Annotated in this window: 72 protein-coding genes, 1 pseudogene and 2 other annotated features (1 of these 75 cut by a window edge); of the genes and pseudogenes, 3 read left to right on the forward strand and 70 right to left on the reverse strand. The window is 42.5% G+C overall.

Annotation, left to right across the window (positions count from 1 at the left end; genetic code table 11):
- Nucleotides 1-432: 432 nt before the first annotated feature.
- Nucleotides 433-1197, forward strand: coding sequence for a polysaccharide deacetylase family sporulation protein PdaB (pdaB, locus tag Q3W56_RS16505; RefSeq protein ID WP_302896226.1), 765 nt, complete (start codon nucleotides 433-435; stop codon nucleotides 1195-1197).
- On the opposite strand, the gene kbaA is transcribed toward pdaB, so the two are convergent.
- On the reverse strand, nucleotides 1198-1794 hold the full coding sequence (gene kbaA / locus Q3W56_RS16510; RefSeq protein WP_302896241.1) for a KinB-signaling pathway activation protein: 597 nt from the start codon (nucleotides 1792-1794) through the stop codon (nucleotides 1198-1200).
- Nucleotides 1795-1902: 108 nt separating this feature from the next.
- On the opposite strand from kbaA, the gene gerD reads away from it, so the two are divergent.
- A complete protein-coding gene (gene gerD / locus Q3W56_RS16515) occupies nucleotides 1903-2460 on the forward strand; it encodes a spore germination lipoprotein GerD (protein WP_302896227.1) in 558 nt (185 codons plus the stop codon).
- Nucleotides 2461-2498: 38 nt separating this feature from the next.
- Here the strand turns inward: gerD and salA are convergent, their stop codons facing one another.
- From salA to Q3W56_RS16540, 5 genes are all read right to left on the reverse strand, one after another.
- Nucleotides 2499-3557: an iron-sulfur carrier protein/transcriptional regulator SalA gene (salA, locus tag Q3W56_RS16520; protein WP_302896228.1), complete on the reverse strand. Its 1059-nt coding sequence runs from the start codon at nucleotides 3555-3557 to the stop codon at nucleotides 2499-2501.
- A gap of 94 nt (nucleotides 3558-3651) precedes the next feature.
- Entirely contained in the window at nucleotides 3652-4365 is a 714-nt protein-coding gene (gene cwlD / locus Q3W56_RS16525) for an N-acetylmuramoyl-L-alanine amidase CwlD (RefSeq protein ID WP_019713068.1), read from the reverse strand.
- 59 nt (nucleotides 4366-4424) lie between these two features.
- The gene (locus Q3W56_RS16530) at nucleotides 4425-4868 is read right to left on the reverse strand and encodes a YbaK family protein (protein ID WP_302896229.1); all 444 of its coding nucleotides are present in this window, start codon (nucleotides 4866-4868) and stop codon (nucleotides 4425-4427) included.
- 194 nt (nucleotides 4869-5062) lie between these two features.
- Nucleotides 5063-5830 carry a class I SAM-dependent methyltransferase gene (locus Q3W56_RS16535; protein WP_019713066.1) on the reverse strand — a complete coding sequence of 256 codons (768 nt, stop codon included), beginning with the start codon at nucleotides 5828-5830 and terminating at the stop codon, nucleotides 5063-5065.
- 146 nt (nucleotides 5831-5976) lie between these two features.
- Complete coding sequence (locus Q3W56_RS16540) at nucleotides 5977-6951, reverse strand: ABC transporter ATP-binding protein (RefSeq protein ID WP_302896242.1); 975 nt, start codon at nucleotides 6949-6951, stop codon at nucleotides 5977-5979.
- On the opposite strand from Q3W56_RS16540, the pseudogene Q3W56_RS16545 reads away from it, so the two are divergent.
- Nucleotides 6951-7139, forward strand: a pseudogene (locus Q3W56_RS16545) (hypothetical protein); the annotation flags it as partial. The gene Q3W56_RS16540 and the pseudogene Q3W56_RS16545 overlap by 1 nt on opposite strands.
- Here Q3W56_RS16545 and rpsI read toward each other — a convergent pair.
- The 64 genes from rpsI to radA all read right to left on the reverse strand — a co-directional run.
- The gene (gene rpsI / locus Q3W56_RS16550) at nucleotides 7136-7528 is read right to left on the reverse strand and encodes a 30S ribosomal protein S9 (RefSeq protein WP_003225846.1); all 393 of its coding nucleotides are present in this window, start codon (nucleotides 7526-7528) and stop codon (nucleotides 7136-7138) included. The pseudogene Q3W56_RS16545 and the gene rpsI overlap by 4 nt on opposite strands.
- Nucleotides 7529-7548: 20 nt before the next feature.
- Entirely contained in the window at nucleotides 7549-7986 is a 438-nt protein-coding gene (rplM, locus tag Q3W56_RS16555) for a 50S ribosomal protein L13 (RefSeq protein WP_003241966.1), read from the reverse strand.
- A 161-nt stretch (nucleotides 7987-8147) separates the two neighbouring features.
- Nucleotides 8148-8891, reverse strand: a complete 744-nt coding sequence (gene truA, locus Q3W56_RS16560; protein ID WP_019713063.1) for a tRNA pseudouridine(38-40) synthase TruA — start codon at nucleotides 8889-8891, stop codon at nucleotides 8148-8150.
- Nucleotides 8892-8900: 9 nt separating this feature from the next.
- Nucleotides 8901-9698 (reverse strand): energy-coupling factor transporter transmembrane component T family protein, encoded by a 798-nt coding sequence (locus Q3W56_RS16565; protein WP_302896230.1) that lies wholly within the window; start codon nucleotides 9696-9698, stop codon nucleotides 8901-8903.
- A complete protein-coding gene (locus tag Q3W56_RS16570) occupies nucleotides 9695-10564 on the reverse strand; it encodes an energy-coupling factor ABC transporter ATP-binding protein (protein WP_302896231.1) in 870 nt (289 codons plus the stop codon). The genes Q3W56_RS16565 and Q3W56_RS16570 overlap by 4 nt, the downstream gene beginning before the upstream one ends.
- A complete protein-coding gene (locus Q3W56_RS16575; RefSeq protein WP_302896232.1) occupies nucleotides 10540-11385 on the reverse strand; it encodes an energy-coupling factor ABC transporter ATP-binding protein in 846 nt (281 codons plus the stop codon). The genes Q3W56_RS16570 and Q3W56_RS16575 overlap by 25 nt, the downstream gene beginning before the upstream one ends.
- Before the next feature lie 130 nt (nucleotides 11386-11515).
- Nucleotides 11516-11878, reverse strand: coding sequence for a 50S ribosomal protein L17 (gene rplQ / locus Q3W56_RS16580; RefSeq protein WP_003225836.1), 363 nt, complete (start codon nucleotides 11876-11878; stop codon nucleotides 11516-11518).
- Between the two features lie 77 nt (nucleotides 11879-11955).
- Nucleotides 11956-12900 carry a DNA-directed RNA polymerase subunit alpha gene (locus Q3W56_RS16585; protein ID WP_003225835.1) on the reverse strand — a complete coding sequence of 315 codons (945 nt, stop codon included), beginning with the start codon at nucleotides 12898-12900 and terminating at the stop codon, nucleotides 11956-11958.
- Nucleotides 12901-13076: 176 nt separating this feature from the next.
- The gene (rpsK, locus tag Q3W56_RS16590) at nucleotides 13077-13472 is read right to left on the reverse strand and encodes a 30S ribosomal protein S11 (RefSeq protein WP_010332782.1); all 396 of its coding nucleotides are present in this window, start codon (nucleotides 13470-13472) and stop codon (nucleotides 13077-13079) included.
- Between the two features lie 20 nt (nucleotides 13473-13492).
- Nucleotides 13493-13858 carry a 30S ribosomal protein S13 gene (rpsM, locus tag Q3W56_RS16595; protein ID WP_003235095.1) on the reverse strand — a complete coding sequence of 122 codons (366 nt, stop codon included), beginning with the start codon at nucleotides 13856-13858 and terminating at the stop codon, nucleotides 13493-13495.
- Nucleotides 13859-13880: 22 nt separating this feature from the next.
- A complete protein-coding gene (rpmJ, locus tag Q3W56_RS16600; protein WP_003156543.1) occupies nucleotides 13881-13994 on the reverse strand; it encodes a 50S ribosomal protein L36 in 114 nt (37 codons plus the stop codon).
- Nucleotides 13995-14027: 33 nt separating this feature from the next.
- Complete coding sequence (gene infA, locus Q3W56_RS16605; RefSeq protein WP_003156508.1) at nucleotides 14028-14246, reverse strand: translation initiation factor IF-1; 219 nt, start codon at nucleotides 14244-14246, stop codon at nucleotides 14028-14030.
- A 312-nt stretch (nucleotides 14247-14558) separates the two neighbouring features.
- Nucleotides 14559-15305, reverse strand: a complete 747-nt coding sequence (map, locus tag Q3W56_RS16610; RefSeq protein ID WP_302896233.1) for a type I methionyl aminopeptidase — start codon at nucleotides 15303-15305, stop codon at nucleotides 14559-14561.
- Nucleotides 15302-15955, reverse strand: coding sequence for an adenylate kinase (locus Q3W56_RS16615; protein WP_019713058.1), 654 nt, complete (start codon nucleotides 15953-15955; stop codon nucleotides 15302-15304). The genes map and Q3W56_RS16615 overlap by 4 nt, the downstream gene beginning before the upstream one ends.
- A gap of 54 nt (nucleotides 15956-16009) precedes the next feature.
- Nucleotides 16010-17305, reverse strand: coding sequence for a preprotein translocase subunit SecY (secY, locus tag Q3W56_RS16620; protein WP_019713057.1), 1296 nt, complete (start codon nucleotides 17303-17305; stop codon nucleotides 16010-16012).
- Nucleotide 17306: 1 nt separating this feature from the next.
- Entirely contained in the window at nucleotides 17307-17747 is a 441-nt protein-coding gene (rplO, locus tag Q3W56_RS16625) for a 50S ribosomal protein L15 (RefSeq protein ID WP_019713056.1), read from the reverse strand.
- Nucleotides 17748-17777: 30 nt separating this feature from the next.
- Nucleotides 17778-17957 (reverse strand): 50S ribosomal protein L30, encoded by a 180-nt coding sequence (rpmD, locus tag Q3W56_RS16630; protein WP_003156497.1) that lies wholly within the window; start codon nucleotides 17955-17957, stop codon nucleotides 17778-17780.
- Nucleotides 17958-17970: 13 nt separating this feature from the next.
- Complete coding sequence (gene rpsE, locus Q3W56_RS16635; RefSeq protein ID WP_003156493.1) at nucleotides 17971-18471, reverse strand: 30S ribosomal protein S5; 501 nt, start codon at nucleotides 18469-18471, stop codon at nucleotides 17971-17973.
- 24 nt (nucleotides 18472-18495) lie between these two features.
- The gene (rplR, locus tag Q3W56_RS16640; RefSeq protein WP_003225816.1) at nucleotides 18496-18858 is read right to left on the reverse strand and encodes a 50S ribosomal protein L18; all 363 of its coding nucleotides are present in this window, start codon (nucleotides 18856-18858) and stop codon (nucleotides 18496-18498) included.
- Nucleotides 18859-18890: 32 nt separating this feature from the next.
- Complete coding sequence (gene rplF / locus Q3W56_RS16645) at nucleotides 18891-19430, reverse strand: 50S ribosomal protein L6 (protein WP_003225814.1); 540 nt, start codon at nucleotides 19428-19430, stop codon at nucleotides 18891-18893.
- A gap of 29 nt (nucleotides 19431-19459) precedes the next feature.
- Complete coding sequence (rpsH, locus tag Q3W56_RS16650; RefSeq protein ID WP_003225812.1) at nucleotides 19460-19858, reverse strand: 30S ribosomal protein S8; 399 nt, start codon at nucleotides 19856-19858, stop codon at nucleotides 19460-19462.
- Between the two features lie 31 nt (nucleotides 19859-19889).
- On the reverse strand, nucleotides 19890-20075 hold the full coding sequence (rpsN, locus tag Q3W56_RS16655; RefSeq protein ID WP_003156488.1) for a 30S ribosomal protein S14: 186 nt from the start codon (nucleotides 20073-20075) through the stop codon (nucleotides 19890-19892).
- A 22-nt stretch (nucleotides 20076-20097) separates the two neighbouring features.
- Nucleotides 20098-20637, reverse strand: a complete 540-nt coding sequence (gene rplE / locus Q3W56_RS16660; RefSeq protein WP_003225809.1) for a 50S ribosomal protein L5 — start codon at nucleotides 20635-20637, stop codon at nucleotides 20098-20100.
- A 26-nt stretch (nucleotides 20638-20663) separates the two neighbouring features.
- Nucleotides 20664-20975, reverse strand: a complete 312-nt coding sequence (gene rplX, locus Q3W56_RS16665) for a 50S ribosomal protein L24 (protein ID WP_302896234.1) — start codon at nucleotides 20973-20975, stop codon at nucleotides 20664-20666.
- Nucleotides 20976-21011: 36 nt separating this feature from the next.
- A complete protein-coding gene (gene rplN / locus Q3W56_RS16670) occupies nucleotides 21012-21380 on the reverse strand; it encodes a 50S ribosomal protein L14 (RefSeq protein ID WP_003225805.1) in 369 nt (122 codons plus the stop codon).
- 40 nt (nucleotides 21381-21420) lie between these two features.
- On the reverse strand, nucleotides 21421-21684 hold the full coding sequence (gene rpsQ, locus Q3W56_RS16675) for a 30S ribosomal protein S17 (RefSeq protein WP_003225804.1): 264 nt from the start codon (nucleotides 21682-21684) through the stop codon (nucleotides 21421-21423).
- 22 nt (nucleotides 21685-21706) lie between these two features.
- The gene (gene rpmC / locus Q3W56_RS16680; protein WP_003156482.1) at nucleotides 21707-21907 is read right to left on the reverse strand and encodes a 50S ribosomal protein L29; all 201 of its coding nucleotides are present in this window, start codon (nucleotides 21905-21907) and stop codon (nucleotides 21707-21709) included.
- Nucleotides 21897-22331 (reverse strand): 50S ribosomal protein L16, encoded by a 435-nt coding sequence (gene rplP, locus Q3W56_RS16685; protein WP_003225801.1) that lies wholly within the window; start codon nucleotides 22329-22331, stop codon nucleotides 21897-21899. Before rplP ends, rpmC begins: the two co-directional genes overlap by 11 nt.
- A gap of 1 nt (nucleotide 22332) precedes the next feature.
- Entirely contained in the window at nucleotides 22333-22989 is a 657-nt protein-coding gene (gene rpsC / locus Q3W56_RS16690) for a 30S ribosomal protein S3 (RefSeq protein ID WP_003225799.1), read from the reverse strand.
- A 3-nt stretch (nucleotides 22990-22992) separates the two neighbouring features.
- Complete coding sequence (gene rplV / locus Q3W56_RS16695; RefSeq protein ID WP_003156475.1) at nucleotides 22993-23334, reverse strand: 50S ribosomal protein L22; 342 nt, start codon at nucleotides 23332-23334, stop codon at nucleotides 22993-22995.
- A gap of 16 nt (nucleotides 23335-23350) precedes the next feature.
- Complete coding sequence (rpsS, locus tag Q3W56_RS16700) at nucleotides 23351-23629, reverse strand: 30S ribosomal protein S19 (protein ID WP_003156472.1); 279 nt, start codon at nucleotides 23627-23629, stop codon at nucleotides 23351-23353.
- Nucleotides 23630-23686: 57 nt separating this feature from the next.
- A complete protein-coding gene (rplB, locus tag Q3W56_RS16705) occupies nucleotides 23687-24520 on the reverse strand; it encodes a 50S ribosomal protein L2 (RefSeq protein ID WP_003225795.1) in 834 nt (277 codons plus the stop codon).
- Nucleotides 24521-24551: 31 nt separating this feature from the next.
- Nucleotides 24552-24839, reverse strand: coding sequence for a 50S ribosomal protein L23 (gene rplW / locus Q3W56_RS16710; protein WP_003225793.1), 288 nt, complete (start codon nucleotides 24837-24839; stop codon nucleotides 24552-24554).
- Nucleotides 24839-25462 (reverse strand): 50S ribosomal protein L4, encoded by a 624-nt coding sequence (gene rplD / locus Q3W56_RS16715; protein WP_003242004.1) that lies wholly within the window; start codon nucleotides 25460-25462, stop codon nucleotides 24839-24841. The genes rplW and rplD overlap by 1 nt, the downstream gene beginning before the upstream one ends.
- Nucleotides 25463-25489: 27 nt before the next feature.
- Nucleotides 25490-26119, reverse strand: a complete 630-nt coding sequence (gene rplC / locus Q3W56_RS16720) for a 50S ribosomal protein L3 (RefSeq protein WP_003225791.1) — start codon at nucleotides 26117-26119, stop codon at nucleotides 25490-25492.
- Between the two features lie 39 nt (nucleotides 26120-26158).
- Entirely contained in the window at nucleotides 26159-26467 is a 309-nt protein-coding gene (rpsJ, locus tag Q3W56_RS16725; protein ID WP_003156464.1) for a 30S ribosomal protein S10, read from the reverse strand.
- Between the two features lie 237 nt (nucleotides 26468-26704).
- The gene (locus Q3W56_RS16730; protein ID WP_302896235.1) at nucleotides 26705-27661 is read right to left on the reverse strand and encodes an alpha/beta fold hydrolase; all 957 of its coding nucleotides are present in this window, start codon (nucleotides 27659-27661) and stop codon (nucleotides 26705-26707) included.
- 98 nt (nucleotides 27662-27759) lie between these two features.
- A complete protein-coding gene (gene tuf / locus Q3W56_RS16735) occupies nucleotides 27760-28950 on the reverse strand; it encodes an elongation factor Tu (RefSeq protein WP_003225787.1) in 1191 nt (396 codons plus the stop codon).
- A gap of 119 nt (nucleotides 28951-29069) precedes the next feature.
- Nucleotides 29070-31136: an elongation factor G gene (gene fusA, locus Q3W56_RS16740; protein ID WP_302896236.1), complete on the reverse strand. Its 2067-nt coding sequence runs from the start codon at nucleotides 31134-31136 to the stop codon at nucleotides 29070-29072.
- 52 nt (nucleotides 31137-31188) lie between these two features.
- The gene (gene rpsG, locus Q3W56_RS16745; RefSeq protein ID WP_003225784.1) at nucleotides 31189-31659 is read right to left on the reverse strand and encodes a 30S ribosomal protein S7; all 471 of its coding nucleotides are present in this window, start codon (nucleotides 31657-31659) and stop codon (nucleotides 31189-31191) included.
- Nucleotides 31660-31700: 41 nt separating this feature from the next.
- On the reverse strand, nucleotides 31701-32117 hold the full coding sequence (gene rpsL / locus Q3W56_RS16750; protein ID WP_003225781.1) for a 30S ribosomal protein S12: 417 nt from the start codon (nucleotides 32115-32117) through the stop codon (nucleotides 31701-31703).
- A gap of 113 nt (nucleotides 32118-32230) precedes the next feature.
- Nucleotides 32231-32479: a 50S ribosomal protein L7ae-like protein gene (locus Q3W56_RS16755; protein ID WP_019713053.1), complete on the reverse strand. Its 249-nt coding sequence runs from the start codon at nucleotides 32477-32479 to the stop codon at nucleotides 32231-32233.
- Nucleotides 32480-32654: 175 nt separating this feature from the next.
- Entirely contained in the window at nucleotides 32655-36254 is a 3600-nt protein-coding gene (gene rpoC / locus Q3W56_RS16760; RefSeq protein ID WP_019713052.1) for a DNA-directed RNA polymerase subunit beta', read from the reverse strand.
- 61 nt (nucleotides 36255-36315) lie between these two features.
- Entirely contained in the window at nucleotides 36316-39897 is a 3582-nt protein-coding gene (gene rpoB / locus Q3W56_RS16765) for a DNA-directed RNA polymerase subunit beta (RefSeq protein WP_003225770.1), read from the reverse strand.
- Between the two features lie 247 nt (nucleotides 39898-40144).
- Nucleotides 40145-40750 carry a class I SAM-dependent methyltransferase gene (locus tag Q3W56_RS16770; RefSeq protein ID WP_019713051.1) on the reverse strand — a complete coding sequence of 202 codons (606 nt, stop codon included), beginning with the start codon at nucleotides 40748-40750 and terminating at the stop codon, nucleotides 40145-40147.
- 89 nt (nucleotides 40751-40839) lie between these two features.
- Nucleotides 40840-41211: a 50S ribosomal protein L7/L12 gene (gene rplL / locus Q3W56_RS16775; RefSeq protein WP_003156436.1), complete on the reverse strand. Its 372-nt coding sequence runs from the start codon at nucleotides 41209-41211 to the stop codon at nucleotides 40840-40842.
- A 45-nt stretch (nucleotides 41212-41256) separates the two neighbouring features.
- Entirely contained in the window at nucleotides 41257-41757 is a 501-nt protein-coding gene (rplJ, locus tag Q3W56_RS16780) for a 50S ribosomal protein L10 (RefSeq protein WP_019713050.1), read from the reverse strand.
- Nucleotides 41758-41822: 65 nt separating this feature from the next.
- Nucleotides 41823-41963: a sequence feature (ribosomal protein L10 leader region), on the reverse strand.
- Between the two features lie 47 nt (nucleotides 41964-42010).
- On the reverse strand, nucleotides 42011-42709 hold the full coding sequence (gene rplA, locus Q3W56_RS16785) for a 50S ribosomal protein L1 (protein ID WP_019713049.1): 699 nt from the start codon (nucleotides 42707-42709) through the stop codon (nucleotides 42011-42013).
- 94 nt (nucleotides 42710-42803) lie between these two features.
- Nucleotides 42804-43229, reverse strand: coding sequence for a 50S ribosomal protein L11 (gene rplK, locus Q3W56_RS16790; protein ID WP_003156430.1), 426 nt, complete (start codon nucleotides 43227-43229; stop codon nucleotides 42804-42806).
- 167 nt (nucleotides 43230-43396) lie between these two features.
- A complete protein-coding gene (gene nusG, locus Q3W56_RS16795) occupies nucleotides 43397-43930 on the reverse strand; it encodes a transcription termination/antitermination protein NusG (protein WP_003225764.1) in 534 nt (177 codons plus the stop codon).
- Between the two features lie 179 nt (nucleotides 43931-44109).
- The gene (secE, locus tag Q3W56_RS16800) at nucleotides 44110-44289 is read right to left on the reverse strand and encodes a preprotein translocase subunit SecE (protein WP_003225761.1); all 180 of its coding nucleotides are present in this window, start codon (nucleotides 44287-44289) and stop codon (nucleotides 44110-44112) included.
- 33 nt (nucleotides 44290-44322) lie between these two features.
- Complete coding sequence (rpmG, locus tag Q3W56_RS16805; protein WP_003156421.1) at nucleotides 44323-44472, reverse strand: 50S ribosomal protein L33; 150 nt, start codon at nucleotides 44470-44472, stop codon at nucleotides 44323-44325.
- Nucleotides 44473-44564: 92 nt separating this feature from the next.
- On the reverse strand, nucleotides 44565-45221 hold the full coding sequence (gene sigH / locus Q3W56_RS16810; protein WP_003225758.1) for an RNA polymerase sporulation sigma factor SigH: 657 nt from the start codon (nucleotides 45219-45221) through the stop codon (nucleotides 44565-44567).
- Between the two features lie 62 nt (nucleotides 45222-45283).
- Nucleotides 45284-45796 (reverse strand): ribosome-dependent mRNA decay endonuclease Rae1/YacP, encoded by a 513-nt coding sequence (gene rae1 / locus Q3W56_RS16815; protein ID WP_003225756.1) that lies wholly within the window; start codon nucleotides 45794-45796, stop codon nucleotides 45284-45286.
- Between the two features lie 6 nt (nucleotides 45797-45802).
- Nucleotides 45803-46552 (reverse strand): 23S rRNA (guanosine(2251)-2'-O)-methyltransferase RlmB, encoded by a 750-nt coding sequence (rlmB, locus tag Q3W56_RS16820; protein ID WP_019713048.1) that lies wholly within the window; start codon nucleotides 46550-46552, stop codon nucleotides 45803-45805.
- Complete coding sequence (locus Q3W56_RS16825) at nucleotides 46536-46967, reverse strand: mini-ribonuclease 3 (protein WP_019713047.1); 432 nt, start codon at nucleotides 46965-46967, stop codon at nucleotides 46536-46538. Before Q3W56_RS16825 ends, rlmB begins: the two co-directional genes overlap by 17 nt.
- 3 nt (nucleotides 46968-46970) lie before the next feature.
- Entirely contained in the window at nucleotides 46971-48371 is a 1401-nt protein-coding gene (cysS, locus tag Q3W56_RS16830; protein ID WP_302896237.1) for a cysteine--tRNA ligase, read from the reverse strand.
- Nucleotides 48368-49021 (reverse strand): serine O-acetyltransferase, encoded by a 654-nt coding sequence (cysE, locus tag Q3W56_RS16835; RefSeq protein ID WP_019713045.1) that lies wholly within the window; start codon nucleotides 49019-49021, stop codon nucleotides 48368-48370. The genes cysS and cysE overlap by 4 nt, the downstream gene beginning before the upstream one ends.
- A 70-nt stretch (nucleotides 49022-49091) precedes the next feature.
- Nucleotides 49092-49322: a binding site (T-box leader), on the reverse strand.
- Nucleotides 49323-49324: 2 nt separating this feature from the next.
- Complete coding sequence (gltX, locus tag Q3W56_RS16840; RefSeq protein ID WP_019713044.1) at nucleotides 49325-50776, reverse strand: glutamate--tRNA ligase; 1452 nt, start codon at nucleotides 50774-50776, stop codon at nucleotides 49325-49327.
- 90 nt (nucleotides 50777-50866) lie between these two features.
- Complete coding sequence (gene ispF, locus Q3W56_RS16845) at nucleotides 50867-51343, reverse strand: 2-C-methyl-D-erythritol 2,4-cyclodiphosphate synthase (RefSeq protein ID WP_003225745.1); 477 nt, start codon at nucleotides 51341-51343, stop codon at nucleotides 50867-50869.
- Complete coding sequence (gene ispD, locus Q3W56_RS16850) at nucleotides 51336-52034, reverse strand: 2-C-methyl-D-erythritol 4-phosphate cytidylyltransferase (RefSeq protein ID WP_302896238.1); 699 nt, start codon at nucleotides 52032-52034, stop codon at nucleotides 51336-51338. Before ispD ends, ispF begins: the two co-directional genes overlap by 8 nt.
- A 14-nt stretch (nucleotides 52035-52048) precedes the next feature.
- Nucleotides 52049-53149, reverse strand: a complete 1101-nt coding sequence (locus Q3W56_RS16855; RefSeq protein WP_019713042.1) for a PIN/TRAM domain-containing protein — start codon at nucleotides 53147-53149, stop codon at nucleotides 52049-52051.
- A gap of 111 nt (nucleotides 53150-53260) precedes the next feature.
- The gene (gene disA, locus Q3W56_RS16860) at nucleotides 53261-54343 is read right to left on the reverse strand and encodes a DNA integrity scanning diadenylate cyclase DisA (RefSeq protein ID WP_003225736.1); all 1083 of its coding nucleotides are present in this window, start codon (nucleotides 54341-54343) and stop codon (nucleotides 53261-53263) included.
- 3 nt (nucleotides 54344-54346) lie between these two features.
- Nucleotides 54347-55246: the 3' portion of a DNA repair protein RadA gene (gene radA / locus Q3W56_RS16865; RefSeq protein ID WP_019713041.1), read on the reverse strand. The gene runs 477 nt beyond the window's last position; the window shows 900 of its 1377 coding nt (coding positions 478-1377); its start codon lies beyond the right edge, outside the window — the gene reads right to left on this strand; its stop codon occupies nucleotides 54347-54349.

Raw genomic sequence — 55246 nt, forward strand, 5'->3', positions numbered from 1 at the left:
CCAGGATCAAACTCTCCGATAAAATGGATCACAGGTTAAGTTCACCGCATCCTGCGGTGACACCTGTGTGACCTGCGTCGTGCAGGCCTTAGTTTGACTGACTACGCACATCGCTGTGCGATTTTATAATTAACAGGTACGTTTTGTCTTGTTTAGTTTTCAAAGATCATTTCGTTGCTTCTCAATGAAGCAGCTTTATTACTATAACATTTAGCTTCTGTTAAGTCAACAACTTTTTTCAAAGTGTTTAATGAATCTTTTAGTTATGCCGGCTGTTTATCAGCGACGAATAATAATATATCACGGATATTATCAAAAGGTCAACAACAAATTTAAACTGTATGTAAAGAGACATTTTATCGGTTATATTCAATCGGCCATGCTCATAAGATGTAACACAGGAATGATGGACAAGATAAGGAGGCATCATCAGTGAATCACTTCTATGTGTGGCACATTAAACGAGTGAAGCAATTTATTATTATACTTATTGCTGCATTCGCAGCAGCCAGTTTTTTTTACATTCAAAGTGCTGTCCCGCTTCCCGTGTTTTCAACTGACACTGGACCTAAAGCCATCTATAAAGGAGAAACGGATTCGAAGGACATCGCACTTACGTTTGATATCAGCTGGGGGGATAAGAAAGCAGAACCCATTCTTGACACCTTGAAAGCGAATGGGATTAAAAATGCGACATTTTTCCTTTCCGCTTCTTGGGCCGAACGCCACCCTGACACAGTGGCACGTATAGTGAAGGATGGTCATCAAATCGGGAGCATGGGGTACGCCTATAAAAACTATGCTAATTTAGAAAGCAGCGAAATCAAAAAGGACATTAACCGTGCACAAACCGCCTTTGGAAAGTTAGGAATCAAAGACATACAGCTATTAAGACCCCCTACCGGACAATTCAATCAGAATGTTCTAACGGTCGCAAAGCAATACAATTATACAGTTGTGCATTACAGTGTGAACTCTCATGATTGGACAAATCCCGGGGTTGATAAAATCATCAACAATGTGACCAAGCAAGTTTCCGGAGGAGACATCATTCTTTTACACGCCTCCGACTCGGCAAAACAAACAGAAGAAGCGTTACCCGATATCATCCACCAGCTGAAAGAAAAAGGATTAAAAAACGTAACCGTAGGTGATCTCATTGCAAATGCAGATGCCAAATCCGCAGAGGTAAAGTAATCACTTCGCTGCAAATTTTGGCAGCATCAGCAGTTGAAAAGCATTACACGCCATTAACGGGAAAAGCATTAAATAAAGCCAGTCCTCATCATTTACTCTTAGCGCAGGGAACCATTCTAATGCGGTAATCACAACCATTAGAAACAACGATGACACAAACGTTTTCTTAGAGGACTGCTTTTGCTTTATATAAGCTGTAATTACTCCAAAAATCAATAAAAACAAAGGTAACCACGCATAGCCAGCCAGCGAATCCCCGCTCTCTCCAAAAAATAAAAAACGCACATACATTAAATCAAAAGCAACAAACAGGATAAAAAACAGCTGAAGCAAGTTCCACATAGATGAGGACCTTAATATCTCAAGCGCAAACCGGTGAACTGTTAAAAACACAAAAAACCCCATTTGGCTGATTACACTGAATATCATGCCTACACCGATAAACCAAAATAAAACAGAGAAAATCTGTCCCGCTTCAATAGCAAGAAACAGTCCCCTATATTCTCCCCATTTTAGAGCAAAACCCACAATACTCGTGATAACCGCTCCAACAGCTAAAATAGAAAAGAAAAAACGAACTAAACCACGGCTTTTCATTTCTTTATTCATCCCCTCAAAAATCGCAAAGGCGATATTTTGTTATGTATAAATCCAAACAGATGAATCATATTAAAAGTAAGACAAGTATGTGAAAGGAGCTTATGCATGTCAAAAGCCAAAATGCTATTGATGAGCTGTTTTTGGTTATTATCTGTAACAGCTTGCGCTCCAAAAGACCAAGCAGCGGATATGGACTATGATCAGACCAAAAAAATGGTTGTTGATATATTAAAAACTGATGATGGAAAGAAAGCGATTAAGGAATTATTAAACGATGATGCGATGAATGAAGCGCTGGTGATTGATCAAGATGCAATAAAAGGAACAATAGAAAAAACACTCACCTCTAAAAAAGGTGAAGAATTCTGGAAAAACATCTTTGAAGACACTGATTTTGCTCAAGGCTTTGCCAAAACTCTTCAGACAGAGCATGAGAAAGTGATTAAAAAACTGATGAAGGATCCGGATTACCAGAAGATGCTGATGGGCGTTATGCAGGATCCGGGCATGAACAAAAAGTATAGCGAACTGGCAAAAAGCCAAGAATTCCGCAGTTATTTAGAAGAGGTTATTAATGAGACACTTTCTAGTCCGCTTTACAAAAAACAGTTCGAAGATGAGCTAAAAAAAGCAGCAAAAGACACTGCCAAAGAAAGTGAATAATGGGAGAGCCGGGATCTAGAATCCCGGTTCACCTTTTTTTATACTTGCACTGACATTTTTGCAACTATATTTTTTGCAATGTCCTGATATATCTCTCCAATTGGATGATTTTCATCGTAAACAGACGGCGCAAATTGGTCCTGATTCCATTCAGGCTGTTTCAACGGGATTCTGCCGAGCAAAGGCACGTTGAGTTCCTCAGCTAGTTTATCTCCCCCGCCTTTTCCAAAGACATATTCTCTTTCCCCTGTCTTTGCACTTTCATAATAAGCCATGTTTTCTATGACACCAACGACCTCATGATCGGTTTTAATCGCCATAGAACCCGCTCTCGCTGCGACAAAAGCAGCTGTTGGATGCGGAGTCGATACAATGATTTCTTTGCAGCTCGGAAGCATAGTATGTACATCGAGAGCAACATCCCCCGTCCCAGGCGGAAGATCAAGAACGATATAATCTACTTCTCCCCACTCTACTTCGTGGAAAAAGTTGTTTAGCATTTTGCCAAGCATCGGCCCTCTCCACACGACCGGAGCATTTTCTTCTACGAAGAAGCCCATTGACATCACCTTTACCCCAAAGCGTTCAACAGGAAGCAGTTTCTCTCCTTCAATAGTAGGGCGCACAGTGATACCCATCATGTCCGGCACACTGAAGCCATAAATATCAGCATCAATTAAACCGACCTTTTTCCCAAGACGAGCCAGAGAAATAGCAAGGTTTACTGACACAGTTGATTTGCCTACGCCGCCTTTTCCGCTTGCTACAGCAAGAAAGACTGGTGGGTTATCCATATTTAACAATGTTTTCTTCTCACTTGACGGCGCCCGGAATTTTGCAACCGTTTCTTCAGGCAGCTCTTCAAAACGAAGGCCGACCGTCTCAGCGCCTGCCCCTTTTAAGATGTTTACGATCTCTTGCTGAATCTGCATTTGTTCTGCAGTTCCGGTTTTTGCAAGAGCGACTTTTACACTAACATGCCGTTTTTCAGGCTTTATTTTAATTTCCTTAACGGCATCCAATTCTCCCAGAGGTCTTTGAAGAAAAGGTTCGCGCATTTCACCGACTAGTTTTCTTACTTCATCTTCTCTTATCATCGAACCTCACCCTTTTGTGTATTCGTTTACAAGCATTATTATATCATACATAAATGGCGGGTGTCTTATGCTTAGAACCTAAGAAAACCCTCCTTTACTCCGGAGGGTCTCCTTTTTCTGTGAAATATCGCAAAATGCCTTTATATATGGAAGATGCCACCTTGTCCTGATATTTCGACTTCCCGAGAAGCCTTGCTTCATTTGGATTGGATAAAAATCCGATTTCTACAAGCGCCCCCGGTTTGGTGACGTTTTGCATTAAGTAGATACCATGAATCCGCTTTGCTTTCCGGGTCGTGTTTTCCAAGTTTCTTCTCAACTCATCCTGAATGTATTTCGCGACTTTCTCATTTTCCGCAAATTTTCCATAATAGAAACTTTGGGCTCCGCTCCATTTTTGTGACGGAATCGCATTGAGGTGAATGCTGATATAGAGTTCAGCCTCTGAATGGTTTATTAAATGAACTCGCTGCCTTAAGTCCTCCGCTTTTCGTCTGCTGTAGCCCTTCGTTCCTTCTGGAGCGAGATCAGTATCACTTTCTCTGGTCATGATGACAAGCGCGCCTTGTTCTTGAAGATAATCCCTGACTCTAAAGGCCACTTCCAGGGTTACATCCTTCTCTAACAGCTTTCCGCCGACTGCTCCGCCGTCGGGCCCGCCATGACCTGGATCCAAATAAATAATTTTCCCGCTCAAGGGCAGACTCCACGGCTTCCAAGAATCGTTATCGCTGAACTGATACTTGAATAGAAATAGTAATACGATGAAGCCTAGCAAAAAACCAAGCCATTTAAGCTTTTTCCTCATCCCTTCCCCTCCCGCTTGTCCGTTACTACATAACTATGGGACAGGGCAGGGAAATATGATTAACGCATGCGAAGCTTACACTGTTTTTCTCGTTGGACAAACCCCTCTGTCCACCAGTCTTTAATGAACTTGCGTGCTGCTTCGTATACCGTATTTTTATCAAGTGCTGCGTATTGCTCGTGTGTCCAATTATAGAGATAATCAAAAAACTCCATACGAAGCTCTTCTTCTTCTCTTGCAGAGCGGGCACTGATGCTTTGCATGGATTCTCCGTAATAGCCGAATATCCCAAATCGCCCGCCTAACAAATAGGCTTCTATCGCAAAATCAATACAGCCTTCGGTAATAATATCTCTTTCATCATGTAGGAATGGAAATAATGGTTCCAAACAGTCCTTAACAGACTGGATAATTTGTCTCAGAGAGAGTTCTTTGAGCAAGTTCTTTTCTAATTCAAAATCCTTTTGGCGTTTCACATCCATAAAAGACAGTACTTCTGCCATACAATTCACTCTCCTTTTACCGGTTATTTTGAGGTTTGGGTGGTGAATCAATGCCCGAATTCGATTGGAAATTCGCCCAAATGAAGGTGCCGAATCGATAATAAGGAGAGGAATAGCAGCTTTCCGCAGATCCAGAACGAACGTTCCTGTTAGTGGTTATTAAAAAAGCAGCCCTTTAACAGGTCGCTGCTTTTTCATAATTTCACGCTTCTTGTTGCAGAATATGTATGAATATACTGGTCCAATACAAACCCGCCTTTATCTTCATAAAAACCTGTGACGATAAAACCGGCATCAATTTGGCCTTTGATTTGGTCTTCTAGAGAATGGCCGAATTCCAGAGCCTCCTGATTTTCAATCAATTTTTTCACTTTATGTTTTGGAAGATCTTCTGAGTCGGCATATGGAATGGAGTGTTTGACTTTTAAAATCCCTTGCTGTTCCAATTCAACATCAAACAGGAACACGACTGGATTTACAAACCCTGAAATGAGAGCGCCGTTTCTTTTCAGCACACGGTGCGCTTCCTTCCATACCGGGAGAACATTCTCAACAAAAACATTGGCAACAGGATGTACAATAACATCAAAAGATTCATCCTTAAACTGACTGAGATCGTCCATGCTTCCTTTGACAGTATGTATTGTGAGACCGTCGCGCTTAGCAACCATTCTATCCTGATCCAGCTGTTTCTCCGAATTATCCAATACAGTGACATCCGCTCCTGCAGCTGCTAAAATCGGGCCTTGCTGGCCGCCACCTGATGCTAAACAGAGTACTTTCAGTCCGTTGACAGGGGGAAACCAATCCCTCGGTACATCTTTCATTGGTGTTACCCTTATATCCCAATTGCCTGTTTTCGCTTGTTCGATGACATGCTGATCAACAGCAACAGTCCATTCATTGCCTGTTTCTACTTTTTGATCCCAGGCTTTGCTATTATGGTTTATTAACGCATTCATGAATCGTTCTCCTTACTTTAATGTATAGAGTATAACAAATATTTCTAGGTTGTTATTGCTTTCCCTTTGTATATCTAGAAAAAAGTTCATAAAAACGCAAAAAAATCACAAAGGAAATGTGATTTTTTTGGCCAGTGAATATCATATCATTTTTTTGAATCATATAAGTGGCAAAACACTTGGTGCTGCTTGGACATATTGCTTAGCATCGGCATCTTTGTTTTGCATTGCTCCATGACAGCAGGGCATCTGGTATGAAATGGACAGCCGGCAGGCGGATTTGAAGGGCTAGGCAAATCACCTTTAAGCAAGATGCGTTCCTTTCTGCGATGCGGGTCTGGGATCGGGACAGCTGACAGCAACGCTTTTGTATACGGGTGCTTCGGATTCTGTATAATTGAATCGCGATCGCCAACTTCAACCAGTTTGCCAAGATACATCACACCTATACGGTCACTTATAAAATCAACGACGCTTAAATCATGTGCTATAAACAAATAGGTTAAACCAAATTCCTTATGCAGGTCCTTCATCAGGTTAAGTATCTGCGACTGAATCGATACATCGAGTGCGGAAACAGCCTCATCGGCAATAATTAGTTTCGGATTAACAGCAAGAGCCCGGGCGATTCCGATTCTTTGCCTTTGCCCGCCGCTGAATTCATGCGGAAAACGACTGCCGTGCTGGCGGGACAGCCCCACTGTATCCAAAAGCTGATGCACCTTTCTTTCACGTTCAGAAGAAGTCATGAGTCCATGAACAATCAACGGTTCTTCTATGATTTCTTTCACTCTCATTCTGGGATTCAATGAGGCATAAGGATCTTGAAACACCATTTGAAAATCTTTACGCAAATTACGCACGTCTTTCTCATTCATTTTCGTAATATCCTGTCCGTTAAACAGAATACTGCCTTCTGTCGGCTCCAGTAGCTTCATTAACATCCGTCCGGTTGTCGACTTTCCGCATCCGCTCTCTCCGACAAGGCCGAAAGTTTCTCCGCGATTAATAGTAAATGATATATCATCCACCGCTCTCACGGGCTTTGATTTTCTAAAAAGGCCGGATGAATCTGCAAAGATTTTTTTCAAGTGTTTCACTTCAACTAAAGGCTCATCGATTAGGAGCAGATCCCTCTACTCCTGAATGGGGCGCTATGCTGAGTGATGGGCACAACTACTTAAACACAGCTCCGCATGTGACGATTTTTCCGGGCCTTGCAATCTTTCTCACTGTTTTAGCTTTTAATCTGCTTGGTATAAAAAAGCTCCCAACACAAGGTCGAGAGCTTTTGAAAACGCAAAATTAACGTTTTGAGAACTGAGGTGCACGACGAGCGCCTTTAAGACCGTATTTTTTACGTTCTTTCATACGAGCGTCACGAGTCAGAAGACCTGCACGTTTAAGTGTTGCACGGTATTCTGGATCTGCTTCAAGCAAAGCACGAGCGATACCATGACGGATTGCTCCAGCTTGACCAGATAAGCCGCCTCCATGTACGTTTACTAAAACATCATAAGTGCCAGCTGTTTCAGTCAAAGTTAATGGTTGTTTGATATCTTCGATTAGAGCTGGAGATGGGATGTGCTCGCTGATTTCACGATTATTAACGACGATACGACCTTCTCCTGGAACTAAGCGCACACGCGCTACAGAACTTTTACGACGGCCAGTACCGTAATATTGAACCTGTGCCAAATTGGTAACCTCCTTTTTAATTAACCGCGAAGTTCGTAAACTTCAGGTTTTTGTGCTTCATGTGGATGCTCAGAACCACGGTATACGTTCAATTTTTTGAACATTTGACGACCTAGAGAACCTTTTGGAAGCATGCCTTTGATAGCAAGCTCAAGCATTTTCTCAGGGTAGTTTGTACGCATTTCAAGAGCAGTTCTTGATTTTAATCCGCCTGGATGTTGAGTGTGACGGTAGTAGATTTTGTCAGTTAACTTTTTACCAGTTAACTCGATTTTTTCAGCGTTGATGATGATCACATGATCTCCTGTATCAACGTGTGGTGTGTAAGTTGGTTTGTGTTTTCCGCGAAGGATAGCTGCAACTTCTGAAGAAAGACGGCCTAAAGTCTTGCCAGCAGCATCAACAACTAACCACTTGCGTTCAATAGTACTTGCGTTAGCCATAGGTGTTGTACGCATTGAATTTCCCTCCTAAATGATCTGTCATTTTCAATAAACTTCGATTACGTTCTATTTCACAACACAATAAGTTCCGGGGCTTATCGTGGGGTTGAAATACATACCATATGATATCTTATAACTTTATGCAGACTCTGTCAAGAAAATATTATACACCTGGTTTAGTTGTCATAGTAAACGTTCCATAAATATAGCCCATGCCCCGGTGCTGTACGCCCTGCCGCTTCGCGATCCTTCGCTGCCAGCATGGATTTCACATCATCGGGAGAAATTTTTCCAATACCTGCATCAAGCAAAGTACCCGCAATAATTCTGACCATATTATATAAGAAACCGCTGCCTGTGATCCGCATTTGCAGGCCGTCATCCGTCTCAGTCCAATCAAGTTCGTAAATCGTTCTTACCTTGTCCTGCACTTCTGTTTTAGCCGCGCAAAAGCTCGTGAAATCATGTGTGCCTATAAGATGCTTTGCCGCTTCTCTCATGCTCTGCACATTTAGTTGATATGAAAAATGGTAAGCGTAATGCCGTTTAAATACGTCCGGGTGTTTCTCCGTGTATACAAAGTAGCGATATTCTTTTTTAACTGCGCTAAATCGTGCATGGAACCCATCATCCGCAATTTCTGCCTGTTTGACTGCGATATCGTCCGGAAGCAGTGCATTTAAAGCATATGGCCATCTCTCCGCCGGAATAGACAGCGGAGTATCAAAATGAATCACCTGTCCTGCTGCATGAACCCCGCTATCTGTTCTTCCTGATGAAACGACCGAAATTCTGTCTTTCGACTTATGAAGGACAGCCAAAGCCTTCTCCAGTTCATCCTGAACCGTTCTTTTGCCCGGCTGCACCTGATACCCATTAAACAAATGTCCGTCATAAGAAATTGTGCATTTCAATCTCATACAGCACCTCTACGTCCTTAAGAAAAATAACAAAGCAGCCAAAACCATCAAGCTCACAATGACAGAAGTGTCTTTTCCTGTCCATACAAGCTTTCTGTATTTCGTACGTCCCTCTCCGCCTTGATAGCCCCTGGCTTCCATTGCCACAGCAAGCTCTTCGGCGCGTTTGAATGCACTGACGAAGAGAGGGACAAGAAGCGGGACAATAGCCTTCACTCTGTCTTTGACAGGTCCGCTTGTAAAATCAACGCCCCGCGCCATCTGAGCCTTCATGATCTTATCTGTCTCCTCCATCAAGGTCGGGATAAACCGCAAAGAAATTGACATCATAAGAGCAAGCTCGTGAACAGGAAGCTTTATTTTTTTCAATGGATTCAGCAGCTGCTCCATTCCATCGGTAATCTCAATCGGTGTTGTCGTCAGCGTTAATAAGGTTGTCATAAAAATCAAATAGACGAATCTAAGAGAAATGAATATCCCTTGAGCCAAACCGCCCTCATAGACTTTGAAAACACCTAATTGAAAAATAACCGGTCCTTCATGTGTCATTAAAATGTGAAGAATGAACGTAAAGAGGACAATCCAGATGATTGGCTTTAGGCCTTTCATTAAAAAAGAGAAAGGAACTCTAGTTAAAGAAACGACGCCTACAGTAAATAATCCAAGCAGCGCATATGTCTGTACATTATTGGCTAGGAATACGATGCAGACAAATAAAAAGATCGTAATGAGTTTTGTTCTGGGATCAAGCCGGTGTACAAGTGAAGAACCCGGTACATACTTGCCGATAATCATGCTGTCCATCATAAGGGCTTTTCCCCCTGGAAAAGAGCACGGATTTCAGCAGCGGCATCTTCCATTGTGAGCATAGGCTCTTTAAATCTGACGCCAAGTGCAGCTTCCAGCTGCCTTTGGAATTTTATCGTTTCCGGAAGATCCAGCCCCCAGCCAGCCATCTCTTCACCTTTTAAAAACAAATCATGCGGACTGCCTGATGCCTGTATCGTTCCTTTATGCATGACGATCATTTCATCAGCGTATGCAGCCGCATCCTCCATACTGTGTGTGACAAGAACCGTCGTCTGGTTTCCTCGTTGATGAAGCTCATAAAACATGTCCATAATCTCTTTTCGCCCTCTTGGGTCCAATCCTGCAGTCGGTTCATCCAAAACAAGCACTTCAGGATCCATTGCAAGTACGCCGGCAATTGCAACTCTGCGCATTTGCCCCCCGCTTAATTCGAAAGGCGATCTGTCCAAAAGTTCATCTGATAAACCTACAAGCTTCAGAATCTCTCTGGCTTTTTGTTCAGCATCCTCTTTTTTTACACCAAAATTCATCGGTCCGAACGATATATCTTTGAGAACTGTTTCTTCGAATAATTGATGCTCTGGAAATTGGAAAACGATTCCGACTTTTTTACGAAGGGTTTTCAGCTCTTTATTCTTTCTCCCTGCCTGAATGACAGTGCTGCCTAGTGATATCTGTCCCTTCGTCGGCTTCAGAAGACCATTCATGTGCTGAAGAAGAGTGGACTTGCCAGAGCCTGTATGCCCAATAACGGCTACGTAGCTGCCTTCTTTAATCGATGCATTGATATCATACAATGCAAGGCGCTCAAACGGCGTCTTCATCTGATAACGATGTTCTACATCTTTGATCGTAATGTCCATAGCTCTTTCACCAGCCCTTCCTGAGTCAAATGATTTTCTTCCAATGCCAGTCCATTTTCTCTTAAAAGCTGGCTAAGCTGGAATGAGAAGGGTAAATCAAGCCCAATTCGAACAAGTTCTTTATTCAATTTAAAAATTTCTTCAGGCAGCCCTTCGGCATATTTCTTACCGTCATTCATCACAATGATCCTGTCTGCTTTTGCTGCCTCATTCAGATCATGTGTGATGGATATGACAGTCGCCATGCCCTCGCCCTTTAAATGTCTTACCGTCTCTAGCACTTCTTCTCGCCCAATCGGGTCAAGCATGGATGTTGCTTCATCTAAGATAATAATATCAGGACGTGCGGCAATAACCCCCGCAATCGCAACTCTCTGCTTTTGGCCTCCGGAGAGATGGTGCGGCTCTTGATCGAGAAAATCTTGCATGTTCACCTGTTTTACTGCCCAGTCTACTCTCTCAATCATTTCTTCGCGCGGTACACCATTGTTTTCTAAACCAAAAGCCACATCATCGCGAACAGTCGTTCCGACAAATTGGTTATCCGGATTTTGAAAGACCATACCTATCTTCTTTCGCACTTCCCAAACCGATTCCTCTGTCAATTGAATCCCGGCAACCTCGATATTGCCTGATTCAGGAAGGATCAAACCATTCAATGCCCGGGCCAGTGTTGATTTCCCTGAACCGTTATGACCTACAATTGCAAGCCATTCACCCTCATACACCTGCAGGGAGACGCCGTCAAGTGCCCGTCTTTCTGCGTCTTTCCGATATCGAAAAACGATATCCTCTACCGATATCAACTGATTTTGATTCATGGAAAACCGGCCTCCTCTCAGCTCATGCTCTGCTTATCTCTCTATATAAAAAAATTGCAGTATCTAAAAAAAGGGCATAGATCCAGTTAGAAACTGTCCCGCCCTTCTTTAGACACACAAAAATATGTGATTAAACCAATTCGATAATTGCCATTGGTGCTCCGTCACCACGGCGAGGACCAAGCTTCATAATACGTGTGTATCCACCTTGGCGCTCCTCGTAACGAGTTGCAATGTCAGAGAATAATTTTTGAAGTGCATCTTGGTTATTTTCTTCGTTAGCAACCTCGTTGCGGATGTATGCAGCAGCTTGACGGCGAGCGTGAAGATCACCGCGTTTGCCAAGCGTGATCATTTTTTCAACTACAGAGCGAAGTTCTTTCGCACGTGTTTCAGTTGTTTCGATTCTTTCGTTGATGATCAAATCAGTTGTAAGATCACGAAGCATAGCTTTACGCTGTGCACTCGTACGTCCTAGTTTTCTGTATGACATGTGATGTCCCCTCCTTTATTGAAATGCTGTTTCTGAATAATAAACACACGAAAATCCTAGTTCACAAGGGAAACTAGTCAATCGTCTTTGCGAAGTCCGAGTCCAAGTTCTTCTAGTTTCGCTTTCACTTCTTCAAGTGATTTCCGTCCTAGATTCCGAACTTTCATCATATCTTCTTCCGTCTTGTTCGCAAGCTCTTGAACCGTGTTAATACCCGCACGCTTTAAGCAGTTGTAAGAGCGAACAGAAAGATCCAATTCTTCAATTGTCATTTCAAGAACTTTCTCTTTTTGATCTTCTTCTTTTTCAACCATGATTTCAGCATGCTGAGCTTCGTCAGTTAAACCAACGAATATATTAAGGTGTTCAGTTAAAATCTTTGAACCAAGCGCAATAGCTTCTTTCGGTCCAGTGCTTCCATCAGTCCAAACATCAAGTGTAAGTTTATCATAGTTTGCAACTTGGCCTACACGAGTGTTCTCTACCTGATAAGATACACGAGAAACTGGCGTATAGATAGAATCGATCGGAATCACGCCGATTGGCTGATCGTCTCTCTTGTTTGCGTCAGCAGGCGTATACCCACGTCCTCTTTGAGCAGTAAGGCGAACTCGGAAACTCGCATTCTCACCAAGAGTCGCGATATGAAGATCAGGATTTAAGATCTCTACATCACTATCGTGTGTAATATCAGCTGCCGTTACAGTTCCTTCACCCTGTACATCAATTTCTAGCGTCTTCTCTTCATCAGAGTAAATTTTCAATGCAAGCTTTTTAATGTGTAAGATAATCGTTGTAACATCTTCCACAACGCCTTCAATTGTCGAGAATTCGTGCAGTACACCATCTATCTGGATTGATGTTACAGCGGCACCAGGGAGTGAGGATAAGAGGATACGACGTAAGGAGTTACCCAGAGTTGTACCATATCCACGCTCAAGTGGCTCTACGACAAACTTACCAAATTTGGCATCGTCGCTGATTTCAACCGTTTCGATTTTTGGTTTTTCAATCTCGATCATTACTTAAAACCCTCCTTCAAAACGTCGAAACCTCGAATAGAATCATATGAGATTCCATCCGAAATTCCCCATTGTTTAGTCCCGTATGTGCTCAGGCAACGAGTCGGTGCATTCGTTTCATAAATAACTGTATCATAACCCATTATTGACAGGGACACAAAATCTATACAAACAAATTACACGCGGCGACGTTTTGGTGGACGGCATCCGTTATGAGGAACAGGAGTTACGTCTCTGATAGCAGTGACTTCTAGTCCAGCAGCTTGAAGTGCACGGATTGCAGCTTCACGGCCTGAACCAGGGCCTTTAACAGTAACCTCAAGTGTTTTAAGACCATGTTCGATTGAACCTTTAGCAGCTGTTTCTGCAGCCATTTGCGCAGCAAAAGGAGTAGATTTACGAGAACCTCTGAATCCTAAAGCTCCGGCACTTGACCAAGAAAGAGCATTGCCATGAGTGTCAGTGATCGTAACGATCGTGTTATTGAAAGTTGAACGAATATGAGCAATTCCAGACTCAATATTCTTTTTCACGCGACGTTTACGCGTGTTAGATTTACGAGCAGCAGCCATTGTTTAAGAACCTCCCTTACTTATTTTTTCTTGTTAGCTACAGTACGACGCGGACCTTTACGAGTACGCGCATTGTTTTTAGAGTTTTGTCCGCGAACAGGTAATCCTCTGCGATGACGGATTCCGCGGTAGCTTCCGATTTCGATCAGACGTTTGATATTAAGAGAAACTTCACGGCGAAGGTCACCTTCTACTTTCAGTTTGTCAATAATATCACGGATTTTACCAAGTTCTTCTTCAGTAAGATCGCGCACACGAGTATCTTCTGAAACTCCAGCTTCTTTTAAAACTTGCTGAGCCGTTGTGCGGCCAATTCCGAAGATGTAAGTTAAAGAAATAACAACACGTTTGTCACGTGGGATATCTACACCAGCAATACGAGCCATTCTCTGGGCACCTCCTTATAAATTATCCTTGTTTTTGTTTATGCTTTGGATTTTCACAGATCACCATTACTTTTCCTTTTCTGCGAATAACTTTACATTTTTCGCAGATTGGTTTAACTGATGGTCTCACTTTCATGTGTTTCCAACCTCCTTCAGTTTCCGGAGTGCTTTATTTGTAACGGTACGTAATCCTGCCACGAGTTAAGTCATATGGAGATAATTCTACCGTAACTTTGTCTCCAGGTAAAATGCGAATGAAGTGCATGCGGATTTTACCAGATACGTGAGCCAAAACAGTGTGGCCATTTTCAAGTTCAACTTTGAACATCGCGTTTGGCAGTGTTTCGACTATCGTACCTTCCACTTCAATTACATCGTCTTTCGCCATTCAAGTGTTCTCCCTTCTTCAAATCAGTAACTTGCTTTCTGACAAATTTCAAAAGAAGTTTGTCACACGCCCTGTTTCGTTTATACTGTTCTGAACTTCCGGAGATACGCAATCATAAAGGGTTAAATGATTGATATTCTTTTTCTTAGGAGAATGTAATATACGCTTTTCTCCGTCTGCTGTTAGTACATTGATGATGGTCAACAATCCCAATGACAACGACAAGATGAATTCGGTCCTGCCAATGTTCATCCAAACTTTCTGCCCTATCAAGCTGGAAAAAAACATCTGCCTTCGGAATTATTTCATCACCTAGACTCTCGTCAGTATATCAAAACCCGTTTCCGTAATCGCAATCGTATGTTCAAAATGAGCACACTTTTTCCCATCTACCGTTACAACCGTCCAGTTATCAGCCAATGTTTTCACGTAGCGGCTGCCAGCGTTCACCATAGGTTCAATAGCGAGAACCATGCCAGGTTTAAGCCGTGGTCCTTTGTTGGGCGGACCGTAATGAGGAATTTGCGGGTCCTCATGCAAGTCTTGACCAACACCATGTCCGACATACTCCCTAACAACTGAAAACTGCTCATTTTCGACATACGTTTGTATTGCGTGGGAAATATTCGACAAACGTTCACCTGGTTTTGCTTCCTGCAAGCCTTTATATAAAGACTCCTCTGTTACTTCCAGAAGTTTTTTGTCATCATCACTGATGTTTCCTACCGGATATGTCCATGCAGAGTCACCATGATAACCATTTAATTTAGCACCGATATCAATACTGATGATGTCTCCATCCTTTAGCACCCTGCTGCCAGGAATGCCGTGAACGAGTTCTTCATTAACTGATACGCAAATGCTCCCGCGAAACCCATTATACCCCTTAAAAGATGGGATTGCACCCTGCTTCTTAATAAAACGTTCGGCAATTTGATCCAATTCTTTTGTCGAGATTCCTGGTTTAATGTGCTTTTTTAACTCATCATGAGTTAAAGCCACGATTCGCCCTGCTTCCCGCATGATATCAAGTTCACGTGGGGTTTTACAGATAATCATTTTTTTAATCCTCCAAGAAGATCCTTCACATCTGCATAAACGTCTTGAATGTCCTGTTGGCCATTCACGTTTGCAAGATAACCTTTCTCAGAATAGAAATCGAGTAAAGGCTGAGTTTGCTTCATGTTTACCTCAAGCCGTTTAGAGACGGTTTCCTCATTATCATCTGCCCGTTGATAGAGTTCGCCTCCGTCTTTATCACAAACACCCGGCGTTTTCGGTGGATTAAAGATTAAATGATAGGTTGTGCCGCAAACACTGCAAATTCTGCGTCCAGTCAGACGTTCCATTAGAGCGTCTTTGTCGACTTCAATGTTAATGACATAATCAATCGGCTTGCCATATTCCTCAAGAATTTCTTCAAGAGCTTCAGCTTGAGCGACTGTTCGCGGAAATCCGTCCAGAAGAAAACCTCTTTCACAATCATCTTTGCCAAGTCTTTCTTTGACAATTCCGATTGTAACTTCGTCAGGTACGAGCTCTCCCTTATCAATATAAGATTTTGCTTCGAGTCCGAGTGGTGTTTCTTCTTTCATAGCAGCACGGAACATATCTCCTGTTGAGATATGAGGAATCCCATAATCCTCAACAATTCGTTCGCCCTGTGTACCTTTACCAGCACCAGGAAGCCCCATTAAGACTAAGTTCATTCGGATTTCCCCCGTCCTCTCTTTATTAAGAGGGAATGGATAAATCCATTTCCTCTAGTTTTTCATAAATCCACGGTAGTTTCGTTTCACCAACTGGCTTTCTAGTTGTTTCATTGTCTCCAAGGCTACCCCGACAACAATTAACAAAGATGTTCCGCCAATTTGTGCACTTTGAGGCAATCCAGCGAATTGAATGAAAAAGATAGGAAGAATGGAAATCACGGCTAAGAATATAGAACCCACAAACGTAAGTCGATACAAAATGCTCGTAATTCTATCTTGAGTCATTTTCCCTGGACGAACCCCCGGGATATAGCCACCCTGTTTTTTAAGGTTATCAGCCATTTGTTCAGGATTGACCTGTACAAAAGCATAAAAGTACGTAAAGGCAATAATCAACGCAACATATATCGCCATACCCACCGGATGCGTATTATCAAAGTAGTTTTGAATCCACTTTGTCACATCATTTGTTCCAAAGAATGACGCGATCGTCCGCGGCGTTATCAAAAACGCAACCGCAAAGATTACCGGAATAACCCCTGCAGGATTCACTTTCAAAGGAAGGTGTGTAGACTGACCTCCGCCAGCAGGTGAACGACCTGTACCTTTAGCATATTGAATCGCAATTTTCCGTACGGCTTGCTGAATGAAAATAACTCCAACAATAACTGCTAAAATCGCAATCACAAGAAGTGCGATTTTCACAATATGAATAAACAACTGATCGTTGCTGCCGACAAATTGAGTCTCATATATTTGTCCAATTGTTTTTGGAATACTAGCCACAATCCCCGCGAAGATAATGATCGATATTCCGTTGCCTACTCCATGAGTCGTAATTTGTTCTCCAAGCCACATTAAAAAGGCAGTTCCGCCAGTGAGTACTAAAGCAATGATGAGATATGTCGATATACCGGATTTTTCGATCAGCATACCGTTTGCCAGATTGTTGAATCCGTAAGACATACCTAACGCCTGGATGAAACCAAGCACAATCGTAAAGTACCTTGTGAACTGAGCTAATTTACGGCGGCCAACTTCACCTTGCTTAGACCACTCGGTAAACTTCGGCACAACATCCATCTGAAGCAGCTGAATGATGATCGAAGCTGTGATATAAGGAGTAATTCCCATTGCAAAAATGGAAAATTGGTAAAGCGCACCGCCGCCAAATGTATTAAGGAGATCAAAAACACCCATTTGAGACTGTGCCTGTAACACTTCAGCGTTAACATAAGGCACAGGAATAAACGCACCTATGCGAAAGACGATAAGCATGAGTAAAGTGAATATGATTTTATTCCTGATATCACTCACACGCATAAAGTTGGAGATTGTTTTAAACAAGTTAGATCACCTCAGCTGTACCGCCAGCAGCTTCAACAGCTTCTTTTGCAGAAGCAGAGAATTTATTGGCTTTTACAGTTAATTTTTTCTCTAATTTACCGTTGCCAAGAATCTTTACTCCTGCATTAAGTTTGCTAATAACACCAGTCTCAAGAAGAAGTTCAGGAGTGACTTCCGTTCCTTCTGCAAAACCGTTCAATTTGTCTAGGTTGACTACAGCGTAATCCTTGCGGTTAATGTTAGTGAAACCGCGTTTAGGAAGACGTTGGAATAAAGGCATTTGTCCCCCCTCGAATCCAGGGCGTACACCGCCGCCAGAACGAGCGTTTTGACCTTTGTGACCTTTACCAGCTGTTTTACCGTTGCCAGAACCAATACCACGACCTACGCGATTACGCGTTTTGCGTGAACCTTCTGAAGGTTTTAATTCATGAAGTTTCATTAGGACACCTCCTTATCCGATCAATTATTTTTATTGTTCTTTAACAGAAACTAAATGAGATACTTTATTAATCATACCGCGGATCGCAGCGTTGTCTTCATGAACAACAGTTTGGTTTGTTTTCTTTAAACCAAGTGTTCTGACAGTAACGCGTTGATCTTCCGGGCGACCGATTACACTTCGTTTGAGGGTAATTTCTAATTTAGCCATTAATATTCCCTCCTTATCCTAACAGTTCTTCTACAGATTTTCCACGAAGCTTCGCAACCTCTTCAGCACGCTTAAGTTCACTTAAGCCTTGAAGTGTTGCACGAATCATGTTGATCGGTGTGTTAGAACCTAAAGACTTAGAAAGGATATCAGCTACACCAGCAAGCTCAAGTACCGCACGTACAGGGCCTCCAGCGATAACTCCAGTACCTTCAGAAGCAGGTTTTAACAAGATGTTACCTGCACCGAAACGTCCGATGATTTCGTGTGGAATTGTAGTTCCAACCATTGGTACTTCAATCAAATTCTTTTTCGCATCTTCAACAGCTTTGCGGATCGCTTCTGGTACTTCTTGTGCTTTACCAGTACCGAATCCTACGTGTCCGTTTTTGTCACCGACAACGACTAGAGCTGCGAAGCGGAAACGACGACCACCTTTAACAACTTTCGCTACGCGGTTAACCGTAACTAAGCGTTCTTCTAACTCTAATTTGCTTGGGTCAATACGACGCATAATCATGTGTCCCTCCTTCTTTTATTAAAATTTAAGTCCAGCTTCACGAGCGGCATCAGCCAAAGCTTTTACACGTCCATGGTATAAGTATCCGCCACGGTCAAATACTACGTCAGAAATGCCTTTTTCAGCAGCACGTTTTGCAACTAATTCTCCAACTTTAGTAGCAGCAGAAGTATCTCCAGTGCTTTCAACGTTCAAGTCTTTATCGAGAGTAGATGCACTAGCAAGTGTAACACCATTTACATCATCGATGATTTGAGCGTAAATGTGCTTGTTAGAACGGAAAACGTTCAGGCGCGGTCTTTCAGCAGTACCGGAAAGTTTAGCGCGAACACGAGCGTGTCTTTTAAGACGAGCAGCATTTTTGCTAGTTTTCGTAATCATCTATGTCACTCCTTTCTTCACTTTAAGCGATCTTACTTAGCAGATTTACCTTCTTTGCGGCGAACAACTTCACCTTCGTAGCGGATTCCTTTACCTTTGTAAGGCTCTGGAGAACGGACAGCACGAATGTTAGCAGCGATAGCTCCTACACGTTCTTTGTCTGTACCTTTTACAACTACTTTAGTTTGAGAAGGAACTTCGATTTCGATGCCTTCTTCAGGAACGATCTCAACAGGGTGAGAGTATCCAACGTTTAAAACAAGTTTATTGCCAGATTTAGACGCACGGTAACCGACACCGACTAATTCCAAACCTCTTTCAAATCCTTTAGATACACCTTCAACCATGTTGCCAAGCAGACTGCGCGTCGTACCATGCAAAGCACGGTGCTCTTTTTGATCAGAAGGACGAGTGACTGTAAGCACATTGTCCTCTACTTTAATCTCCATATCAGGGTGAAACGTACGAGTTAATTCTCCTTTTGGTCCTTTCACAGCTACAGTATTGTCATCATTTAACGTTACTGTAACATCAGAAGGAATCTCAAGTAGCTTCTTACCTACACGAGACATACCAAACACCTCCATTCATGTTAAACTTCTTACCAAACGTATGCTAGAACTTCTCCACCAGCTTGTTTTGCACGGGCTTCTTTGTCCGTTAAAACACCTTGTGATGTAGAAAGAATCGCGATTCCAAGACCGTTAAGTACGCGAGGTACTTCATTAGATTTAGCATAAACACGCAAACCAGGCTTGCTGATTCTTTTAAGACCAGTGATAACGCGCTCGTTGTTTTGTCCGTATTTCAAGAAAACGCGGATGATACCTTGTTTGCTGTCTTCTACGAACTCAACGTCACGAATGAAACCTTCACGCTTTAAAATTTCAGCAATTTCTCTTTTCAATTTAGAAGCAGGAATTTCAAGCTTCTCATGACGTACCATGTTTGCATTGCGAATACGAGTTAGCATATCTGCAATTGGATCTGTCATAACCATTATATAATTACCTCCTTCCCTTTCTTGGGGATTACCAGCTGGCTTTTTTCACGCCAGGAATTTGTCCTTTATATGCAAGCTCACGGAAACAAATACGGCAAAGTTTAAATTTACGAATGACTGAATGCGGACGTCCGCAGCGTTCACAGCGTGTGTACTCTTGTACTTTAAACTTTGGTGTACGTTGTTGTTTCGCAATCATAGACTTTTTAGCCACGATTTCGCCTCCCTTTCATTGATTATTTCTGGAACGGCATACCTACTTGAGTTAATAGCTCACGAGCTTCTTCGTCAGTATTAGCAGTTGTTACGATAACGATGTCCATTCCGCGAACCTTTGTTACTTTATCGTAGTCAATTTCAGGGAAGATTAACTGTTCTTTGATACCAAGTGTGTAGTTACCGCGACCGTCGAAAGATTTTTTAGAAACCCCGCGGAAGTCACGTACACGCGGTAAAGATACAGAAATAAGTTTATCAAGGAAATCATACATGCGCTCTCCGCGAAGAGTTACTTTCGCACCGATAGGCATTCCCTCACGAAGACGGAATCCAGCAATTGATTTCTTCGCACGAGTAACGACAGGTTTTTGACCTGCGATAAACGTTAATTCTTCAACAGCACTGTCGATTGCTTTCGCGTTTTGAACAGCGTCACCAACACCCATGTTGATTACGATTTTTTCGATTTTAGGCACTTGCATGACAGAATCATAGTTGAACTTTGTCATTAAAGCAGGTGCAATTTCTTTATTGTACTTTTCTTTAAGGCGGTTCATGAGATAGACCTCCCTTCCTTTTAATACTATTTATCTAGAACTTGCCCAGATTTTTTTGCTACACGAACTTTTTTGCCATCTTCCACTTTGTATCCTACGCGAGTCACTTCACCTGTTTTAGGATCGAGCGGCATAACGTTTGATACATGAATTGGCGCCTCTTGATTAGAAATACCGCCTTGAGGGTTAGCTTGAGTTGGTTTAGCGTGTTTCTTCACCATGTTTACACCTTCAACTAAAACGCGGTCCTTTTTAGGGAAAGCAGCAAGGATTGTTCCTTGTTTGCCTTTATCTTTACCAGAGATAACCATTACTTTATCGCCTTTTTTAACATGCATCCTGATCGCACCTCCTTGACTAAGGCATTTATTTCATTAGATAACTTCTGGAGCTAGAGAAACAATTTTCATAAAGTTGTTTTCACGCAATTCACGAGCAACTGGTCCGAAGATACGAGTTCCGCGTGGGCTCTTGTCGTCACGGATGATAACACATGCATTCTCATCGAAGCTGATGTATGAACCGTCACTTCTGCGCGCTCCGCTTTTCGTGCGAACGATAACAGCTTTTACGACTTCACCTTTTTTGACAACGCCTCCTGGTGTTGCTTGTTTAACCGTGCAAACAATTACATCACCAATGTTAGCTGTTTTACGTCCAGAACCACCAAGAACTTTAATAGTAAGTACTTCACGTGCGCCAGAGTTGTCAGCTACTTTTAAACGAGTCTCTTGTTGAATCATTATTTGTTACCTCCCTTCGGAAAAAGAATTCCGAACTTTATTAGATAATAACAGCTTCTTCGACAACTTCAACTAGACGGAAACGCTTAGTTGCAGACAATGGACGAGTTTCCATGATCTTTACGATGTCGCCAATTTTAGCTTGATTATTTTCATCATGTGCTTTGAATTTTTTTGAGTATTTTACGCGTTTACCGTAAAGTGTATGTTTTTTGTATGTTTCAACAACAACAGTGATGGTTTTATCCATTTTGTCAGAAACAACACGGCCTTGGTAAACTTTGCGCTGGTTACGTTCGCTCATGCTCACGACCTCCCCTCAGTGATTATTTATTAGCAGCAATTTCTCTTTCACGAATCACAGTTTTCATGCGCGCGATAGCTTTGCGCACTTCACGAATGCGAGCAGTATTTTCAAGTTGTCCTGTCGCTAATTGAAAGCGAAGATTGAAAAGTTCTTCTTTAAGAGACTTTACTTTTTGTTCAATTTCAGCAGTGGTAAGGTCACGAATTTCATTAGCTTTCATTTGATTCACCACCAATTTCTTCACGTTTTACGAACTTCGTTTTAATTGGCAATTTGTGAGATGCAAGACGAAGCGCTTCACGAGCAACCTCTTCAGATACACCAGAAATTTCAAATAAAACTTTGCCCGGTTTTACAACAGCTACCCAACCTTCTGGAGCCCCTTTACCGGATCCCATACGTACCTCAAGTGGTTTAGCAGTGTAAGGTTTAGAAGGGAAAATTTTGATCCAAACTTTACCGCCACGTTTCATGTAACGAGTCATCGCAATACGTGCAGCTTCGATTTGACGGTTAGTGATCCAAGAAGCTTCAAGAGCTTGGATACCGAATTCACCGAAATGCACTTCAGTACCGCCTTTCGCACGACCACGCATTTTTCCGCGATGCTCTCTGCGATATTTAACGCGTTTTGGTAATAACATATTATTTTCCTCCTTCCTCAGTTTTCTTCTTAGTAGGAAGAACCTCTCCACGATAGATCCAGACTTTCACACCAAGCTTACCGTAAGTAGTGTCAGCTTCAGATGTTGCATAGTCAATATCCGCACGTAATGTGTGCAATGGAACAGTTCCTTCACTGTAGTATTCAGAACGAGCGATATCTGCACCGCCAAGACGACCAGAAACCATTGTTTTCACACCTTGTGCTCCAGCGCGCATAGTACGTTGGATTTGTTGTTTCTGTGCACGGCGGAAAGAAACACGGTTTTCTAATTGACGAGCGATGTTGTCAGCAACTAGCTGTGCATCAAGATCTGCTCTTTTGATTTCAAGAATGTTAATGTGTACACGCTTGCCAGTAAGGCTGTTAAGGGCTTTGCGAAGTGATTCAACTTCAGAACCGCCTTTACCGATAACCATACCAGGCTTAGCTGTGTGGATCGTAATGTTAACGCGATTTGCTGCACGCTCGATTTCCACTTTAGAAACAGAAGCGTCAGAAAGGCGTTTGCTAATGTATTCACGAATTTTTAAATCTTCGTGCAGGAAGTCAGCGTAATCTTTACCAGCGTACCACTTAGATTCCCAATCACGAATGACCCCGATACGAAGACCGACTGGATTTACCTTTTGACCCACTACTTATCCCTCCTTCTTTTCTGATACAACGATTGTAATGTGGCTCGTACGTTTGTTGATTTGGCTCGCACGTCCCATAGCACGTGGGCGGAATCTTTTTAACGTAGGGCCTTCGTCAACGAATGCTTGAGAAATAACCAGGTTGTTAGCGTCCATTTCATAGTTATGCTCAGCATTTGCAATAGCGGATTTTAATACTTTCTCGATAATCGGAGAAGCAGCTCTTGGTGTAAGGTTCAAGATTGATACTGCCTCACCTACTTGCTTGCCTCGAATCAGGTCCATTACTAGACGTGCTTTACGAGGAGCAATACGGACTGTTCTTGCAACAGCTTTAGCTTGCATTTAAAAGCCTCCTCTCTTAGCGTCTTGTTTTTTTGTCATCACTAGCATGACCTTTGTACGTACGAGTTGGAGCGAATTCACCCAACTTGTGCCCTACCATATCTTCAGAGATGAATACAGGCACGTGTTTACGTCCGTCATAGACTGCGATTGTGTGACCAATAAACTGTGGGAAAATAGTAGAACGACGAGACCAAGTTTTTACGACTTGTTTCTTGTCTGTTTCATTTAATTTCTCGATTTTTGTCATCAAGTGTCCATCGACAAATGGTCCTTTTTTCAAGCTGCGAGCCATTTTGGAACCTCCCTTCGTGATTGCACTACGGTCCGAAGTGAACCGTAGACAACCCCGTTATTTATTTTTACGACGACGTACGATAAATTTATCGGATTTGTTCTTTTTCTTACGAGTCTTGAATCCAAGAGTCGGCTTGCCCCATGGAGACATTGGTGATTTACGTCCGATTGGCGCACGTCCTTCACCACCACCGTGTGGGTGATCGTTAGGGTTCATTACAGAACCACGAACTGTAGGACGGATGCCTTTCCAGCGAGAACGTCCAGCTTTACCAATGTTGATAAGTTCGTGTTGTTCGTTACCTACTTGACCGATAGAAGCACGGCAAGCAGAAAGAATCATGCGAACTTCTCCAGAGTTAAGACGTACAAGAACGTATTTACCTTCTTTACCAAGAACCTGTGCAGATGTACCAGCTGAACGTACAAGCTGTCCGCCTTTACCAGGTTTTAATTCAATGTTATGCACAACTGTACCAACAGGGATGTTGATAAGTGGAAGTGCATTACCTACTTTAATGTCAGCTTCAGGACCTGACATAATTTCAGTACCCACTTGAATTCCTTTAGGAGCAAGAATGTAACGTTTTTCTCCGTCTGCATAGTTGATTAGAGCGATGTTAGCTGAACGGTTTGGATCGTATTCAACTGTAGCAACGCGTCCAGGTATACCATCTTTATCGCGTTTGAAGTCGATAACACGGTATTGGCGTTTATGTCCGCCACCTTGGTGACGTACAGTCAGTTTACCTTGGTTGTTACGTCCGCCTTTTTTGTGAAGGGGAGCAAGCAAGGATTTTTCCGGCTTGTCAGTCGTGATTTCAGCAAAATCTGAAGTTGTCATACCACGACGTCCATTAGAGGTCGGTTTATACTTTTTAATCGCCATTTTGAATTTCCCTCCTTCTTTTTACAGATAATTAAGCTTCAAAAATTTCGATTTCTTTGCTGTCTGCAGTAAGTTTTACGATCGCTTTTCTGCGACGGCTAGTCATACCAGTATAGCGTCCAACACGTTTTGATTTACCTTTGTAGTTCATGATGTTGACTTTGTCAACTTTCACTCCAAAGATGCTTTCAACCGCGTCTTTCACTTCTGTTTTGTTAGCTCTTACATCAACTTCAAAAGTATATTTCTTTTCAGCCATTAAATCAGCAGAACGTTCAGTAATGACGGGGCGCTTTAGAACATCACGAGGATCTTTCATTATGCAAGCACCTCCTCTACTTTTTCAACCGCTGCTTTTGTAATCAGAAGCTTCTCGTGGTTGACAACGTCTAAAACGTTGATTCCGTTAGCTTCAACTACAGTAACTCCAGGAATGTTGCGAGCAGATAAAGCTACTGCTTCGTTAGCATCCGCAGTTACGATTAAAGCTTTTTTCTCAACAGATAATCCTTTAAGGATAGCTGCCATTTCTTTTGTTTTAGCCGTATCAAGAGTAAGATCTTCAAGTACGATGATGTTGTTGTCGTTTACTTTAGAAGACAATACTGATTTGATTGCCAAGCGGCGAACTTTTTTAGGTAATTTATAAGAATAGCTGCGTGGTGTTGGGCCGAATACGACACCACCTCCGCGCCATTGCGGTGAACGGATAGAACCTTGACGGGCACGTCCAGTACCTTTTTGACGCCATGGTTTACGACCTCCGCCGCGTACTTCAGAACGATTTTTTACTTTATGAGATCCTTGACGTAAGGAAGCTCTTTGCATAAGAATAGCGTCGAATACAACACTCTCATTTGGCTCGATACCAAATACAGAAGCGTTTAATTCGATGTCACCAGCAGTAGAACCGTTTTGGTTGTATAATGCTACTTTTGGCATGATCAATTTCCTCCTTTCCTAAGAGAGTTATTTAGATTTAACAGCACTTTTAACAGTGATTAAAGATTTCTTCGCACCAGGTACGTTACCTTTGATCAAAAGAAGATTGCGTTCTGCATCAACTTTTACGATTTCAAGGTTTTGAACAGTGATTTGCTCTCCGCCCATACGTCCAGGCAATAGTTTACCTTTGAATACACGGTTAGGATCTACAGGTCCCATTGAACCAGGACGACGGTGGTAGCGTGAACCGTGAGACATAGGTCCGCGAGATTGTCCGTGGCGCTTGATTGCACCTTGGAAACCTTTACCTTTAGATACTCCTGTTACATCTACGATTTCTCCAGCAGAGAAAATTTCAACCTTGACTTCCTGACCAACTTCATACGCATCCATTTCCACTCCGCGTAATTCTTTAACGAAGCGCTTAGGAGCAGTTTCCGCTTTTGCAACGTGCCCTTTTTCAGGTTTGTTAGAAAGCTTTTCACGCTTGTCGTCAAAACCAAGCTGGATTGCTTCGTAACCGTCGTTTTCAGTTGATTTCTTTTGAAGAACAACGTTTGGAGCAGCCTCGATAACAGTTACCGGAATAAGATCACCATTCTCAGCGAATACTTGCGTCATACCAATTTTTCTTCCTAAGATTCCTTTGGTCATTCGTCACACCTCCTATTAAGATCATTCTATATTTTAGAATTAAAGTTTGATTTCGATATCGACACCAGATGGTAAGTCTAATCGCATGAGAGCATCAACAGTTTGTGGTGTTGGGTTCACAATATCGATTAAACGTTTATGTGTACGCATTTCAAATTGCTCACGAGAATCTTTGTATTTGTGCACCGCACGAAGGATTGTGTAAACTGATTTTTCAGTTGGCAACGGGATCGGACCAGATACACTAGCACCAGAACGTTTTGCCGTTTCAACAATCTTCTCTGCAGATTGATCAAGGATTCTATGATCATATGCTTTCAAACGAATACGAATTTTTTGTTTTGCCATTATTTTCCCTCCTTTTCGCCTACATCAAGTTAGACAGTTCTCCGTGAGAAAAACCTGAACACCTTTGCCATGGCAAAGCGGCCGGGTGTGTCAGCAACCTCTCACTTCATCGCAGTCAAAGACCAACATACACCATTATACAGAATATAGACGTATGTTGCAAGACTTATTTAAAATATGCATGGTTTGCACACTTTTTTTATTATACAGGTGTTTTTCTTATTTATCAAGGACCTATCATAAGTGGTACAGTCCGTGGCGACTCAGTGTATTTGCGAATAATGACGGCTCCTCGATATGCGGGGTGTGAGCGGATTTCTCAAATTGAAACCAATGCTTTTCAGGTGCTATAAGCTCACGATAATACTGTTTCGATATTTCAGCAGGAACAATTAAATCATGTCTCCCCGAAATGAAAAAGCACGGTACTTTAATAGAAGGAACTGATTTAAATGCATTAAACCGGTATAACTCATCAGTTAAATGTTTTTTGCTGAAGTGCAATCCATTGAGGAAACTGTGCATGTTTCTTATCCCATACTCTTTGCCAGAAAGCATTTGAAATAATATAGCAAGAGATTGACGACGCTGGTGAGTGAATCCTCCCCTGCTCATCTCGACACACAACCGATAGATAAAGTGCTGGATATCCTTCTTCCAAGGTGGAGCGCCAATGAAACGTATGAGAGAGAATACGATACCTGCTTTCTTTGCAACAGAGATTTCACGTATATATTGATAAGCAGCTGATTCTTCATAGTGAGGATTAACAACCTGACTGATTCCGTAATAAGCATAAAACAAGTCCGGGCGCTGTTGCAGTACAAGAAGTGCCAGCAGCGTGCCCCACGAATGACCGGCAAGATACACTTTTGTTTTTGAAAAATAATCTAAGAGCCATTGAGTGACTTGAATTGTATCATTAATGAAATGACTTATTGTCATCGAGTGATGAGGAATTCGTTTTGAATATGAAAGCCCAGATCCTCTTTGATCCCAATGTACTATCGTGAAATGCTGTTCCAGCTCTTTTTGATAATGCCTAACATATCCGATTTGCGGCGCCCCCGGACCACCGTGTAAAAAAAGCAATATTGGATTTTTTACATCAGCCCCATTAATCATCAGCGTTTGCTTTGTATTTTCAATCCTCAGTTCTTTCATAATAGCGATTGAACTCTTTTCAGGAATCATAAAAATTAGCCTCTCAAATATGATAGATCCTATTATACAAGAAAAAGAAAAGCAAACAAAAAAGAGACCCACAAGGGGCCTCTTTTATAATCATACTATTACTCAGTGATTGTAGAAACAACGCCTGAACCAACAGTACGTCCGCCTTCACGAATAGAGAAACGAGTTCCTTCTTCGATAGCGATTGTAGAGATAAGTTCAACGTTCATTTCAGTGTTATCTCCAGGCATAACCATTTCTACGCCTTCTGGAAGATGGATGATACCAGTTACGTCAGTTGTACGGAAGTAGAACTGAGGACGGTAGTTAGAGAAGAATGGAGTATGACGTCCACCCTCTTCTTTAGAAAGAACGTAAACTTCAGCTTTGAATTTGCTGTGTGGAGTGATTGTACCTGGTTTAGCAAGTACTTGACCACGTTGGATTTCTTCACGAGATACACCGCGAAGAAGGGCACCAATGTTGTCACCAGCTTCAGCGTAATCAAGAAGCTTACGGAACATTTCAACACCTGTAACAGTTGTTTTCTTGTTTTCTTCTTGAAGACCGATGATTTCAACTTCGTCACCGACTTTAACTTGTCCGCGTTCTACACGTCCAGTTGCAACTGTACCACGACCAGTGATTGAGAATACGTCCTCAACTGGCATCATGAATGGTTTTTCAGTGTCACGTTCTGGAGTTGGGATGTACTCATCAACTGCATCCATAAGTTCGAAGATTTTTGCTTCGTAATCAGCGTCACCTTCAAGAGCTTTAAGAGCAGAACCTTTGATTACTGGTACATCATCACCAGGGAAGTCGTATTCGCTAAGAAGATCGCGAACTTCCATTTCAACTAGTTCAAGAAGCTCTTCGTCGTCTACCATGTCGCATTTGTTTAAGAATACAACGATGTATGGTACACCAACGTTTTTAGAAAGAAGGATGTGCTCACGAGTTTGTGGCATTGGGCCATCAGCAGCAGATACTACTAGGATAGCTCCGTCCATTTGCGCAGCACCAGTGATCATGTTTTTAACATAGTCAGCGTGTCCTGGGCAGTCAACGTGTGCATAGTGACGAGTTTCAGTTTCGTACTCAACGTGTGCAGTAGAGATTGTGATACCGCGCTCGCGTTCTTCTGGTGCACCATCAATTTGATCGTACGCCATAGCTGTACCTTTACCAGATTTCTTATGAAGTACTGTTGTGATAGCAGCAGTTAAAGTTGTTTTACCATGGTCAACGTGTCCAATTGTACCAATATTGGCATGTGATTTGGAACGGTCGAATTTTTCTTTAGCCATTCTAAAATCCTCCTTAAGAGCTTTTAATTAGTAATGTATAGAGTGATAGGAAGTGAAAGAAAGCTTTCACTTCCTCATCTTACAATAGTAGTTATACTTGAGTTAAGAGGCAAAATCAATTATTCGCCTTTATTTTTTTTGATAATTTCTTCTGAAACGCTCTTCGGCACTTCTTCGTAGTGATCCATGAACATAGTAAACGTACCGCGACCTTGCGTATTAGAACGAAGTGCAGTAGCGTACCCGAACATTTCAGCAAGAGGAACCATAGCGCGTACAACTTGAGCGTTACCGCGTGCTTCCATACCTTCTACGCGTCCGCGACGTGAAGTAATATCACCCATGTATTCTTCCGGAATAACCACTTCTACTTTCATGATTGGCTCAAGAAGAACTGGGTTACATTTGCTGACTGCATTTTTCAATGCCATAGAAGCAGCAACTTTAAATGCCATTTCGTTTGAGTCAACATCATGGTAAGAACCATCGAAAAGTTTTGCTTTAATGTCGATAAGCGGGAAGCCTGCTAGTACACCATTTTCAAGTGCATCTTCCAGACCTGCTTGAACAGCTGGGATGTATTCACGTGGAACTACCCCACCGACAATCGCATTTTCAAATTCAAAGCCAGCGCCTTCTTCGTTTGGTTCAAATTCGATCCAAACGTGTCCGAACTGACCGCGTCCACCAGACTGACGTACGAATTTACCTTCAACTTTTGCACCGGTACGGAATGTTTCACGGTACGCAACCTGAGGGGCACCAACATTGGCTTCTACTTTAAATTCGCGTTTCATACGGTCAACAATGATATCGAGGTGAAGTTCACCCATACCAGAGATGATCGTTTGGCCAGTTTCTGGGTTTGTTTGAGTACGGAATGTAGGATCTTCTTCAGCAAGTTTTGCTAAAGCGATACCCATTTTATCTTGGTCAGCTTTTGATTTAGGCTCAATAGCAACGTCGATAACTGGTTCTGGGAATTCCATTGATTCAAGGATAACAAGATCCTTCTCATCACATAGAGTATCTCCAGTTGTTGTATCTTTTAGACCTACAGCAGCTGCGATATCTCCTGCGTAAACAGTAGCAATTTCTTCACGGCTGTTAGCGTGCATTTGAAGGATACGTCCAACGCGCTCACGTTTGCCTTTAGTAGAGTTTTTCACGTATGAACCGGAATCAAGTGTTCCAGAGTACACACGGAAGAACGTCAACTTACCAACGTAAGGGTCAGTCATAACTTTAAATGCTAATGCAGAGAATGGCTCTTCATCAGAAGAATGACGCTCAATCTCTTCATTTGTGTCAGGACGTGTACCTTTGATTGCAGCAACGTCAGTTGGTGCAGGAAGGTAGTCAAGAACAGCATCAAGTACTAGTTGAACACCTTTGTTTTTGAAGGCAGAGCCAACAAGAACAGGGTAGAATTCAACATTCAATGTACCTTTACGAATGCCTGCTTTTAACTCGTCAATCGTAATTTCTTCGCCCTCAAGGTACTTATCCATAAGCTCTTCATCAAGCTCACAAACAGCTTCAATGAGGCTGTTGCGAAGCTCTTCAGCTTGCTCTTTGTACTCTTCAGGGATTTCTTTCGCATCAGAACGTGTTCCGAGGTCATCTTCGTAGTAATACGCAACGTTTTCTACAAGGTCGATGATACCTTCGAAGTTATCTTCAGCACCGATCGGCAACTGAATTGCATGAGCGTTTGCTTGAAGACGGTCTCTTAAAGTTCCTACAGAGTAAAGGAAGTCTGCACCGATTTTGTCCATTTTGTTAACAAAAACGATACGCGGTACTCCGTAAGTTGTTGCCTGACGCCAAACAGTTTCTGTTTGAGGCTCAACGCCTGATTGTGCGTCAAGTACAGCAACAGCACCATCAAGTACACGAAGAGAACGTTCAACTTCAACTGTGAAGTCTACGTGTCCTGGAGTATCGATGATGTTTACGCGGTATCCTTTCCACTGTGCAGTTGTCGCAGCGGAAGTGATTGTGATACCACGTTCTTGTTCCTGCTCCATCCAGTCCATTTGTGAAGCTCCTTCATGAGTTTCACCAATTTTGTGGATACGACCAGTGTAGAACAAGATACGTTCTGTAGTAGTCGTTTTACCGGCATCAATGTGAGCCATGATCCCGATATTACGAGTTTTGTCTAAGGAGAACTCTCTTGCCATTGGGTAATTTCTCCTTCCTTATTGGGAAATTGTGTTTTTTAGTATATAAATCCTACCAACGATAGTGAGCAAATGCTTTGTTTGCTTCAGCCATCTTATGAGTATCTTCACGTTTCTTAACAGCAGCACCAGTATTGTTAGCTGCGTCAAGGATTTCGTTAGCTAAACGCTCTTCCATCGTTTTTTCTCCGCGAAGACGAGCGTAGTTTACTAACCAGCGAAGTCCAAGAGTCGTACGACGTTCAGGACGAACTTCTACAGGAACTTGGTAGTTCGCACCACCTACACGGCGTGCTTTTACTTCAAGTACAGGCATGATGTTTTTCAATGCTTGTTCGAAAACCTCCATTGCATCATTGCCAGTACGTTCTTTAATGATATCGAATGACTTGTATAGGATTGTTTGAGACTTACCTTTTTTACCATCGATCATCATTTTGTTGATTAGACGAGATACAAGCTTAGAGTTGTAAATCGGATCAGGTAAAACGTCTCTTTTTGCTACAGGACCTTTACGTGGCATCTGAATATCCTCCCTTCATCAATTATGCGTATTTTCGTTTATTATTTTGCTTTAGGTTTTTTCGTACCGTATTTAGAACGGCCTTGTGCACGGTTTTCAACTCCAGCAGTGTCAAGCGCACCACGAACGATGTGGTAGCGTACCCCTGGTAAGTCTTTTACACGTCCGCCACGGATAAGTACAACACTGTGCTCTTGCAGGTTGTGACCGATACCAGGAATATAAGCAGTAACCTCGATTCCGTTAGTTAAACGAACACGAGCATATTTACGAAGTGCTGAGTTCGGTTTTTTCGGTGTCATTGTACCAACACGAGTACATACCCCGCGTTTTTGTGGAGAAGATACGTTAGTGTGCTCTTTTTTAAAGCTGTTGTATCCTTTGTTAAGTGCAGGAGACTTTGAGTTTTCTACTTTACTCACGCGTCCTTTGCGAATTAGCTGATTAATTGTAGGCATGTATTTTTCCTCCCTTCATTACGTTTTATAACCCACATACCCAGGTGGTTCATCAAAAGGCAAAAAACAATGTCTTTACACAAGAACAATTCTTACGCAAAAACAAAAGTACGTTATAAAATAATGGCAACAGCGGCTGCTCCTACCTCAATTCCGCAGGCTTTGCCGAGCTTTTTCATGGATTCAACCATTGAGACAGAGATACCTTGATCTTCCGCAAGTGAAACAACACTTGACGTGAGTAGCGGATCTGCGTCTTTTGCAACGACTACTTCCTTTACTGAACCTCGTTTTAGAGCTTTCACTGTTTGCTTCGTACCAATAATAATTGATTTGGCCTGTGATACTTTATCATAAGACATAAACATATCCTCCAAAGTAACAGGTTTATTTCGAGCACCTTGGTTATATTATCATTCTAGGAGGCGAATGTCAACAAGGTATGACAATTTTTAGTTTCGCACTTCTCATAGAGTGATTTTTTATTAATTATTGCTGAAAGACTGCTTTTACAGTCTTTCAGCAACATTAAATCAGTTACTCAACCGGAACCATATCTTCAGTCGGCTGAACATTTGAAACTGGTTTTACTTTACGGTATTTCATCATACCTGTACCAGCTGGAACAAGCTTACCGATGATAACATTCTCTTTCAAGCCAAGAAGCTCATCACGCTTACCTTTGATCGCTGCGTCTGTAAGGACACGTGTTGTTTCCTGGAAGGAAGCAGCAGATAAGAATGAATCAGTTTCAAGAGATGCTTTTGTAATACCGAGCAAGACAGGACGCCCTGTAGCAGGACGATTGCCTTCAAGCAATACCTTTTTGTTTGCTTCAGTAAATTGGTGAATATCAAGCAATGTACCTGGAAGTACATCAGTGTCACCGGCGTCAATTACGCGGACTTTGCGAAGCATCTGGCGAACCATTACTTCTACGTGTTTATCGCCGATTTCAACACCCTGCATACGGTAAACCTTTTGAACTTCATGGAGAAGATACTCTTGAACAGTAGTCAGGTCAGTCACTTTAAGAAGCTCTTTCGGATCGATTGAACCTTCTGTCAGTACTTGGCCTCGAGTAATTTTATCTCCTTCCGCTACTTTCAGGCGGGAGTTATAAGGTGCCGTATAAGAACGTGTTTCCACTGCGCCTTGAACCACAATTTCCTGTTGCTTATCACGAACTTCATTGATCTCAACGACTGTACCGTCGATTTCTGTAATTGTTGCCTGACCTTTCGGATTACGCGCTTCGAAAAGCTCTTGGATACGCGGAAGACCCTGTGTGATATCGTCTCCGGCAACCCCGCCTGTATGGAATGTACGCATTGTTAACTGTGTACCAGGCTCACCGATTGATTGGGCAGCAATGATACCGACAGCTTCACCGACTTCGACATCGGAGCCAGTTGCAAGATTTCGGCCATAGCATCGTTTACATACACCATGTGGCGTATTACATGTGAAGGCAGAACGGATCCACACTTCTTCAATGCCGGCTTCAACAATCTCCAGTGCTTTATCTTCATCGATTAGTTCGTTTTCATTTACAAGCACTTCACCTGTTTCAGGGTGTTTCACTTGTTTTCTTGCAAAACGGCCAATTAAGCGTTCTTCTAAGCGCTCAATTGTTTCAGTTCCTTCTTTAAGAGGCTTAGCAAGAATGCCTCGGTCAGTTCCGCAATCAGTTTCACGAATGATAACATCCTGCGCAACGTCAACGAGACGGCGTGTAAGGTAACCTGAGTCAGCAGTTTTAAGGGCGGTATCGGCAAGACCTTTACGCGCACCGTGAGTGGAGATAAAGTACTCCAATACTGTCAGACCTTCACGGAAACTTGATTTGATCGGTAATTCAATGATACGTCCAGCCGGGTTGGCCATCAGGCCGCGCATTCCGGCAAGCTGCGTAAAGTTAGACGCGTTACCACGGGCACCAGAGTCACTCATCATGTAAATCGGGTTGAGCTCATCAAGTGATTTCATCAGTTTGCCTTGGATAACGTCTTTTGCAGCACTCCAGATAGAGATAACTCTCTCATAGCGTTCTTCTTCAGTGATTAGACCACGTCGGAATTGCTTCATGACGTTATCAACTTTGCCTTGCGCTTCCTCAAGAATTTCTTGTTTATCATCGAGTACGACGATGTCAGAAACCCCAACTGTAATACCAGCTTTTGTTGAATATTTGAAACCTAGGTTTTTCATGCGGTCAAGCATTTTAGACGTCTCCGTGATATGGAATCGTTTAAAGATTTCCGCGATGATTTTACCCAGAATACCTTTTTTAAACGGTGCATTGATTGGCTGTTGTTCAATAACAGCTTTTACATCGGCACCTTTTTCTAAGAAGAAACGGTCAGGTGTTTTCTCTTCAATGTTGCTCTTCGTTGGTTCATTCATGTAAGGGAATGATTCCGGCAGAATTTCATTGAAGACAAGCTTACCGACAGTTGTAATTAACAGTTTTGAACGCTGTTCTTCCGTAAATGTCACATTCTTAAGCGAGTTAGCTGCAACAGCTACTCTCGTATGAAGGTGAACATATCCGTTTTGATAAGCAAGAAGCGCTTCGTCTGTATTCTTGAAGACCATACCTTCACCGACAGCACCGGCACGCTCAAGTGTCAGGTAATAGTTACCCAGTACCATATCCTGAGACGGTGTTACAACCGGTTTACCATCTTTAGGGTTCAAGATGTTTTGAGCAGCAAGCATCAAGATGCGTGCTTCAGCTTGAGCTTCAGCAGATAGTGGTACGTGAACCGCCATTTGGTCACCGTCAAAGTCAGCGTTGTAGGCTGTACATACGAGCGGGTGAAGACGGATTGCACGTCCTTCAACTAGCGTTGGTTCGAACGCTTGGATACCTAATCTGTGAAGTGTAGGGGCACGGTTCAGAAGTACCGGATGCTCCTTAATAACTGATTCCAATACATCCCATACTTCAGGCTGTACGCGCTCAATTTTACGTTTCGCACTCTTAATGTTGTGAGCAAGACCTTTTTCAACAAGCTCTTTCATAACGAAAGGTTTGAAAAGTTCAAGCGCCATTTCCTTTGGTAATCCGCATTGATACATTTTCAAATGAGGACCAACGACGATTACAGAACGTCCAGAGTAATCGACACGTTTACCAAGAAGGTTTTGACGGAAACGACCTTGCTTCCCTTTCAACATGTGAGAAAGAGATTTTAACGGTCTGTTACCAGGACCTGTTACAGGGCGTCCGCGGCGGCCGTTGTCAATTAAAGCATCGACAGCCTCTTGAAGCATACGCTTTTCATTTTGAACAATGATGCTAGGCGCACCAAGGTCCAAAAGGCGTTTCAAACGATTGTTACGGTTGATGACACGACGGTAAAGGTCATTCAAATCAGAAGTCGCAAAACGTCCGCCATCTAGCTGAACCATCGGTCTAAGCTCTGGAGGAATAACAGGAAGCACATCAAGGATCATCCAAGAAGGCTTGTTTCCTGAGTTACGGAAGGCTTCTAACACTTCAAGACGTTTGATCGCACGAGTACGGCGCTGTCCTTGTGAAGTTTTCAGCTCTTCTTTTAACATATCAACTTCTTTTACAAGATCGATATCTTGAAGAAGTTTATGAATCGCTTCTGCACCCATAGACGCTTGGAACTTATTACCGTATTTATCAAGATAAGCACGATATTCTTTTTCAGACAGAAGCTGTTTCTTTTCAAGCGGTGTGTTTGCCGGATCAGTTACAACGTAAGAAGCAAAGTAAATGACTTCTTCTAAAGCACGAGGTGACATATCCAGCACAAGACCCATACGGCTTGGAATACCTTTGAAATACCAAATGTGGGAAACTGGGGCAGCCAGTTCAATGTGCCCCATTCTCTCACGACGGACTTTAGCCCGTGTTACTTCGACTCCGCAGCGGTCACAAACTACGCCTTTATAACGAACTCGCTTGTACTTCCCGCAATGACATTCCCAGTCCTTAGTCGGTCCGAAAATGCGTTCGCAGAATAGACCGTCCTTTTCAGGTTTTAACGTACGATAGTTTATCGTTTCAGGCTTTTTCACTTCACCAAAAGACCATGAACGGATTTTATCCGGTGAAGCAAGACCGATGTTCATATACTCAAAATTGTTCACATCTAGCAAGGGGCCTACCTCCCTTTTTATCTTCGGATTAACCGATGTCACTTGCCTTTATAACTAGAGATTATTCTTTTGTTACTACATCTCGTTCAACGTCTGCAGATGCTGTTTCTTCCGGCTCTTCATCACCTGATAATGCCAGGCCATCAGCTTGTTTCGCATCTTCTTCGTCTTCTAAATCTCTCATTTCTATTTCTTCTTCATCACCAGAAAGGATTTTGACATCCATACCTAAGCTTTGAAGCTCTTTGATTAATACTTTGAATGATTCCGGAACACCTGGTTCAGGAACATTGTCGCCTTTAACGATGGCTTCGTATGTTTTCACACGTCCAACCACGTCATCAGACTTCACAGTCAGAATCTCTTGAAGAGTGTAAGCCGCACCGTAAGCTTCAAGTGCCCATACCTCCATCTCACCGAAACGCTGTCCGCCAAATTGCGCTTTACCGCCAAGAGGCTGCTGTGTAACAAGTGAGTAAGGACCCGTAGAGCGTGCATGAAGTTTATCGTCAACCATGTGAGCCAGTTTGATCATGTACATGATACCGACAGATACGCGGTTATCAAATGGCTCGCCAGTACGTCCGTCGTAAAGCACTGTTTTGGCGTCACGGGACATGCCAGCTTCTTCAAGTGTTTCCCAAACATCCTCTTCTCGCGCTCCATCAAATACAGGAGATGCAATGTGAATGCCGAGGTAACGAGCGGCCATACCCATATGAAGCTCCAATACCTGCCCGATGTTCATACGTGATGGTACGCCCAGCGGGTTAAGCATGATATCAATTGGTGTGCCGTCAGGAAGGTAAGGCATATCCTCTTCAGGAAGAATCTTAGAGATAACACCTTTGTTACCGTGACGACCGGCCATTTTATCCCCTTCAGAAATCTTACGTTTCTGAACGATATATACGCGTACTAACTGGTTAACACCTGGAGGAAGTTCGTCTCCATCTTCACGGTTGAAGACTTTAACGTCGTGGATAATTCCACCGCCGCCGTGAGGCACACGAAGTGAAGTATCACGAACCTCGCGGGCTTTTTCACCAAAGATAGCGTGAAGCAGGCGTTCTTCTGCAGTCAGTTCAGTTACGCCTTTAGGCGTTACTTTACCAACAAGAAGATCTCCGTCCTTCACTTCAGCCCCAATACGGATAATTCCGCGGTCATCAAGATTGCGAAGCGCATCTTCACCGACGTTTGGAATATCGCGAGTGATTTCTTCAGGTCCAAGTTTCGTATCACGTGCTTCTGATTCGTATTCTTCGATGTGGATAGATGTATAAACATCATCCTTCACAAGGCGTTCACTCATGATGATGGCATCCTCATAGTTGTAGCCATCCCATGTCATGAAGCCGACCATTACGTTACGGCCAAGTGCAAGTTCACCAAGCTCCATAGAAGGACCGTCAGCAAGGATTTCTCCTTTTACCACTTCATCGCCGACACTTACGATCGGACGCTGGTTGTAGCACGTACCTTGGTTAGAGCGGACAAATTTCAGCAGGCTGTATTTATCCAGGTTTCCTTTTACTTTTTGACCGTCGACTTCTTCATAACGGCGAACCCAAACGTTTTTCGCTTCTACGCGTTCAACGATACCAGGGTGTTTACAAATAACAGCGGCACCAGAGTCTTTACCTGATACGTATTCCATACCAGTTCCTACGAATGGCGCTTCCGGCTGCATCAAAGGCACAGCCTGGCGCTGCATGTTCGCTCCCATGAGGGCACGGTTGGAGTCATCGTTTTCTAGGAACGGGATACATGCTGTCGCGGCAGAAACAACCTGCTTAGGTGATACATCCATGTAGTCGACACGGTTTCTGGAAACAACGGTGTTCTCCCCGCGGAAACGGGCTACGATGCTGTCATCAATAAATGCGCCTTCGTCATCAAGACGAGCGTTCGCTTGAGCGACAACATAGTTATCCTCTTCATCAGCAGTTAAGTAATCGATTCTGCCCGTTACCTTCCCTGTTTCAGGGTCAACGCGGCGATATGGCGTTTCGATAAAGCCAAAACGGTTTACTTTTGCATATGATGAAAGTGAGTTAATCAAACCGATATTCGGTCCCTCAGGCGTTTCAATCGGACACATACGGCCATAGTGGGAGTAGTGAACGTCACGCACTTCCATTCCGGCACGCTCACGTGTCAATCCGCCCGGTCCTAATGCTGACAGACGGCGCTTATGCGTTAATTCAGCAAGCGGGTTCGTCTGGTCCATGAATTGAGAAAGCTGAGAGCTTCCAAAGAACTCTTTAATGGACGCAATAACAGGACGAATATTGATCAGCTGTTGAGGTGTAATTGTATTCGTATCTTGAATTGACATTCTCTCACGAACCACACGCTCCATACGGCTTAAACCGATACGGAATTGGTTTTGGAGAAGCTCACCTACAGAACGTAAACGGCGGTTTCCAAGATGATCGATATCATCTGTGTCGCCTACTCCGTGCAGTAAGTTGAAGAAGTAGCTGATAGAAGAAATAATATCAGCAGGTGTAATGTTTTTAATCTCTTCTTCAATGTAAGCATTGCCGATTACATTAATAACCTGTTCTCCTTCTTGATCAGTCGGAGCAAAAATCTTAATCGATTGAAGAGTCACTTCATCTTCAACAACACCGCCATTCGGATACAGCTTTCTGAAACCGATTCCGTTTTCTAAGTATGGCAGTACTTTATCTAGTGTTCTTCTATCAAGAATCTGACCTTTTTCAGCCAGGATTTCTCCTGTTTCTGGGTCAACAAGCGTTTCAGCAAGTCTCTGATTAAAGAGGCGATTCTTAATATGAAGTTTTTTATTAATTTTATAGCGTCCTACATTGGCAAGATCGTATCGTTTCGGATCAAAGAAACGAGAATCAAGCAAGCTTTTCGCATTTTCTACTGTAGGCGGCTCTCCAGGACGGAGACGCTCGTAAATTTCGAGCAACGCTTTGTCGCTGTTTTCTGTGTTATCTTTATCAAGCGTATTTCGCAGGTACTCGTTCTCTCCTACGAGATCAAGAATCTCTTGATCGGAACCGAAGCCGAGAGCACGCAAAAGAACCGTAACCGGCAACTTACGTGTGCGATCAATGCGGACATAAACAACATCTTTCGCATCAGTTTCGTATTCTAACCATGCGCCACGGTTTGGAATGACAGTTGCGGTAAAACCTTTTTTACCGTTCTTGTCTACTTTACCACTGAAATATACACTTGGAGACCGAACAAGCTGGGAAACGATAACGCGTTCCGCACCGTTAATGATAAAAGTACCTGTGTCTGTCATAATCGGGAAATCACCCATGAAGACATCTTGGTCTTTTACCTCTCCAGTTTCTTTGTTAATTAAACGAACCTTCACTCTTAGCGGAGCTGAGTAAGTCACATCACGTTCTTTTGATTCCTCTACAGGATATTTAGGCTCACCTAAACTATAATCAATGAACTCAAGAGAGAGGTTACCAGTGAAATCCTCAATTGGCGATATGTCTTGAAACATCTCTCTAAGACCCTCATCAAGAAACCACTGATAAGAAGAGGTTTGAATTTCAATGAGATTTGGTAATTCTAACACTTCGCTAATGCGAGCATAGCTTCTGCGCTGGCGGTGTCGTCCATACTGAACTAGTTGACCTGTCAACTGATTCACCCCTCAAATCATGCGTATTATATGTGTAATAAGCATTTCTCTTCAAAGAAAAGAAAATACTTTTACAAGACAAAAGAAAAAAGGGTTTCTAATTAAGAAAACCACATCCAAAAACAAATACCGATTTTATTAGTATTTCCATACTTGTATAATTTATACATGGATATTGACATTTCATCATATCAAGCAAAATATATACATTGGCATTTTATAATATTAACATAGCTAAAATACCGAGTCAAACTTTTTTTGCTTTTATAATATAATAGCCTTTCTTTTTTTGAACGACAGAAACTTCATCGAACAGTTCCTCGAGCTTTTCAATGGCAGAAGGCGCGCCTTGCTTTTTCTGTATGACGATCCACAACTCACCTGAAGCTTTTAAGTGTTCAGCGCTTTTTTCAAAGATAGCATGGACAACTTTTTTTCCGGCTCGGATTGGGGGATTTGTAAGAATAGAAGCAAATGTTTGAGCAGAATCAACGTTTGAAAACATATCACTCTGATAAATCTTAACGTTTGTTATTCCGTTTTGTTCCGCATTTTCATTTGATAGCTCTACAGCTCTCTCATTAACGTCGATCATGTGGATGGTCCGCTCTTTAAAGTCGCTGGCCAGCGATAGACCAATCGGGCCATACCCGCAGCCTACATCCAGAATGCTGCCCTCAACTTCAGGCTCTTCAAAAGAATCAATCAGCAGACGGGATCCAAAATCAACTTCCTTTTTAGAAAAAACCCCGCTGTCGCTTGTAAACGTGAAATCTTTATTACGAAGCCTAAAAGACCAGGTTTGCTTGTTGCTTTTTACTGAAGGTTTTTCTGAATAATAGTGCTCACTCATTATTAGAACCTCCTTTTGTCATGTCTTAAAGAATGGCAAAGAAAAAGCTCGCCTCATAAAAGCGAGCTTCCCCTACAGGTAAGTGAAGATTACTTAACTTCTACAGAAGCGCCAACTTCTTCAAGTTTAGCTTTAAGCTCTTCAGCTTCTTCTTTAGCAATACCTTCTTTAAGTGGTTTTGGAGTGTTGTCAACAAGTTCTTTAGCTTCTTTCAAGCCAAGACCAGTGATTTCACGTACAACTTTGATAACTTTGATTTTTTGAGAACCTGCACCAGCAAGGATAAGGTCGAATTCGCTTTGCTCTTCAGCAGCTCCGCCTGCAGCAGCTCCGCCAGCTACAGCTACAGGAGCAGCAGCAGTTACGCCAAATTCTTCTTCGATTGCTTTTACTAGGTCGTTCAATTCAAGTACAGTTGCTTCTTTAACGGAAGCAATGATTTCTTCGATATTTAAAGCCATTTGTAATTCCTCCATTTTGTTTTAATTTATGAAAAACCGATTAGATTAAGCGCCTTGTTCTTCCTTTTGTTCTGCCACAGCTTTTGCAGCAAGAGCAAAGTTGCGAACTGGAGCTTGAAGTACGCTAAGCAACATAGAAAGCAAGCCTTCGCGTGATGGAAGTTCAGCAAGAGCTTTCACTTCTTCAACAGTAGAAACTTTGCCTTCGATAACGCCAGCTTTGATTTCAAGAGCTTCGTGCTGTTTAGCAAACTCGTTAAGAACTTTAGCTGGAGCGACAACATCCTCAGTACTGAATGCAATTGCATTCGGTCCAGTTAAGACATCATTCAAACCATCAAGTTCAGCTTGTTCAACCGCACGGCGAGTCATTGTGTTCTTGTAAACTTTAAACTCAACGTTAGCTTCACGAAGCTGTTTACGAAGTTCTGTTACTTCAGAAACGTTAAGTCCGCGGTAATCAACGATGATCGTTGATTTGCTTTCTTTTAATTTAGAAGCAATTTCTTCAACAACAACTTTTTTTGTTTCAATTGCGCTGCTCATGGTTACACCTCCTGTAGATTCTTGTGTAACACTTATACCGTTAGGTGATCACGACTGAGACGACGGATTCCATATAAAAAGCCTCCATGAGACATGGAGGCTGTATATACAAGCATACGTAACGTAATAGCTGTGATAATATACACCTCGGTAGGATAATTAAGCGGTTAGGCCCCTACTGTCTACGGTATAAATGATATATTATATTTTACAACATTTTGAATCATATCAGAATGTTGATGTCATGTCAATATTATTTTACGTTGAAAGTTGAAGCGTCTACTTTGACACCAGGTCCCATAGTAGAAGTTACAGCAACGTTTTTCACGTAAACGCCTTTTGCTGCAGCAGGTTTAGCTTTCAGGATTGTATCGTACATTGTTGTGAAGTTCTCAACAAGTTTTTCATCCTCGAAAGAAACTTTACCGATAGGAACATGAATGTTTCCAGCTTTATCAACGCGGTATTCAACTTTACCAGCTTTGATTTCGCCAATTGCTTTTTCAACTTCGAAAGTAACTGTACCAGTTTTAGGGTTTGGCATTAAACCTTTTGGTCCAAGCACACGACCGATTTTACCAACTTCACCCATCATGTCAGGTGTAGCTACGATTACATCGAAATCGAACCAGCCTTGTTGAATTTTGTTAATGTAGTCAGTATCTCCAACGTAATCTGCACCAGCAGCTTCAGCTTCTTTCGCTTTTTCGCCCTTTGCGAAAACGAGAACGCGCTGAGTTTTACCAGTTCCGTTTGGAAGCACAACAGCTCCACGGATTTGCTGGTCGTTTTTACGAGGGTCAACCCCTAGACGGAATGCAACTTCAACTGTAGCGTCGAATTTAGCTGTGTTTGTTTTTTTAACGAGAGCTACTGCTTCAGAAACATCGTAAGCTTTCGCACGATCTACAAGCTTAGCAGCTTCAACGTACTTTTTACCTTTTTTAGCCATTTTAAAATTTCCTCCTTATGTGGTTATAGCGGAATAACCTCCCACGAATAAGGGTTGCGAACTTGTTAAAACTCGCAACCCGACAAGAAACAAATTAATCCTCGATTACAATACCCATACTGCGGGCAGTACCTTCAACCATGCGCATTGCCGCTTCAACGTCTGCTGCGTTTAAGTCAGGCATTTTCGTTTCAGCGATTTCGCGTACTTTATCGCGCTTAACGGTTGCCACTTTATTACGGTTTGGTTCACCAGAACCAGACTCAATTCCAGCTGCTTTTTTAAGCAATACTGCAGCAGGTGGAGTTTTTGTAATAAATGTAAATGAACGGTCTTCGTAAACCGAAATTTCAACAGGAATGATTAAACCAGCTTGGTCAGCTGTACGAGCGTTAAACTCCTTACAGAATCCCATGATGTTAACACCGGCTTGACCAAGTGCAGGTCCAACTGGTGGTGCTGGGTTAGCTTTTCCAGCAGGAATTTGCAATTTTACAACTTTTACTACTTTTTTAGCCACGAGACACACCTCCTTAAGTCCGTGATGTGGTAATAGGGTAAACCCTCCCACTCAAGGTTTCATTCTTTATATGAATGACGAAATATCAAGCTAGTTGCCTTGGATAAGTCCAAGACGTACCTTTGCTATATTATCATTTATATATAGCAATTTCAAGTTTTTTCACATTACAATTTATCGATTTGGGTAAATTCCAGCTCAACTGGCGTTTCACGGCCGAACATATTAACGAAAACTTTGACCTTGCTTTTATCATAATCAATCTCTTCAATTGATCCAGTAAAGTTGGCAAAAGGTCCATCTATCACTTTCACTGTCTCTTTCAGTTCAAAGTCAATGTCCGTTTTGCGTTCGTCCATGCCCATTCTCTTCAGAATGGTTTCAGCTTCGCCCGGAAGCAGCGGCGTCGGTTTTGAGCCAGAGCCGGCAGATCCTACGAATCCAGTAACACCCGGCGTGTTGCGGACAACATACCAAGAGTCGTCTGTCATTACAATTTCAACAAGTACATAACCAGGGAACACTTTCTTTTTCACGACTTTTTTCTTGCCGTTTTTGATATCCGTTTCTTCTTCCTCAGGTACAACTACACGGAAAATTTTATCCTGCATCCCCATTGATTCAACACGTTTTTCCAAGTTGGCTTTTACTTTATTCTCATAACCAGAGTACGTGTGAACAACATACCAATTCTTTTCCATTCTATTCAGGACTCTCCAGTCCTTCCCTCCCCGCATTTGGTTTTTAGTGAATGACCATAACGCTTCAAAAAATAGGCAGCAAACCTATGATAACTTTCATTTTAACCCACAATAAAAAACCCGCTGAACGGGTTTTGGCAAGTGATATTATGATCTATTATAGCACGTATTGCTGATCATTATTCAACTATTAAACGAATTAATTGAGAAATTCCTGTGTCAAGGAGGGCAAAAAAGAGAATAAAAAAGATAACTGTTGAAATTACCGTAATGGTATAACGCGTTAACTCTTTTCCTTTAGGCCAGCTTACCTTTTTCATTTCTTTCCCAACATCTTTAAAGAATCTCATAATACGCATGTAAAAGACCTCCACAATTTAAAAGCGCAAACACTATTTTGTTTCAAGATGAGCTGTATGTGAATTGCAAGTACTGCAGTATTTCTTTACTTCTAATCGCTCAGCCGCTGATGCAGAGCTCTTCATTGTCGTATAATTACGGTTTCCGCATGTCTTGCATGCTAACGTAATCTTTTTTCTCATGTCATTACACCTTTTTCTAAATAGACATTAGTACTTATCTCTAGTAACATATCACAGTCAGAAAATTACTGTCAATACGACATAAATCCATATTACAAACTGATTTCGCGAATTTCCAAGTACTTTTCCAGCTTGCGTTTCACACGCTGAAGGGCATTGTCGATCGATTTCACATGCCGGTTCAGTTCATCGGAAATCTCTTGGTAACTTCTCCCGTCGAGATATAAGACGAGTACTTTTCTCTCTAAATCACTTAATAGTTCTCCCATTTTCATTTCAATGTCATCAAATTCTTCCTGATTGATAATCATTTCCTCAGGATTTAAGGTTTTCGCTCCTGAAATGACATCAAGCAGCGTTCGGTCTGATTCTTCATCAAAAATCGGTTTATCTAATGAGACGTAGGAATTCAAAGGAATGTGTTTCTGGCGAGTAGCTGTCTTTATTGCGGTAATAATTTGGCGGGTAATACATAATTCTGCGAAAGCTTTGAAGGAGGTAAGCTTGTCCTCTTTGAAGTCACGAATAGACTTATAGAGGCCTATCATACCTTCCTGAACAATATCTTCTCTGTCCGCTCCTATTAAAAAATAGGATCTTGCTTTTGCCCGAACAAAGTTTCGGTACTTTGTAATCAAGTAATCTAACGCATCACTGTCCCCAACATGAACCTTTTCAATGACCTGCTCGTCCTCCAACTGGCAAAACTGCTCTTTGTTGAATTTTCCCTTGTTGTTCTGTAGATTCACTCCGATCCCCCCGGCGCACGTAGATAGAAATATTATACAGTATTGGGCAAAAAAGCGTCAACTTAATCTAAGTCTCCCCGCCTCCACTTTTCAAACGTTTTCAAAACCTCTTCCGATAAAGCAATTTTACCCGCCGGCTTCTCGGAAGTGATTTTTCTTACCCGTCTCTCTATTCGCCTTTCAATCGCTTCTACCTCTCTCAAAAGCTCCCGGGCCGATTTCCGCAATGCTCCCTGTCCGAAAATCGCCCACTGTTCAGTATAGTCAGAGGTTGCAACATGAATTTGAGTTGCAATATTATTCAAAGCCTGAGCAAGCTTTTCTATCCGCTCATCAGCCGTCTCATTTTCTTTTGTAAAAATCACTTCAACTCTGTGGTTGGTCTGTTTCTTCTCAAGCCCTTTTACGAGATGCGCGTCAAAAACAACAATAACCCTGTTTCCAGTATACGATTGATATTCCGCCATTTTCTGAATCAGTACGTCTCTCGCCTCTTCAAAACTGTTCGCTTTTAAATCCTTCAGCTGCGGCCAGGCTCCAATCATGTTGTATCCGTCTACTAACAGGATATCCATGGGTCTTTATTCTCCCATAGGGTTTCGTTTCCGATAGACTTCATACATCAAAAGACCAGCCGCGACAGATGCATTCAGTGAAGTTACCTTCCCAGCCATCGGGAGTTTAATGAGAAAATCACACTTTTCTTTTACAAGGCGGCCCATCCCTTTTCCTTCACTTCCAATGACTAGAGCCAAAGGCATATTGCCGTCCATATTGCGGTAATCCTCACGCGCGGATGCATCCGTTCCGACAACCCAGATACCCCGCTCTTTCATTTCTTCTAACGTCCGCGCTAAATTGGTGACTCTCGCTACAGGGATGTGCTCAATTGCCCCTGTTGAGGCTTTTGCCACTGTTGTTGTCAGCCCGACCGCTCTCCGTTTTGGTATCACAATGCCATGTGCGCCAACCGCATCAGCTGTTCTCATAATGGAACCGAGATTATGAGGGTCTTCAAGCTCGTCCAGAATGAGGAAGAAAGGCTGTTCATTTCTTTCTTCGGCTGCTTTATATAAATCGTCCAGTTCTGCATATTCATACGCTGCAACTTGTGCCACTACGCCTTGATGCTGCCCTGTCACCATTTGATCGAGTTTTTTTCTCGGGACATATTGAATCGTGATTCCCTGCTTTTTCGCAAGCTCCATCACCTGCTGTGCTTGTCCCTTTACGGTGTTTTCCGCCATCCACAGCTTATACAGCTTACGATCTGATTTTAACGTCTCGATCACTGCATTTTTCCCTATGACGTAATCATGTTGCTGACTCATTTGTTTTCCTCCCTGACGTCCCGAATTGTATAGCTTCGGCAACGAGCTGACTAAGTCTTTCCTCTTTTTTCTCTAGAAAAAGGTGGCCCAGCAGCGCTTCAAATGCTGTACTGTAGCGGTACGTCTGAACATCTGTATTTTTAGGTGTCGTTCCCGACTTGGCATTTCTTCCTCTTTTCAAGACCGCTTCCTCTTCTTCCGTAAAAAATGATTGATCCTGCAGAAAGAATAGGATCTCAGCCTGTGACTTTGCCGATACAATCCGGCTTGATTTCTTATGAAGATCATTTGGTTTGGTAAAACCCTGCTTAAGCAGGTGATGCCTTACATACACTTCAAAAATGGCATCACCTATATAAGCAAGAGCAAGACCGTTAAGCTGCTTTGAATTTTTTATCGTTTCAAAATCAAGCATCCGTTATTCTCCCCGTTTCCAGCGAGTGCCTTGAGCCGTATCTTCGAGAATGATATTCATGCTTTTCAGCTGGTCGCGGATCTGATCTGACAGTGCAAAATCGCGATTTCGGCGCGCTTCATTTCTTTTTTCGATTAAATCTTCAATCTCTTGATCGAGAAGTTCCTGCTCGCCCAATGAAAAACCGAGAACAGATACAATGCGGTCAAACATGTCGATAAACGCCGTGATCACATGATCAGCAGTATGATCTTTCTGAAGATAATAATTGGCATGCTTCGCTAAGTCGAACAAGACAGAGATCGCATTCGCCGTATTAAAGTCATCGTCCATCGCTTCTTCGAATGCTTTGCGATGCTCTTCGACCTTCTCCAGCCATTGATCGTCATCTTCCGTTAAATTCGTACTGCTGTTCAGACGGTGCTGAAGGTTGCTGTACGCCGTTTTCAACCGGTTAAATGCGCTTTTTGTATTCTCCAGAAGCTCTTCTGAATAGTTAATCGGATGACGATAATGAACAGAAAGCATAAAGAATCTCAAAAGTTGCGGATCATGCTGTTTAATGATGTCATGCACAAGCACAAAGTTGCCTAGAGATTTTGACATTTTTTCATTATCAATATTGATATAGCCATTATGAAGCCAGTACTTCGCAAACGTTTTGCCTGTCAGCGCCTCAGATTGTGCAATTTCATTTTCATGGTGTGGGAACGTCAAATCCTGTCCGCCCGCATGGATATCAATCTGGTCACCCAAATACTTTTTCACCATCGCTGAGCATTCAATGTGCCAGCCCGGACGGCCTTTTCCCCAAGGGCTATCCCAAGAGATTTCTCCTTCTTTTGCTGCTTTCCACAACGCGAAATCAAGAGCATCTTCTTTTTTCTCGCCGACCCGGATGCGTGCACCTGATCTCAGTTCATCAATTGATTGCTGAGAAAGCTTTCCGTACCCTTCAAATGCTCTTGTTTTGAAATAAACGTCACCTTCTGATTCATAAGCGTAGCCCTTTTTCACGAGCTGATCTACGAATTCGATAATCGCTTCCATGTTTTCCATCACTCGCGGATGAAGATCGGCTTTTCGGCATCCGAGCGCACCTACATCTTCAAAGTATGCCTTTATAAAACGCTCTGAAATGGCAGGTACATCCTCACCGAGTTCATTTGCCGCTTTAATTAATTTATCGTCTACGTCTGTGAAGTTTGATACATACTGCACATCATAGCCTTTATACTCCAGATAGTTTCGAACCGTATCGTATACGATAGCCGGGCGAGCGTTACCGATGTGAATGTAATTGTAAACCGTTGGTCCGCATACGTACATTTTCACTTTTCCCTCTTCAAGAGGAACGAATGTTTCCTTCTGTCTAGTCAATGTATTATAGAGAGTGATTGTCATTTTTGATTGATCCTTTCTTTTCTGTCTTCAAGTTCTGCCTTCAGCTCTAAAATCTGCTGTTCCAAAGACTTAAAGCGATCAGCAACCGGATCGGGCAAATCCTGATGGTTTAAATCGCGTCTTACTTTCTTGCCATTTTGTACAACGACCCGCCCAGGGATGCCGACAACTGTTGAAAAATCAGGAACATCGTGCAGCACGACTGAACCAGCTCCAATCTTTGAGCCTTCACCGACAGTAATTGAACCGAGCACTTTCGCACCTGTAGCTATCAATGCGTCATCTTTAATTGTTGGGTGCCTTTTTCCCTTTTCTTTCCCTGTTCCCCCGAGGGTAACCCCCTGAAAAACGGTTACGTTATTGCCGATTTCACATGTCTCCCCAATGACAACCCCCATACCGTGGTCTATGAAAAATTTTCTCCCAATCGTAGCGCCGGGGTGGATTTCGATCCCGGTAAAAAATCGGCTTACCTGAGATATAAGGCGTGCAAGGAAATAAAATTTTCGTTTATATAAAGCATGTGCAATCCGATGCGCCCATATAGCATGTAAACCGGAATAAGTTAAAATTACTTCAAAATAACTTCTTGCTGCTGGATCTTGATCGAACACTGTATCAATGTCTTCTTTGAGCATTCTAAAAAACACATGCTTCCCCCCACTTCTCTATTTGATTTCCTCTTCACCCAATAAAAAAAGCGCCTCTGCATGAAAACATGACAGAGACGCTTAAACCGCGCGGTTCCACTCTGTTTGAAAAGCAGACTCCTGCTCTCCCAACTTCAGCCTGTAACGGCGGCGGCCGCCTTTGAATACTGATTTCGAAAAATGTTCTTCAGAGGTCTTAAGGGCGCACTTCTAAAACCCGGCTCATGGATCTCTCTCAGCCAATGAAGATCCTTTCTGTAATGGCCTAAAGCTTTATACTCTTCCCTGTCAACAATCGTTTATTTAAATATTTTTCAAACGCTGAATTGCAATTTCTTTACCGATCAATTCAATTGATTGCGGCAGTTCCGGACCGTGAGTTTGCCCTGTTACAGCAACACGGATCGGCATAAACAGTTTTTTCCCTTTATGGCCAGTTTCTTTCTGCACCGCTTTGATTGATGCTTTGATGTTATCCGGAGTGAACTCCTCAAGCTCTTCAAGCTTCGCAGCGAATGTGCTGAGCACTTCAGGAACCTGCTCCTCCTCCAGAACAGCTTTTGCTTCTTGATTATACTCGATCTCATCCGTAAAGAACAAATCAGTCAACTCAACAATTTCCGCACCGTAGCTTAATTGCTCATGATACAGGGAAATCAGTTTACGAACCCATTCTTGTTCTTCAGCAGAAAGCTCAGCGCCAACTTTGCCGGCTTTTTGCAGATGCGGAAGCGTCAGTTCAACAACCTGATCAAGCTCCAGCTTCTTCACGTATTGATTGTTAACCCATTTTAGCTTATGCATATCAAACAATGCTGGTGATTTAGATAAACGGTTTACATCAAAAATATCGATAAACTGTTCTTTTGTGAATAGCTCTTCTTCTCCAACCGGTGACCAGCCAAGCAGTCCGATAAAGTTGAACAGCGCTTCCGGCAAGTAGCCAAGCTCTTTATACTGCTCGATGAATTGAATTATAGACTCATCGCGTTTGCTGAGCTTTTTACGGCTTTCATTTACAATCAGCGTCATGTGTCCGAACTGAGGAATATCCCATCCGAATGCTTGAAAAATCATAATTTGTTTCGGTGTGTTAGAAATATGATCCTCACCGCGCAGCACGTGGGTCATTTTCATTAAGTAGTCATCAATAGCTACCGCGAAGTTGTAAGTCGGTGTTCCGTCCTTTTTCACAATAACAAAGTCGCCAATGCCATCTGATTCGAAAGAAATTTCGCCTTTTACGATATCGTTGAAGGCAATGATTTTTCCTTCCGGCACACGGAAACGAATACTTGGCTTTCTGCCTTCAGCAATAAATTTCTCCTGTTCTTCCTGAGTCAGATTTCTGTGTTTTCCGGAATAACGCGGCATTTCTCCGCGTGCAATTTGTTCTTCACGCTCTTTTTCAAGCTCTTCTTCCGTACAGTAACATTTATAAGCAAGCCCTTTTTCAAGAAGCTCTTCATAATACACTTTATAGATATCGTTACGCTCTGATTGACGGTATGGGCCGTACTCACCGCCGACATCCACACTCTCATCCCAGTCAATACCAAGCCATTTCAAATAATTAAGCTGGCTTTGTTCTCCGCCCTCAATATTGCGCTTTTTATCAGTGTCCTCAACACGAATAATAAACTTACCGCCTTGATTGCGGGCAAATAAATAATTAAAAAGCGCCGTTCTGGCATTTCCAATATGCAAATGTCCTGTTGGACTCGGTGCATAACGGACGCGTACTTCGTTTCCCATTTTCAAATACTTCCTTTCATGTCATGTATGGCCTCAGGCAAAAATGTATGAATCTATTCTACCATCAAATAGACCCGGCATCAAAGCAAGTTAGCCTTTTTGTATCAGTACTGTCGCTTGAGCCGCTATTCCTTCCGCTCGGCCTGTAAAACCAAGCTTTTCTGTCGTTGTTGCTTTTACATTTACTTGAGAAACGTCCGCCTCAAGCCCTTCAGCAATTCTTTTTCTCATATCTTCTATGTACGGCAGCATCTTTGGCTTCTGTGCAATGATGGTGCAGTCAATGTTTCCAAGAACATACCCCTTCTGTTTCACAATCCCCCAGACATGCTGAAGTAACTTGAAAGAATCTGCATCCTTGAACTCGGGATCAGTATCAGGAAAATGCTTGCCGATGTCACCTTCTCCAACAGCCCCGAGGCAGGCGTCAGCGACGGTATGCAGCAATACGTCTGCATCAGAATGGCCGAGCAGCCCTTTTTCATACGGGATTTCAATTCCGCCAATAATAAGAGGGCGGCCCTCCACTAATTGATGAACATCAAAGCCTTGTCCAATTCTAAACATGATTATTCCTACTTTCTGATTCCATGATAGCTTCAGCTGACGTTAAATCGTCTGGCGTCGTCAGCTTAATATTTGTATAGCTGCCTTCTACAACGCGGACCGAACCGCCCTCCATCTCTTCAACGAGACTGGCGTCATCCGTCCCTAAAAATCCCTTATGCTCCGCCTCAGCGTGGGCCTTCATCAATAAAGAAAGACGAAAAGCTTGTGGCGTTTGGACAGCCCACAAGCTTGAACGTTCAATCGTCTCACAGACTTGTAAATCTTGAACGCGTTTAATCGTATCTTTTACCGGGACAGCGAGGATGGCCGCTCCTGCCTGTTCCGCTTCAGCGATCAGTTTATCTATTTGTTCATGCTTTATAAAAGGCCGGGCGCCGTCGTGAACAAGAACTATCTTTTCTTGTTTCACGGCTTTCAGCCCTTTATAAACACTGTGCTGCCGCTCATCTCCGCCTGCAACAAGCTCAATAGGAGTTTGAAATGGATAATCGGTCAGCAATTGCTGAAAGTGCTCCCGCTCGCGCTCATTAATCACCAAGATGATTTTTTCACACGGCCGGTGGCTGTCAAACACTCTTAACGTGTGAATGATCACCGGGTCTCCTTTCAGCTCAATGAACAGTTTATTTCTCCCCGCCTTCATCCGTTTTCCCTGTCCGGCTGCAGGAATCACCACATCATAACTCATTGTTTTTTCTCCCTTTACAGCGCCTTCTCCAACAGCTTGGGCTTAGCAAAAATCATTCGTCCCGCTGCTGTTTGCAGCACACTTGTAACGAGTACATCAATATGCTTGCCGATATAATTGCGCCCTTCTTCAACGACAATCATCGTACCGTCATCCAAGTAGGCAACTCCCTGATTATGCTCTTTCCCGTCCTTAATGACCTGAACATTCATTTCCTCGCCAGGAAGAACAACAGGCTTGACCGCATTGGCAAGGTCATTAATGTTTAATACTGCTACCTTCTGAAGCTCGCATACTTTATTTAGATTAAAATCATTCGTTACGACGACTCCGGATGTCAGCTTAGCGAGTTTGACGAGCTTGCTGTCAACCTCCTGGATATCTTCAAAGTCGCCTTCATAAATTTCAACTTCAATGTCTAATTCTTTCTGAATCCGGTTTAGGATATCAAGACCGCGTCGTCCTCTGTTTCGTTTTAAAACATCTGAAGAATCAGCAATATGCTGCAATTCCTCAAGGACAAACTGCGGAATCACGATAATCCCCTCTAAAAACCCAGTCTGACAAATATCTGCTATTCTCCCATCAATAATAACACTTGTGTCCAAAATTTTCAGCTTCTTGTCCTGAACCTCATGTTCTTCATCCGCTGTTCCTTTTTTCTTTTGCATTCTGGCAGAAATGGAAAACAGGCTGATCAATTCATCCTTTTTCTTAAAGCCCACCTGGAAGCCGAGATAACCGAGGAAGAACGCTAAAAACACAGGGATGATTGTACTGAATATGCGGTAAGGTATATTGTCTAAAGGAATAACATTTACGATAAGATAAGCGATTATAAGTCCAAAAACCAGGCCAAGACTTCCAAATAACAAATCTGGAACCGGCGCTTTTAACAATGAATCCTCTATCCACTTCATCCAGTTCACAACGTATTCTGTACCCCATATACTGATGAGAAAAAAGATAATTGCTCCTATTGCCGCAGACGTATATGCGTTTGTTATTAAAGGTATGTCCTGTATACTTAACAGTACAAACAATTCAGGTATTAAAAATATACCAACAACGCCGCCAAAGATAATGAAGAACGCCTGAACTATTCGTTTTAACATACCCCCACCTCCTTTTAACATTTTATTTCACAAATTTTTATGATCCTACGAATATCAGAATAAACAAAAATCAACATTAATATACCCGTATTCATAAGGTTTTAACCGAAATCACAGCTGTCTATCTAAATAATGCTTCTCTTGCAGGCGTTTTAAACCTTTTTTGATTTTTTGGGCTCGTACTTCACCGATTCCCTCAACTTCATCTAGTTCTTCTGCACTCGCCTCAATAATCCTTGGTAGGACTCCAAATGCTTCTACAACATTTTCAACAATCGGCATCGGAAGACGCGGTATCTTATTTAACAGCCTGTATCCTCTAGGCAATACATAATCATCAAGATTTGTAGAAGCCGGATAACCGAGGAGCTTATACACAATAGAATCATCCAGCAGATCATAACTGGACATATCCTGCAGCTCTTTCAATAGAACAAACGGATCTTTAATCTTTTCTTTCACATAATCCTTAATAAATAAAGCGGCCTCTTCTTCCATATCTGTAATCAATTCAATAACTTGCAGCTTGATCAGATGTCCTTCTGTTCCCAGCTCTTTGATATACATGTTGATTTCGTTTTTGATTCTCAGCACCATTTCATAACGATGCATGACAGACAAAACATCACTGAAGGTAACAAGCTCCTCAAACTCTAATGCATTCAGTGCGTTAATTGTTTTGTCGAGGATTGTCTTATATTTTTCAAGTGTTTGTATAGCTTGGTTCGCTTTGGTTAAAATAAATCCTATGTCTTTTAGTGTATACTTCATGTTTTCCTGATATAACGTTATAACATTTCTTCTTTCAGAAATAGCAATCACGAGACAGCCAGTTTGCTTAGCTACTCTTTCGGCAGTACGGTGCCGCATTCCTGTTTCTGACGAAGAAATTGTGGCATCTGGCATCAGTTGTGTATTAGCGTAGAGGATTTTTTGACCTGAATCACTTAAAATGATCGCTCCATCCATTTTAGCCAACTCATACAAATGAGCCGGAGAAAAAGCCGTATTTATGTGAAAGCCGCCGTCCACTACTTCTTTTACTTTATCATTATATCCAACAACAATCAGACCGCCTGTATTTGCTCTCAAGACGTTTTCCATCCCTGCTCTGAGCGGTGTACCCGGAGCAACAAACTGCAATATAGATGACAGGTCTAATTCGTGTTTCGCCCCTTTTTTCTCTTTTTCCATCTATTATCCTCCTAATGAAGTACGAAGCGCCTCTGCAACATTTGCTACTCCGATAACCTCAATCCCTTTTGGTTTCGTCCAACCATCCAGATTTGCCGCGGGTATGATCATGCGTGTAAAACCAAGCTTAGCCGCTTCTTTCACACGCTGTTCAATTCTAGAAACCCGCCGGACTTCTCCGGTTAACCCCACTTCACCTATAAAACAATCGGCAGGATTTGGGGGGGTGTCTCTAAAGCTGGACGCGATGCTGATCGCAATGGCAAGATCAATTGCCGGTTCATCAAGCTTTACGCCGCCAGCTACTTTCAAATAGGCATCCTGATTTTGCAGCAGCAGCCCAACTCTTTTTTCTAACACAGCCATTAACAGCGAAACCCTGTTATGGTCTATTCCTGTTGCCATACGCCGCGGATTGCCAAAGCTTGTTGGCGAGATGAGCGCCTGGATTTCAACGAGAATCGGTCTTGTGCCCTCCATAGAAGCAGTTATGCTTGAGCCTGCGGATCCCGCTGAACGTTCTTCCAAGAAAATTTCTGAAGGGTTCAAAACCTCAGTGAGCCCCTCTTCGCGCATTTCAAAAATGCCCATTTCATTTGTAGAACCAAAACGGTTTTTTACAGCCCGTAAAATACGGAAAGTATGGTGACGTTCCCCTTCAAAATATAAAACAGTGTCGACCATATGCTCCAACAGTCTTGGCCCCGCAATCGACCCTTCCTTCGTCACATGCCCTACGATAAAAATCGGAATACCTTTTGTTTTTGCAATTTTCATCAGCTCAGCGGTACATTCTCTGACCTGTGACACACTGCCCGGAGCCGATGTAATGTCGCTTTGGTAAACCGTTTGAATAGAGTCTACAACGACAAACGCTGGATTCATCTCTTGTATAGCAGACGA

Source organism: Bacillus sp. C28GYM-DRY-1, assembly GCF_030519405.1.
Classification (GTDB): domain Bacteria; phylum Bacillota; class Bacilli; order Bacillales; family Bacillaceae; genus Bacillus; species Bacillus spizizenii_A.

Bases quoted from the DNA above. Each gene is read 5' to 3' on its own strand.
- rplA (WP_019713049.1), bottom strand. From the start codon at position 42,709: ATGGCTAAAAAAGGTAAAAAGTACGTTGAAGCTGCTAAGCTTGTAGAT.
- rpmD (WP_003156497.1), bottom strand. From the start codon at position 17,957: ATGGCTAAATTAGAAATTACCCTCAAACGAAGTGTAATCGGTCGCCCG.
- rplP (WP_003225801.1), bottom strand. From the start codon at position 22,331: ATGTTATTACCAAAACGCGTTAAATATCGCAGAGAGCATCGCGGAAAA.
- rplX (WP_302896234.1), bottom strand. From the start codon at position 20,975: ATGCATGTTAAAAAAGGCGATAAAGTAATGGTTATCTCTGGTAAAGAT.
- rpsK (WP_010332782.1), bottom strand. From the start codon at position 13,472: ATGGCTGCTGCTCGTAAATCTAACACGCGTAAACGTCGCGTGAAAAAG.
- rpsH (WP_003225812.1), bottom strand. From the start codon at position 19,858: ATGGTTATGACAGATCCAATTGCAGATATGCTAACTCGTATTCGCAAT.
- Q3W56_RS16575 (WP_302896232.1), bottom strand. From the start codon at position 11,385: ATGAATCAAAATCAGTTGATATCGGTAGAGGATATCGTTTTTCGATAT.
- ispF (WP_003225745.1), bottom strand. From the start codon at position 51,343: ATGTTTAGAATTGGACAAGGCTTTGATGTTCATCAATTAGTGGAGGGC.
- cwlD (WP_019713068.1), bottom strand. From the start codon at position 4,365: ATGAGGAAAAAGCTTAAATGGCTTGGTTTTTTGCTAGGCTTCATCGTA.
- rpsQ (WP_003225804.1), bottom strand. From the start codon at position 21,684: ATGAGCGAACGTAACCAGCGCAAAGTTTACCAAGGCCGTGTTGTTTCT.
- rplE (WP_003225809.1), bottom strand. From the start codon at position 20,637: ATGAACCGCCTTAAAGAAAAGTACAATAAAGAAATTGCACCTGCTTTA.
- nusG (WP_003225764.1), bottom strand. From the start codon at position 43,930: ATGGAAAAGAATTGGTATGTTGTTCACACGTACTCTGGTTATGAGAAT.
- Q3W56_RS16855 (WP_019713042.1), bottom strand. From the start codon at position 53,149: ATGTTAAAACGAATAGTTCAGGCGTTCTTCATTATCTTTGGCGGCGTT.
- Q3W56_RS16770 (WP_019713051.1), bottom strand. From the start codon at position 40,750: ATGAGTGAGCACTATTATTCAGAAAAACCTTCAGTAAAAAGCAACAAG.
- Q3W56_RS16730 (WP_302896235.1), bottom strand. From the start codon at position 27,661: ATGATTCCTGAAAAGAGTTCAATCGCTATTATGAAAGAACTGAGGATT.
- kbaA (WP_302896241.1), bottom strand. From the start codon at position 1,794: ATGAAAAGCCGTGGTTTAGTTCGTTTTTTCTTTTCTATTTTAGCTGTT.
- rpsJ (WP_003156464.1), bottom strand. From the start codon at position 26,467: ATGGCAAAACAAAAAATTCGTATTCGTTTGAAAGCATATGATCATAGA.
- Q3W56_RS16615 (WP_019713058.1), bottom strand. From the start codon at position 15,955: ATGAACTTAGTCTTAATGGGGCTTCCTGGTGCTGGTAAAGGTACACAG.
- rpsS (WP_003156472.1), bottom strand. From the start codon at position 23,629: ATGGCTCGCAGCTTGAAAAAAGGACCATTTGTCGATGGACACTTGATG.
- Q3W56_RS16755 (WP_019713053.1), bottom strand. From the start codon at position 32,479: ATGTCTTATGATAAAGTATCACAGGCCAAATCAATTATTATTGGTACG.
- Q3W56_RS16530 (WP_302896229.1), bottom strand. From the start codon at position 4,868: ATGGCAGAAGTACTGTCTTTTATGGATGTGAAACGCCAAAAGGATTTT.
- map (WP_302896233.1), bottom strand. From the start codon at position 15,305: ATGATTATCTGTAAAACCCCACGTGAACTTGATATCATGCGGGAAGCA.
- rplR (WP_003225816.1), bottom strand. From the start codon at position 18,858: ATGATTACGAAAACTAGCAAAAATGCTGCTCGTCTTAAAAGACACGCT.
- Q3W56_RS16825 (WP_019713047.1), bottom strand. From the start codon at position 46,967: ATGCTTGATTTTGAAACGATAAAAAATTCAAAGCAGCTTAACGGTCTT.
- fusA (WP_302896236.1), bottom strand. From the start codon at position 31,136: ATGGCAAGAGAGTTCTCCTTAGACAAAACTCGTAATATCGGGATCATG.
- salA (WP_302896228.1), bottom strand. From the start codon at position 3,557: ATGATAAGAGAAGATGAAGTAAGAAAACTAGTCGGTGAAATGCGCGAA.
- rplC (WP_003225791.1), bottom strand. From the start codon at position 26,119: ATGACCAAAGGAATCTTAGGAAGAAAAATTGGTATGACGCAAGTATTC.
- rae1 (WP_003225756.1), bottom strand. From the start codon at position 45,796: ATGGATATCCTGTTAGTAGACGGATACAACATGATTGGAGCCTGGCCG.
- Q3W56_RS16565 (WP_302896230.1), bottom strand. From the start codon at position 9,698: ATGATGGACAGCATGATTATCGGCAAGTATGTACCGGGTTCTTCACTT.
- disA (WP_003225736.1), bottom strand. From the start codon at position 54,343: ATGGAAAAAGAGAAAAAAGGGGCGAAACACGAATTAGACCTGTCATCT.
- rlmB (WP_019713048.1), bottom strand. From the start codon at position 46,552: ATGAGTCAGCAACATGATTACGTCATAGGGAAAAATGCAGTGATCGAG.
- gltX (WP_019713044.1), bottom strand. From the start codon at position 50,776: ATGGGAAACGAAGTACGCGTCCGTTATGCACCGAGTCCAACAGGACAT.
- rplW (WP_003225793.1), bottom strand. From the start codon at position 24,839: ATGAAAGATCCTCGTGATGTTCTAAAGCGCCCCGTCATTACTGAACGT.
- tuf (WP_003225787.1), bottom strand. From the start codon at position 28,950: ATGGCTAAAGAAAAATTCGACCGTTCCAAATCACATGCCAATATTGGT.
- rpmJ (WP_003156543.1), bottom strand. From the start codon at position 13,994: ATGAAAGTGAGACCATCAGTTAAACCAATCTGCGAAAAATGTAAAGTT.
- rplD (WP_003242004.1), bottom strand. From the start codon at position 25,462: ATGCCAAAAGTAGCATTATACAACCAAAACGGTTCTACTGCTGGTGAC.
- rplJ (WP_019713050.1), bottom strand. From the start codon at position 41,757: ATGAGCAGCGCAATTGAAACAAAAAAAGTTGTTGTTGAAGAAATTGCT.
- rplN (WP_003225805.1), bottom strand. From the start codon at position 21,380: ATGATTCAACAAGAGACTCGTTTAAAAGTAGCTGACAACTCTGGCGCA.
- Q3W56_RS16570 (WP_302896231.1), bottom strand. From the start codon at position 10,564: ATGGACATTACGATCAAAGATGTAGAACATCGTTATCAGATGAAGACG.
- rplV (WP_003156475.1), bottom strand. From the start codon at position 23,334: ATGCAAGCTAAAGCTGTTGCAAGAACAGTCCGTATTGCTCCTCGTAAA.
- Q3W56_RS16535 (WP_019713066.1), bottom strand. From the start codon at position 5,830: ATGAATGCGTTAATAAACCATAATAGCAAAGCCTGGGATCAAAAAGTA.
- rplQ (WP_003225836.1), bottom strand. From the start codon at position 11,878: ATGTCATACAGAAAACTAGGACGTACGAGTGCACAGCGTAAAGCTATG.
- rpmC (WP_003156482.1), bottom strand. From the start codon at position 21,907: ATGAAAGCTAATGAAATTCGTGACCTTACCACTGCTGAAATTGAACAA.
- rpmG (WP_003156421.1), bottom strand. From the start codon at position 44,472: ATGAGAAAAAAGATTACGTTAGCATGCAAGACATGCGGAAACCGTAAT.
- gerD (WP_302896227.1), top strand. From the start codon at position 1,903: ATGTCAAAAGCCAAAATGCTATTGATGAGCTGTTTTTGGTTATTATCT.
- rpsE (WP_003156493.1), bottom strand. From the start codon at position 18,471: ATGCGTCGTATTGACCCAAGCAAATTAGAGTTAGAAGAACGCTTAGTT.
- cysS (WP_302896237.1), bottom strand. From the start codon at position 48,371: ATGACAATCACTCTCTATAATACATTGACTAGACAGAAGGAAACATTC.
- infA (WP_003156508.1), bottom strand. From the start codon at position 14,246: ATGGCGAAAGACGATGTAATTGAAGTGGAAGGTACGATAGTCGAAACA.
- Q3W56_RS16585 (WP_003225835.1), bottom strand. From the start codon at position 12,900: ATGATCGAGATTGAAAAACCAAAAATCGAAACGGTTGAAATCAGCGAC.
- rpsM (WP_003235095.1), bottom strand. From the start codon at position 13,858: ATGGCTCGTATTGCTGGTGTAGATATCCCACGTGACAAACGTGTTGTT.
- rpsL (WP_003225781.1), bottom strand. From the start codon at position 32,117: ATGCCTACAATTAATCAGCTAATTCGCAAAGGACGCGTGAGTAAAGTA.
- secE (WP_003225761.1), bottom strand. From the start codon at position 44,289: ATGCGTATTATGAGATTCTTTAAAGATGTTGGGAAAGAAATGAAAAAG.
- rplF (WP_003225814.1), bottom strand. From the start codon at position 19,430: ATGTCTCGTGTAGGTAAGAAGCTACTTGAGATTCCTTCTGATGTTACA.
- rplL (WP_003156436.1), bottom strand. From the start codon at position 41,211: ATGGCTTTAAATATCGAAGAAATCATTGCTTCCGTTAAAGAAGCAACT.
- ispD (WP_302896238.1), bottom strand. From the start codon at position 52,034: ATGAGTTATGATGTGGTGATTCCTGCAGCCGGACAGGGAAAACGGATG.
- rplM (WP_003241966.1), bottom strand. From the start codon at position 7,986: ATGCGTACAACACCTATGGCTAACGCAAGTACTATTGAACGCAAGTGG.
- rplO (WP_019713056.1), bottom strand. From the start codon at position 17,747: ATGAAACTTCATGAATTAAAACCTTCAGAAGGTTCACGCAAAACGCGT.
- rplB (WP_003225795.1), bottom strand. From the start codon at position 24,520: ATGGCGATTAAAAAGTATAAACCGACCTCTAATGGACGTCGTGGTATG.
- rpsG (WP_003225784.1), bottom strand. From the start codon at position 31,659: ATGCCACGTAAAGGTCCTGTAGCAAAAAGAGACGTTTTACCTGATCCG.
- truA (WP_019713063.1), bottom strand. From the start codon at position 8,891: ATGAGATTGAAATGCACAATTTCTTATGACGGACATTTGTTTAATGGG.